This is a genomic window from Shewanella sp. KCT, from assembly GCF_007636505.1.
Taxonomy (GTDB): Bacteria; Pseudomonadota; Gammaproteobacteria; order Enterobacterales; family Shewanellaceae; genus Shewanella; species Shewanella halotolerans.
Window position 1 is genome coordinate 57,473 of the sequence record NZ_LVDJ01000005.1, and the last position, 57,671, is coordinate 115,143.

General features: G+C 55.4%; 43 protein-coding genes (2 of these 43 running past the window's edge). 27 read left to right on the forward strand and 16 right to left on the reverse strand.

Annotated elements, in window-relative coordinates; translation table 11 throughout:
- The 7 genes from AYI87_RS08860 to AYI87_RS08895 all read left to right on the forward strand — a co-directional run.
- Positions 1-1,323, forward strand: the 3' portion of a protein-coding gene (locus AYI87_RS08860; RefSeq protein WP_144201335.1) for an ATP-binding cassette domain-containing protein. It extends 54 nt beyond the left edge of the window; the window shows 1,323 of its 1,377 coding nt (coding positions 55-1,377); its start codon lies off the left edge, out of view; the stop codon is at positions 1,321-1,323.
- A gap of 7 nt (positions 1,324-1,330) precedes the next feature.
- Positions 1,331-1,984, forward strand: a complete 654-nt coding sequence (locus AYI87_RS08865; RefSeq protein WP_144201754.1) for an energy-coupling factor transporter transmembrane component T — start codon at positions 1,331-1,333, stop codon at positions 1,982-1,984.
- 14 nt (positions 1,985-1,998) lie between these two features.
- Positions 1,999-2,538 (forward strand): core component of ECF transporter, encoded by a 540-nt coding sequence (locus tag AYI87_RS08870; RefSeq protein ID WP_144201337.1) that lies wholly within the window; start codon positions 1,999-2,001, stop codon positions 2,536-2,538.
- Between the two features lie 20 nt (positions 2,539-2,558).
- Positions 2,559-3,296, forward strand: a complete 738-nt coding sequence (locus AYI87_RS08875; RefSeq protein ID WP_144201756.1) for a DNA-binding protein — start codon at positions 2,559-2,561, stop codon at positions 3,294-3,296.
- Positions 3,297-3,328: 32 nt separating this feature from the next.
- Positions 3,329-3,535: a hypothetical protein gene (locus tag AYI87_RS08880; protein WP_144201339.1), complete on the forward strand. Its 207-nt coding sequence runs from the start codon at positions 3,329-3,331 to the stop codon at positions 3,533-3,535.
- 239 nt (positions 3,536-3,774) lie between these two features.
- The gene (locus tag AYI87_RS08885) at positions 3,775-4,947 is read left to right on the forward strand and encodes an HD-GYP domain-containing protein (protein WP_144201341.1); all 1,173 of its coding nucleotides are present in this window, start codon (positions 3,775-3,777) and stop codon (positions 4,945-4,947) included.
- A 469-nt stretch (positions 4,948-5,416) separates the two neighbouring features.
- Positions 5,417-5,608 carry a hypothetical protein gene (locus AYI87_RS08895; RefSeq protein ID WP_144201343.1) on the forward strand — a complete coding sequence of 64 codons (192 nt, stop codon included), beginning with the start codon at positions 5,417-5,419 and terminating at the stop codon, positions 5,606-5,608.
- On the opposite strand, the gene AYI87_RS08900 is transcribed toward AYI87_RS08895, so the two are convergent.
- The 5 genes from AYI87_RS08900 to rimK form a co-directional block, all read right to left on the reverse strand.
- Positions 5,549-6,496, reverse strand: a complete 948-nt coding sequence (locus AYI87_RS08900; RefSeq protein ID WP_409928967.1) for a YeiH family protein — start codon at positions 6,494-6,496, stop codon at positions 5,549-5,551. The genes AYI87_RS08895 and AYI87_RS08900 overlap by 60 nt on opposite strands.
- A gap of 172 nt (positions 6,497-6,668) precedes the next feature.
- The gene (locus AYI87_RS08905) at positions 6,669-8,039 is read right to left on the reverse strand and encodes a magnesium transporter (protein ID WP_144201347.1); all 1,371 of its coding nucleotides are present in this window, start codon (positions 8,037-8,039) and stop codon (positions 6,669-6,671) included.
- Between the two features lie 123 nt (positions 8,040-8,162).
- A complete protein-coding gene (locus AYI87_RS08910; RefSeq protein ID WP_144201349.1) occupies positions 8,163-8,588 on the reverse strand; it encodes an ATP-dependent zinc protease in 426 nt (141 codons plus the stop codon).
- A 30-nt stretch (positions 8,589-8,618) separates the two neighbouring features.
- On the reverse strand, positions 8,619-9,641 hold the full coding sequence (locus AYI87_RS08915; RefSeq protein ID WP_011867459.1) for a succinylglutamate desuccinylase/aspartoacylase family protein: 1,023 nt from the start codon (positions 9,639-9,641) through the stop codon (positions 8,619-8,621).
- Positions 9,642-10,547, reverse strand: a complete 906-nt coding sequence (gene rimK, locus AYI87_RS08920) for a 30S ribosomal protein S6--L-glutamate ligase (RefSeq protein WP_011867458.1) — start codon at positions 10,545-10,547, stop codon at positions 9,642-9,644.
- Between the two features lie 772 nt (positions 10,548-11,319).
- Between rimK and AYI87_RS08925 the strand changes: the two genes are divergently transcribed.
- A complete protein-coding gene (locus AYI87_RS08925; RefSeq protein ID WP_144201351.1) occupies positions 11,320-12,603 on the forward strand; it encodes an AAA family ATPase in 1,284 nt (427 codons plus the stop codon).
- A 175-nt stretch (positions 12,604-12,778) separates the two neighbouring features.
- Here the strand turns inward: AYI87_RS08925 and gorA are convergent, their stop codons facing one another.
- The 3 genes from gorA to AYI87_RS08940 form a co-directional block, all read right to left on the reverse strand.
- On the reverse strand, positions 12,779-14,134 hold the full coding sequence (gorA, locus tag AYI87_RS08930; RefSeq protein ID WP_144201352.1) for a glutathione-disulfide reductase: 1,356 nt from the start codon (positions 14,132-14,134) through the stop codon (positions 12,779-12,781).
- 131 nt (positions 14,135-14,265) lie between these two features.
- Positions 14,266-14,808: a hypothetical protein gene (locus AYI87_RS08935; RefSeq protein WP_144201354.1), complete on the reverse strand. Its 543-nt coding sequence runs from the start codon at positions 14,806-14,808 to the stop codon at positions 14,266-14,268.
- A 160-nt stretch (positions 14,809-14,968) separates the two neighbouring features.
- Positions 14,969-15,745, reverse strand: a complete 777-nt coding sequence (locus tag AYI87_RS08940) for a hypothetical protein (RefSeq protein ID WP_144201356.1) — start codon at positions 15,743-15,745, stop codon at positions 14,969-14,971.
- Positions 15,746-16,071: 326 nt separating this feature from the next.
- Here AYI87_RS08940 and prlC point away from each other — a divergent pair, with 326 nt between their 5' ends.
- Positions 16,072-18,111 carry an oligopeptidase A gene (gene prlC, locus AYI87_RS08945; protein ID WP_144201358.1) on the forward strand — a complete coding sequence of 680 codons (2,040 nt, stop codon included), beginning with the start codon at positions 16,072-16,074 and terminating at the stop codon, positions 18,109-18,111.
- A gap of 85 nt (positions 18,112-18,196) precedes the next feature.
- Here the strand turns inward: prlC and AYI87_RS08950 are convergent, their stop codons facing one another.
- Positions 18,197-18,700 carry a lactoylglutathione lyase family protein gene (locus AYI87_RS08950; protein ID WP_144201360.1) on the reverse strand — a complete coding sequence of 168 codons (504 nt, stop codon included), beginning with the start codon at positions 18,698-18,700 and terminating at the stop codon, positions 18,197-18,199.
- Positions 18,701-18,792: 92 nt separating this feature from the next.
- Between AYI87_RS08950 and AYI87_RS08955 the strand changes: the two genes are divergently transcribed.
- Entirely contained in the window at positions 18,793-19,665 is an 873-nt protein-coding gene (locus tag AYI87_RS08955; protein ID WP_144201362.1) for a LysR family transcriptional regulator, read from the forward strand.
- A gap of 100 nt (positions 19,666-19,765) precedes the next feature.
- On the opposite strand, the gene AYI87_RS08960 is transcribed toward AYI87_RS08955, so the two are convergent.
- Complete coding sequence (locus AYI87_RS08960; protein ID WP_144201364.1) at positions 19,766-21,379, reverse strand: AbgT family transporter; 1,614 nt, start codon at positions 21,377-21,379, stop codon at positions 19,766-19,768.
- An 875-nt stretch (positions 21,380-22,254) separates the two neighbouring features.
- Here AYI87_RS08960 and AYI87_RS08965 point away from each other — a divergent pair.
- From AYI87_RS08965 to AYI87_RS08980, 4 genes are read left to right on the forward strand one after another with little or no spacing between them, the layout of a single operon-like run.
- Positions 22,255-22,824: a LemA family protein gene (locus AYI87_RS08965; RefSeq protein WP_144201366.1), complete on the forward strand. Its 570-nt coding sequence runs from the start codon at positions 22,255-22,257 to the stop codon at positions 22,822-22,824.
- A gap of 16 nt (positions 22,825-22,840) precedes the next feature.
- Positions 22,841-23,851 (forward strand): DUF3137 domain-containing protein, encoded by a 1,011-nt coding sequence (locus AYI87_RS08970; protein WP_144201368.1) that lies wholly within the window; start codon positions 22,841-22,843, stop codon positions 23,849-23,851.
- Positions 23,851-24,582: a lytic transglycosylase domain-containing protein gene (locus AYI87_RS08975; protein WP_144201370.1), complete on the forward strand. Its 732-nt coding sequence runs from the start codon at positions 23,851-23,853 to the stop codon at positions 24,580-24,582. Before AYI87_RS08970 ends, AYI87_RS08975 begins: the two co-directional genes overlap by 1 nt.
- 5 nt (positions 24,583-24,587) lie before the next feature.
- Entirely contained in the window at positions 24,588-24,950 is a 363-nt protein-coding gene (locus AYI87_RS08980; RefSeq protein ID WP_144201372.1) for a DUF4440 domain-containing protein, read from the forward strand.
- 28 nt (positions 24,951-24,978) lie between these two features.
- Here AYI87_RS08980 and AYI87_RS08985 read toward each other — a convergent pair whose 3' ends face one another.
- Positions 24,979-25,827: a 23S rRNA (adenine(2030)-N(6))-methyltransferase RlmJ gene (locus AYI87_RS08985; RefSeq protein ID WP_144201374.1), complete on the reverse strand. Its 849-nt coding sequence runs from the start codon at positions 25,825-25,827 to the stop codon at positions 24,979-24,981.
- Between the two features lie 171 nt (positions 25,828-25,998).
- Between AYI87_RS08985 and AYI87_RS08990 the strand changes: the two genes are divergently transcribed.
- The 9 genes from AYI87_RS08990 (at position 25,999) to AYI87_RS09030 (ending at position 45,891) form a co-directional block, all read left to right on the forward strand.
- Positions 25,999-26,778 (forward strand): class I SAM-dependent methyltransferase, encoded by a 780-nt coding sequence (locus tag AYI87_RS08990; protein ID WP_260865112.1) that lies wholly within the window; start codon positions 25,999-26,001, stop codon positions 26,776-26,778.
- Positions 26,779-27,960: 1,182 nt separating this feature from the next.
- Complete coding sequence (locus AYI87_RS08995; protein ID WP_144201376.1) at positions 27,961-34,314, forward strand: LamG-like jellyroll fold domain-containing protein; 6,354 nt, start codon at positions 27,961-27,963, stop codon at positions 34,312-34,314.
- 19 nt (positions 34,315-34,333) lie between these two features.
- Positions 34,334-35,575 carry a DUF1501 domain-containing protein gene (locus AYI87_RS09000; RefSeq protein ID WP_144201378.1) on the forward strand — a complete coding sequence of 414 codons (1,242 nt, stop codon included), beginning with the start codon at positions 34,334-34,336 and terminating at the stop codon, positions 35,573-35,575.
- A gap of 84 nt (positions 35,576-35,659) precedes the next feature.
- Positions 35,660-41,965 carry a LamG-like jellyroll fold domain-containing protein gene (locus AYI87_RS09005; protein WP_144201380.1) on the forward strand — a complete coding sequence of 2,102 codons (6,306 nt, stop codon included), beginning with the start codon at positions 35,660-35,662 and terminating at the stop codon, positions 41,963-41,965.
- Positions 41,966-41,984: 19 nt separating this feature from the next.
- Entirely contained in the window at positions 41,985-43,229 is a 1,245-nt protein-coding gene (locus tag AYI87_RS09010) for a DUF1501 domain-containing protein (RefSeq protein WP_144201382.1), read from the forward strand.
- A 311-nt stretch (positions 43,230-43,540) separates the two neighbouring features.
- On the forward strand, positions 43,541-44,356 hold the full coding sequence (locus tag AYI87_RS09015) for a substrate-binding periplasmic protein (RefSeq protein ID WP_144201383.1): 816 nt from the start codon (positions 43,541-43,543) through the stop codon (positions 44,354-44,356).
- A 138-nt stretch (positions 44,357-44,494) separates the two neighbouring features.
- Complete coding sequence (locus AYI87_RS09020) at positions 44,495-44,713, forward strand: hypothetical protein (protein WP_144201385.1); 219 nt, start codon at positions 44,495-44,497, stop codon at positions 44,711-44,713.
- Positions 44,714-44,739: 26 nt separating this feature from the next.
- Positions 44,740-45,285, forward strand: coding sequence for a DUF2937 family protein (locus AYI87_RS09025; RefSeq protein ID WP_144201387.1), 546 nt, complete (start codon positions 44,740-44,742; stop codon positions 45,283-45,285).
- Positions 45,286-45,417: 132 nt separating this feature from the next.
- Positions 45,418-45,891, forward strand: coding sequence for a peroxiredoxin (locus AYI87_RS09030; protein WP_144201389.1), 474 nt, complete (start codon positions 45,418-45,420; stop codon positions 45,889-45,891).
- A 113-nt stretch (positions 45,892-46,004) separates the two neighbouring features.
- On the opposite strand, the gene AYI87_RS09035 is transcribed toward AYI87_RS09030, so the two are convergent.
- The 4 genes from AYI87_RS09035 to ompR form a co-directional block, all read right to left on the reverse strand.
- Positions 46,005-46,850 carry a hypothetical protein gene (locus AYI87_RS09035; RefSeq protein WP_144201391.1) on the reverse strand — a complete coding sequence of 282 codons (846 nt, stop codon included), beginning with the start codon at positions 46,848-46,850 and terminating at the stop codon, positions 46,005-46,007.
- Positions 46,851-46,954: 104 nt separating this feature from the next.
- Complete coding sequence (locus AYI87_RS09040; RefSeq protein WP_144201393.1) at positions 46,955-48,913, reverse strand: methyl-accepting chemotaxis protein; 1,959 nt, start codon at positions 48,911-48,913, stop codon at positions 46,955-46,957.
- A 171-nt stretch (positions 48,914-49,084) separates the two neighbouring features.
- Positions 49,085-50,395, reverse strand: a complete 1,311-nt coding sequence (gene envZ / locus AYI87_RS09045) for a two-component system sensor histidine kinase EnvZ (RefSeq protein WP_144201395.1) — start codon at positions 50,393-50,395, stop codon at positions 49,085-49,087.
- Positions 50,396-50,416: 21 nt separating this feature from the next.
- A complete protein-coding gene (ompR, locus tag AYI87_RS09050) occupies positions 50,417-51,142 on the reverse strand; it encodes a two-component system response regulator OmpR (RefSeq protein WP_011867431.1) in 726 nt (241 codons plus the stop codon).
- Positions 51,143-51,548: 406 nt separating this feature from the next.
- On the opposite strand from ompR, the gene greB reads away from it, so the two are divergent.
- From greB to AYI87_RS09065, 3 genes are all read left to right on the forward strand, one after another.
- Positions 51,549-52,031 carry a transcription elongation factor GreB gene (greB, locus tag AYI87_RS09055; RefSeq protein ID WP_144201397.1) on the forward strand — a complete coding sequence of 161 codons (483 nt, stop codon included), beginning with the start codon at positions 51,549-51,551 and terminating at the stop codon, positions 52,029-52,031.
- Between the two features lie 234 nt (positions 52,032-52,265).
- Entirely contained in the window at positions 52,266-54,077 is a 1,812-nt protein-coding gene (locus AYI87_RS09060; RefSeq protein ID WP_144201399.1) for a thiamine pyrophosphate-binding protein, read from the forward strand.
- A 127-nt stretch (positions 54,078-54,204) separates the two neighbouring features.
- Entirely contained in the window at positions 54,205-56,568 is a 2,364-nt protein-coding gene (locus tag AYI87_RS09065; RefSeq protein ID WP_144201401.1) for a Tex family protein, read from the forward strand.
- A gap of 87 nt (positions 56,569-56,655) precedes the next feature.
- Here AYI87_RS09065 and AYI87_RS09070 read toward each other — a convergent pair whose 3' ends face one another.
- Positions 56,656-56,874 (reverse strand): hypothetical protein, encoded by a 219-nt coding sequence (locus tag AYI87_RS09070; protein ID WP_144201403.1) that lies wholly within the window; start codon positions 56,872-56,874, stop codon positions 56,656-56,658.
- A 494-nt stretch (positions 56,875-57,368) separates the two neighbouring features.
- Here AYI87_RS09070 and AYI87_RS09075 point away from each other — a divergent pair, with 494 nt between their 5' ends.
- Positions 57,369-57,671, forward strand: partial view of an LTA synthase family protein gene (locus tag AYI87_RS09075; RefSeq protein WP_144201405.1) — the beginning only. It continues 1,686 nt past the right edge of the window; the window shows 303 of its 1,989 coding nt (coding positions 1-303); its start codon is at positions 57,369-57,371; its stop codon lies beyond the right edge, outside the window.

Below are 57,671 nucleotides of genomic sequence, written 5' to 3' on the forward strand. Positions count from 1 at the left end.
CCGCTGTTTGAGGATCTCAATCTGAACATAGCTGCCGGCGAGTGTCACCTGATCCACGGCTACACCGGCTGTGGTAAGTCGACTCTGCTCAAGCTGCTGCTGGGGATCCTGGAGCGTCCCTGGGAAGGGGAGCGGGAGATCGCCGAGGGGGCAACCCTGGGTGTGGTGATGCAGGATCCCAATGTGCAGCTGTTGCGCCAGACACTGGGGGCCGAGGTGGCCTTCGCCCTGGAAAACTTAGGCGTCGCCAGCAATGAGATGCTGCTGCAGGTGCGCTCTGCTCTGAGACGGGTCGGTCTCTATATCAGCCTGGATACGCCCATCGCCAGCCTCTCGCTGGGACAGCGCTATCGCCTGATGATCGCCGCCCAGCTGGTGCTCGAGCCTGACCTCTTGCTGCTCGATGAGCCCTGGGCACAGCTGGACGATCAGGGTGTGGTTGAGCTGTCGGCCGTGCTCAATCAGCTCAAGCAGCAGGGCGTGGCCCTGTTGATCGTCGAGCATCACAGAGGCGTCTTCAAGGATCTGGTTACTCACAGATGGCTGCTCAGTCAGGGCCAGCTGCAGGCGTTAGCGCCGGCGGAGTGTGAAGCGACTTCGGAGCAGGTAAGTTGGCGCGAGTCGCCCGCCTGGCCGCAGGGCAGCGCCGTCATCGACAGTCATGGCTTTACCTTAGCGTTTCGTGAGCGCCAGAAGCTGTTCGACGCCGACTCCCTGCTGCTCTTTCCCGGTGAGATTGCCGCCCTGGTCGGCGACAACGGCTGTGGCAAGAGCACCCTGCTCAAGAGTCTGGCAGGTATCCAGGCGGATATCGATCCCTTGGGCATCAAGGTGTTTGGCAAGAAACCCAAGTTGGGACGCTTCGGCGCCGACCTGGCCTTGCTGCACCAGCGGCCGAGTCGGCAGCTGTTTGAAAACACCGTGATCGAGGAGATGCAGTTTAGCCTCAAGCGTTTCGGCTTGCCGCTGGAGCGGGCCATCGAACTCCTGGGGAAACTTGGGTTGACTACATTGGCGCGCCACTCACCTCATACGCTCTCCTACGGTCAGCAGCATCTGATCGCCCTGGCGTCGCTCGCCTGTCTCAGGCCCAAGCTACTGCTGCTGGATGATCCCTTCGCGGGGCTGGACGACCATTTCACCGGCAAGATAGTGGCGCTGCTCATCGAGCTGAGCCGTCAGGGCACCGCCCTGGTGATCGCCAGTCACAGGCCGATTGCGGCGCTGCCGGTGGATCGCCTCTGGCGGGTGGCTGATGGTCGCCTCGAGACCCTCTCAGCCTCGCTGGGAACAGCGCAGCAGGCGTATTCACGTGTGGGCTAGACGCGGCGTGCGCGCGCCTGGAGTGCGCCGTGCTAAACGCCACTTCGCGGTCAACGATACCCGCTGGTGCGCGCTCGCCATCCTGCTCGCCCTGGGGCTCTCCAGTTGCGCCTTTCTATTGCCCCTGTCATGGCTGCATTACCTGGGCCTGGCAAACTTGCTGTTACTGGTACAGGGGCGTTACCTGGGCGGTCGGCTCAGGGGACTGCTGGTGATCTTCTTAAGTCAGTTGGCGATCACTAGCCTGCTCTATCTGCTGTTGCACGGAGTCGAGCGCCTGCCCGAGGGGGTTATCGCCGTGTGCCGCATCTTGATGGCCATGATCCCCGGCTGGTGGCTGTCGGTGGCCTGCTCGCCCCAGCGTATCGGCGAGGTGCTCAGTTTCTGTCTGCCCCACAAGTGGGCCTTCGTGCTGGCCGCCTGTTTCGGCATCTTGCCTTACCTGGGGCAGGAGACGCGGGAGATCTATCAGATGCAGGTGATGCGCGGCGCCAACATTCGTCTCAAGTCGTTGTGGCGACCCAAGCATTGGCGTGAGCTGATCTACTGCGTGCTCTATCCGCTGCTGATCCAGCTATTAAAACTATCCAAGCAGATGGCCACAGCGGCCAGGCTGCGCCAGTTTGGTTGTCATCCCAAGCCGACCCACTGGCCCTACTAGTGAGAACCAAGCATATGAACAATAAAGGATTCAACCTAAATGACGCCCTGTTTATCGGCTTCTGTGCCACCCTGCTGGTGGCGCTGAAGGGGATGCTGAGGCTAAAGCTGGGGCTGTCGGGACATTCCATGTTCCTGATGAGCTTCTTCTACCTGATCTGCTACGGCACTGTGGGTAAACGCGGTGCCATCAGCTTGTGTGGCCTACTGGCTGGCATGATGGCCATGACCCTGGGCGTTGGCAAGGGCGGTCCCTTCCTGCTGGTAAAGTTTGGCCTGCCGGCCATCGCCATGGATATCTGCCTGCTACTTCTGCCCAGCCTGCTGGCGCTCAAGTGGCGCTGCATCATATTGGCGCTGGTGGGCACCCTGGCCTGGGCCAGCAAGGGCCCAATCGAGGGGCTGCTGGCGGGGATGAGCACCCAAGTCGTGGCGCTGCAGTTCGGTAAGAGTCTGCTGTTTGGCAGCTTCTTTGCCCTGTTGGCGGCCATGTTGGTGCCGCCCGTACTGGAGCGACTGCGCAGCCACGATCTGATTGATAGAGAGGAGATATAAGCATGGTGAGAGCATCTGGGTTGAGATCTTGGTTGGTGTGCATCGACGATACCGACGATATCGGCACCAAGGGAACCGGGGAGATCGCCGAGGAGATAGCGCATCTGCTGAGCGACAATCACCTGAGTCGCTGCGCCTTCGTGACCAGGCATCAGCTCTATGTGCACCCTGATATTCCCTACACCTCACACAACAGCGCCATGTGTTTTCAGGTGCGCACCGCTAAGTCTCAGAATGAGATATTAGCAATAGCCGTGGCTCATCTGCGTAGCGAGAGCGCGGCGGCGGCCGACCCCGGCATCGCCCTGCTGGATCTGCAGCATTCATGCAATCGTGAGGCGCTCATCGCCTTCGGCGAGCAGGCCAAGGAGGAGGTGAAGACCAAGGCGCAAGCCTACGCCCTGGCCGAGCAGCTTGGCATACATCTGAGCGAACATGGCGGCACTGGGCAGGGGGTCATAGGCGCCCTGGCGGGCCTAGGGCTGAGACTGCAGGGCAACGATGGTCGCATCAAGGGGCAGTTTAACCTTCCCGGCCTAGAGGCGGGCGAGGTGTCACTCTCGGTCGGTGAGGTGATCGAGCTGACCGGGGTCGACCGTGTGCTCAGCGATAGCGGCGAGCAGCTCTGCTTCAAGACGCCCCTCTATCTGTCTGGCAAGGTCAAGGCCGTCTATCGGGATCATCAGGTCTCTCTACTGGTGTATGAGGATCAGGGCCGTTGGCGCAACGCCCTCAAGCAGCAGCTGAAACACTATTAATGGGCCACACCGTTAAGTCGATGAGGAGCAAGATGCAGCAAGCATTTGAACTACGTCAGGGGCATTGGCAACTGACCCTAGCAGGGGAAGACTATGCCGCTTCGCGGCAACTGGCGGCGGGGTGCGACGGCTTCATCGCCGACGATGAAGACGAGCAGGTCGATGATGTCGAGCGCTCCTGCGTCAATTGTGCCCGGCGTCGTTGGTTGATCGGCGCCATCGAATGTACCTTCTTGTAGCAGTATATTAGTCTTTGCTTTACAAAAACTTGTCTCACTTTTAGAGGTTGGCAAAGGGAGAAAAGTCGGCATTGAGCCCGAAACTATCCTCGCCGGCCTCTGGTGATCTCCAGCGCACAGGCATACTATTAACCTTTATATCACAATGTTTTCACTGGCAATCGCACCGAAGCTAAGGGATTTAGACTAGGCTAGAAAGGAGCGGAAGCGAAAACCGGGTGATTTTTTGGGAACGCGGTATGACCGAAAGTGTGAACGAAAAAGCGGATGTCATGAAGGTGCCAGTGCCAAATTTGGCGCTGGGTATGTATGTTGCGGCTATCGATCATCAGGGAAGAGTCAATATCACCAATCCGGGAAAGATTAAAGATCGACAAGCCATAGATAAGCTGGTGCGCAATGGTATCGAGTATGTCTGGGTCGACGTAGAAAGGTCGGCGCCAGAGTGTGGCCTCAGGCCGAAACAAGAGCCTGAGAAGATAATACGCCTGACCCGGGATCAGTCCCAGGAGAAGGCCAAACGCCTGATGAGCGAGGCGAAAGATCTGGTCAAGAAGGTCTTGTCCGAGACCTTCGAGGGCAAGGCGGTCAAGGTAGAGCCCTTCGAGGCACTGGCGGACAAGATGCTCGAATCCGTCATGCTCGATGCCGACGCCTTCAAGTGTATCTCGGCCCTGCGCTCCAAAGATGCCTACCTGCTGGAACACTCCATCAATGTCGCCTTCCTGCTGGTGACCTTTGGTCGCTATCTCAAGCTTAAGCGTAGCGTGCTCAAAGAGTTGGCGGTGGGCGGTATCTTGCACGATATCGGCAAGGTGCGCGTCAATAATCGCATATTGCACAAGCCGGGACGCCTGACGCCTGAAGAGTTTGAGCATATGAAGCTGCATCAGGTTTATGCCAAGGAGATCCTGGCGGAAACCACTGGCCTGTCGCAGATCAGCCGCGACGTCTGCCTGATGCACCACGAGAAGCTCGATGGCAAGGGCTATCCCAATGGTCTGCAAGGGGAGGAGATCTCCCTCCATGGCCGCATGAGCTGTATCGTGGATATCTTCGACGCCCTGACCGCGACTCGCTGCTACAAGGAGGCGATGAGCCCGGCCGCCGCCTTTAAGATTCTCCTCAGCCTGACCCCCTTCCATCTGGATGAGAAGCTGGTGTATGAATTTATTCGCTGTGTCGGCATCTACCCTGTGGGTTCACTGGTGCAACTCTCCGACGGACGGATTGGCATAGTCTGGGAGGCGAAAGACAGAGATGCCCTGCATCCCGTGCTCAAAACTTTCTATTCGGTGAAGCATAAGCATTACACCGAGGTGACCATGGTGGATCTGCTTAAATCGGATCTCTTCATCGAGCGCGGCGTGTCGCCCAGCAGCCTGGATGTGGACCCAACGCCTTTCTACTGATCAGGCATCAAGGTTTCATAGGATTTGCGCGCTGGCTAGCAGAAGTCCCCTGTGCTGCTGTATGGCGCGTCGTGGGCGGTTACACTGGTGCCAATCTCTTACCTAAACTGGCTTAACTCATAGATGAACAGACGAGAATTTATCCTGGCCGGCGGCGCGGTGTTCGCCGCCGGTCTCTCCTCTAAGCTATTTGCCGCGAGTCCGACTTCGAATCAAATACAGACGCATTCCCCGTCGGGTGAGAAAACCCAAGCGAGGCTCAGGCGCGGAAGATAGAGACGCTCACCGAATATCAATGGAACAGCGACGCCGACAAGGATCCCTACGCCGTCATAAGTTAGTCGATTTAGTGCTTAGCCGATTCAGCTATTTGTTAGTAAAAACGGATATTTGCTGAGATTTCGGCGCCAATAAATAATAGCCACTCGATCATTTCGCCAGACCATTTGGTTAAACATAGGAGGCAAAGATGAAGAAGTGGCTAGTGCTTTTATGTTGCGCCTTCCTGTTGGCGTCCTGGCTCACCACAGGGCTAACCCGCTCCCTGGTGGAGCTGGCGGCCTTTGTCACCATGGTAACCCTGGTGTGGCGCTACAGCGTCTCAGCTAAAGTTGACGATGTAGAGCAGAGAACCCGCGCCGATAATCAGCCAGAGCAGTAATCCCAGGGCCATCGGCCGCATTCCCGCCTGGCGCATCTTACCTATGGTGATCCCCGCGCCGATCATAAACAGACACAGCACCAACACCCGCTTCGACAAGGCAAAGATGCCGTCATACAACACCTGCCCCTGGGGCACCAAGTGCGCCAGCAGTATGGCGAGACAGTAGAAGAGGATAAAGAAAGGCACGGCGATCTTGCGTCGATTGCCCCCAAACGCCATGGCACTCACCAGCGCAACCGGCACTATCCACAGCGCCCTGGCCAGCTTGAGTGTGGTGGCGGTGCGCAGCGCCTCGTCGCCATAGGCCGAGGCGGCGCCTACGACCGACGAGGTGTCGTGGATGGCGATGGCGCTCCACACCCCAAAATGATACTGACTCAGCTGCAACAGATGCCCGAGGGCCGGAAACAGAAACAGGGCGATGGAGTTGAGCACGAACACGGTCGCCAACGCTATGGCCGTATCCTGGCTGTCTGCCTTGATGGCCGGGGCCACGGCGGCGATGGCACTGCCGCCACAGATGGCGGTGCCCGAGGCGATCATATGGCTCAGCTTGGCATCGACTCTGAGCAGCCTGCCCAAGGCCGTCCCCAGCAGCAGGGTGAAGACGATAGAGCCTAAGATCAGCCCGATATTTTGGCTGCTAGCGCTGATGGCGGCGTCGAGCTGAATACCGAAGCCGAGACCGATAATGGCGTAGGCCAGCAGCTTCTTGGTCAGGGCGCCGATGTCCAGATTGTGGGGCACCAAACCTAGGCTGGCCAGGGTGAAGCCTATTACCAAAGCGATGGGCGATGAGATCACAGGCGTCAGGCAGAGGGCGCCGGCGACAAAGAAGATCGCCTGAGCGGGGTGAAAGGGCCACTTTTGAAACAATGCTTTCATCGGTTCCATATCTTGTTTAACCAGATGGGCAGGTATTATCCTGCCCACCGTTTTCGAATGCCGGGTGTTTTACCACAGAATCGAGCCTATTAACCTTACCTATGTCAGGTTTCGCCGCGCCGTCTTGTGCTGCGCCACATGCCTCGACTCAAAATCAACGCCAAGTCTAGGGCTAGCTCAGCAGGAGCAGGCTACCCAGGCCGAGGAAGATGAAGAAGCCCACCACGTCTGTGACCGTGGTGAGGATCACCGAGCCCGCCACCGCAGGGTCGATACGCATCTGCTTTAGCACAAAGGGAATAACCGTGCCAGATGAGGCCGCCGCCAGGCTGTTGAAGACGATGGCCACGAAGATGATGCCCCCCAGCGCCAGGGAGGAGAACCACCAACTGACCACCACACCTATGAGGGCGCCCAGTAGCACACCGTTGAAGGCGGCGATCTTCAGCTCCTTGTCCAGCAGCAGGGTGAGGTTGCTGCGCTTCAAGTGGTTCAGGGCAATACCCCGCAGGGCCACCGCCAGTGTCTGACTGCCGGCGATGCCGCCCATGCTGGCGACCACCGGCATCAGTATGGCCAGGGCCACCACCTGTTGCAGGGCGTCGCCAAACAGGCCGATCACCCAGGAGGCGAGAAAGGCCGTCAGCAGGTTGGTGGTCAGCCAGATGGCTCGCATGCGCGCCGCCACGCCAACCGGGGTGAAGAGGTCTTCCTCATCCTGTGGGGTCTCTGATACCAGCACCTCCAGGCTTCGCTCCTTGAGGCGGTGCATCAGGGTCGACAGGGCGATGGCGCCGATGATCTTGCCACCTTTCTCCACCGGCACCCATGCAAAGCCCGCCGCCGGATTAAACTGCTGCGCCGCCTGGGTGATATCCAGCTCGTCGCCTACGGCCTCGAGTTCGGTGAGACACTCAGACAATGGCGTGGCGGGATCCTCGCGATAGAGCTGCTCAAGTGTGCAGCCGCCGTGAAACTGCCCCTCGGCATCGACGCCGTAGACGGCCACATATTCCCGCTGTTTCTGTTTGTTCAGGCGCTCCAGCACCCGGCCGACGGTGGCGGTTGGGCGCGAGCGCAGAATATTGTTGTTGAGGTAACGGCCGACGGCCTCATCCTGGTAGCTCAGCGCCTGCTGCATCTGCTCCGTGGTGAGAGCTTCTTGCTGATCCAGATAGTCTTCGACTATGTCGCCGGGCAAGATCTCGGCGAAGGTGAGGATATCTATCTCAGAGATGCGCCGTGCCAGTCCCTGTAGCTGCTCTGGGCTGAGCAAGTCTAAGACGTGGCGGGCGGTTTCATAGTGCAGCAGGTGCAATATGGGCCAGCCGCGGTCTATGGGGATCTTGCGGCAGATGGGCGAACGATACTGGTCGCTCACCGACTCCAGCAGGTCGGCCAGGTCGGCATCGGAATAGTCGCTGATAAAGCCGAGGGAGGGCAGCTCCTCCGCCTCGGGATGGCTGACAATGTCGATGACGCGGGCGAGTAAATCGTCTCTGGCCGCCTGATCGGTTTGTGCTGTTGGGTCTGGCATTGTCATAGGGGATGTCCTTGGTTGAGCTTGGGGGACAGTGTAAGGGAAAGCCGTTAACTAAACCATTGAAACGCTGACCTTTGGTCGGCAAAGGTGTGGTGAGTGCCTGCGATAACAGGCACTCACTGGCTAACCGTTAATCAGAAAACTCTGGGAGGGGTCCACCAAGACGCGATCGCCCATGGCCTCGCGGCCCAGCAGCATCAGATAGGTCATGTCCTGGCGATTGCTCAGGGTCAGCTCTATGGGCCACTCATGCTCTCCCAGCTTGAGGGTGGTCTCAATCACGCAGCGCTGCTCTACCTCGCCGTTGGAGGACTTGATGCGGCGAGAGTCGCGCACCGGCGCCTTACAGTGGACTATCTGCTCCAGGTCATACACGTCTGGATGCAGATCGAAGGCGACATAGGGGCGCCCGCCCACCTTGATCCGCTTGAGGTTATCCACGTGCAGGGCGGAGGTCTTGGCGCCCGTGTCGATGCGCACCTGCAGATCCTTGATGCCCAGATCCGGCAGATCGCAGGCCTCTAAGTTGCCTATGATGATCTTGTTCATCGCTTGTATCCCTTAATGTCTCGGCCGCCCCTAGATGGTCTGGGTGGTCAGCGGCATTATCTGATCGTTCATTATCTCAATATGTTCCGCCACCTCGTCGGCGGCGCTACCAAAGTAGGCCACATGGAACATGGCGTCTCCCTCCAGCACCAGGGGGATATTCTGTTTGCCTATGACGATACCCGTGCGGTTCGATACCACGCTCTGGATCAGCTCGCCCAGTGGGCTGTTGATCTCCGCCAGTACCTGGCCCTTCTCCACATAGGCGCCCAGCTTGGCAAACTCGCACACAAAGCCACTGGCCGAGGCGCGGGTCCAATCACTGCGGTTAGCGATAAAGGGCTCTATCTTCTTGCGCAGGCGGCGTTTACGGATCAGCCCAAGTGACGATAGCACGTTGAGGATCCCCCGCTCGCCTGTCTGTATCGATAGCTCGTCGAATCTTAGCGCCTGGCCTGCCTCATACAGCAGTACCCGGGTGCCCTTGTTCACCGCGGCTTCCCGCAGCGAGCCGTCGCGCACGTTGGCGTTAAGCAGCACAGGCACGCCGAAGGCCTGGGCCAGGGCGAGGGTCTGCTCGTCATCCAGGTTAGCGCGGATCTGCGGCAGGTTAGATCTGTGGATCGCCCCGGTATGCAGGTCGATACCATAGTCGCAGTGCTGCACTATGCTGTTTAAGAAGGTGTACGCCACCCGTCCGGCTAGCGACCCCTTGGGCGAACCGGGAAAACAGCGGTTAAGGTCGCGCCTGTCGGGCATGTAACGGCTCTGATTCAGCACTCCATAGACATTCACCATGGGCACCAAGATCAAGGTGCCCTTGAGCAGCTTGAGCTTGCTCTGGATCAGCCGGCGGATGATCTCGATACCATTGAGCTCATCGCCATGCACCGCGGCGCTGACAAACACCTTGGGGCCATCTTTCTTGGCCCGGATCACATGCACAGGTATCGACACCTGAGTGTCCGTATACAGGCTGGCCACCGGGAGTTCAAGCTGGTGCTGGGTGCCGGGCTGGATGTCGACACCCGCTATGGTAAGTGCTTCGCTCATTTAGCCTTTTCCGCGCGTTCTGTTGGCGTTGGGTTTCGCCTTCTTCTCAATAAATTCATAGATCAGTCCGGCCACATCCTTACCGGTCGCCTGTTCTATCCCTTCAAGTCCGGGCGAGGAGTTCACCTCCATCACCACTGGGCCGTTGTTCGATTGCAAGATATCCACACCACAGAGATTGAGCCCCATCGCCTTGGCGGCGTTGAGGGCCGTCGCACGCTCATCCTTAGAGAGGCGCACCAGCTGGGCCACACCACCACGGTGCAGGTTAGAGCGAAATTCGCCCTCGGCCGCCTGACGCTTCATGGCCGCCACTACCTTATCACCCACCACGAAGCAGCGGATATCGGCGCCGCCCGCTTCCTTGATGAACTCTTGCACCAAGATGTTGGCCTTGAGACCCATGAAGGCCTCGATCACGCTCTCGGCCGCCTTATTGGTTTCGGCCAAGACCACGCCTATGCCCTGGGTGCCTTCCAGCAGCTTGATCACTAGGGGCGCGCCGCCCACGTTCTTGATCAAATCCTGGATCTTGTCAGGCTTGCTGGCAAATCCGGTACGTGGCAGGCCGATGCCCTTGCGCGACAGCAGCTGCAGGGATCTCAGCTTATCGCGAGAACGGCTGATGGCCACAGACTCGTTGACGCAGAAGGTGCCCATCATCTCAAACTGGCGCACCACGGCCGTACCGTAGAAGGTGATCGACGAGCCGATGCGAGGGATCACAGCATCATACTTAGGCAATACCTTACCCATGTAACGCACGGTCGGATTGCTGCTGGTGATATCCATGTAGCAGTGCAGTGTATCTATGATGTCCACCTCGTGGCCGCGCGCTTCGCCGGCTTCTTTCAGGCGTTGGGTGGAGTATAAGTTTTCGTTGCGAGACAAGATTGCAATACGCATCTCTACTTCCTTAGTGTAAATCTTTAAGTAATTAAAAAATAATGCTTGTAAATTCAAAGTGATTGTTGGCCTCAGTGCGAACAATCGACAGCGACGGCGCTAGGCGTCGCGTGGGGGTGAGGTCACCTAAGCACGGCGCGCGGCCAGCAGAAAACCTCAGTTGGCTTAACTATAGTCATAATTGGCCACCACCGTGGCGCCGCTGACTTTTTTCCTTGGTTTTCATTCGATTGTCTGAGGTTTTCCATCGCCTGTTTAGGGCGCGACCTTATTGATAAACCCCACGGGAGAAAAGCTAATTTTTTTTGTCGTGACCACAAGGGATTTTATTGCTGAACCTAAGGCTTGGCGGGAGTGTTAGCTATGCTGGATTTGACTCACTTTGCAGTGCCGTGCAAGTCACACTTTTGGCTGATGTTCGGAGATTGCTTGCTAGGAGTAGACTAAGGCTGGCGTGAAGGATAAGGTTTATTGATGTGCTCACAACTAGGTTAATTTGATCGTCAGTTTTGCGTATTGTGATGCATATAAGGATTACGCGTTTCCTATTTAATGGGAAGCATTGCAGATCTCGCCATTTCCTTTAAATAAGCGGATCTCGTTTTGGGGTAGCTTATTTTTCCTTGTTATGCAATGCCATTATTGGCATAAATATCAGATACTTAAAAATTTGTTGCGATCTGTATTAGGTGGTAGTGATTTACATTGGCGGCATTCTCGCTAATCAGCGTTATGAGCTCTCACCTACCTCATTCAGGTAAAAGGACTAAACATGCAGACAATTGATGTTTTTGGTGTATCAAATAGCGATATTGCGTCGTACATTACAAGAAGTGATGTCGATGATAGATTTCTTGAAGGGTTAAGCCGCAATAAGCACATTATCGTTTTTGGCGCATCGAAACAGGGCAAGACAGCTCTGACTAATAAGCACCTTAATGAAAGTCAGTTTATTAGAATTAACTGTTCACCAGATACAAAACCTCTAGATATTTATAAATCAATACTTCGCCAGCTTGGCGTAGAATTTGAAGAAGAGAAGGCTACCACTTCAAAAATTGGAGGGGCAGTAAGTGCAGGTTTTAAAGCAAAAGTAAAAATTCCATTTGCTACTGAAGTCGAACTGAATGGAAAAGCCTCAGGAGATGGAAGCAATCAAGAGCAGATTAAGTATAAACCGGTAGAATACAATCTTGCTCTTCCGCAAGACATATCAGAAATACTTAAATCAGTTAACTTTGCGAAGCGAATTATTTTGGAAAATTTCCATTATCTTGACGAAGATTCGCAGAAAGAGATGGCTTTCCACCTGCGTGTTTTCGAAGATTATAATATTCTGTTTATCGTGTTAGGGATTTGGCGAGAAAAAAATAGGCTTGCACAGTTTAATGGTGATCTTCAGGATAGATTAATAGAAGTCCCTGTCGAGCCTTGGAAAAAAGAATACTTTGAAGAGGTTGTAAAAGCAGGTGAGGGACTTCTAGGAGTTTCATTTGCGAATGTTATAAATGACATTATAGATAACTCCTTTGATAGCATTGGCGTATTTCAAGAGCTGTGCAAAGAGTGTTGTATCGCTGCTGGCATAGAAAATAAACAACAGAACGTCAAGCTAATTTCCCCCGCTAATTTAGAAGCTGCAAAAACTAGGAAAGTTGAAGATTATTCTGGGCGCCATATTCGAAGCATTGAAACTTTTGTTGAACAAAAAATAAAAAAATCAGACGAGATTCCTTTATATGTTGCTTATTACTTCATTAAATATCTATTCTCACTGGATGCAGTTGATATTGAAGGTGGCTTAAGGAGGCAAGATATTCATTCTGGTATACAAGCAATTCACCATAGACCGGATGATGTTAGGCCTTCTGATATGAGTTATTTTTTGCACAATATGACCGCAAATCAAATAAAGAAAGATATTATTCCTCCGCTATTTGATTACGATAGAAGTACACGAAAGTTAAAGGTCATCGATTCCACTCTATATTTTTTCCTTAGGAATGTTGATACAGAAGAGTTATTTGAAGAATTTGATATTCCAGAGGGTATATAGCTCATAACAAGGCGCTGCTGTCGGACAAATTTTCCACAGCGCTCCAAATTTGCCGCAGAGCGCGGCGTTAGCCGATATCTCCACAAGATGAGTACCAATTCTCATCGCAGTAGCATTAAAAAGGCCAGACATCTGTCTGGCCTTTTGCTGTTCTCTCAATCAAGCAACAAGCGTATTAACGCATGGTGACGAACTCTTCGGCGCCTGTGGGGTGGATGGCGACCACGGCGTCGAAGTCGGCCTTGGTGGCGCCCATCTTGATGGCGACGCCGAAGCCTTGCAGTATCTCATCCATGCCGTAGCCGATGCCGTGGATGCCCACGACCTTCTCCTCTTTTCCGGCGCAGACTAGCTTCATCTTACAGGCCTGACGGTGGGCGGTGACCGCCGTGTACATTGAGGTGAAGCCCGAGTTATAGACCTTGACGTTCTCCTCTCCATATTGGGCGATCGCCTCGGGTTCGGTGAGGCCCATGGTGCCTATGGCCGGGTGGCTGAATACCACGGTTGGCACCAGGCTGTAATCCATCTTGGCATCTGTCATGCCGTTAAACAGACGCTCAGACAACAGGCGGCCCGCCTTCACGGCAACCGGAGTCAGCTCTATGCCACCTTCGATGATGTCGCCGACGCAGTAGATGCCCTTGGCTGTGGTGTTCTGCTGGGCATCGACTACCACATAACCTTTGTCGTTAAGCTTAACGTCTGTGTTTTCCAGGCCGATCTTGTCGGTGGATGGACGACGGCCGATGGCCCAGATCAGGGTGTCGATCTCATAGCTCTCGCCATTTTCCAGCTTGAGGGTCAGTGAGCCGTCGGCGTTCTTGGTGACAGATTCTGGAATGCTGTGGGTGTGCAGGCTAGGGCCGTCTGTGGCCATAGATTCCATCAGGGCTTCGCTCAGCATAGGGTCGAAGCTGCGCAGCGGTGCGTGCTTACGTACAAACAGGTGAGTCTCGCTGCCCAGGGCATGGAGTACACCCGCCAGCTCGACGGCGATATAGCCTGCGCCGACTACGGCCACACGCTTAGGCTGCTCGTTGAGGGCGAAGAAGCCGTCTGAGTCGATACCATATTCGGCGCCCGGAATGTTGGGAATGGTTGGGGTGCCGCCGGTGGCGATCAGTATATGGTCGGCGCTGTAGTGCTCGCCATTCACCTCTATGGTGTTGTTGTCGACGAAGCGGCCATAGCCACGCACCAGGGTGACCCCGTTGCTGTCCAGGCCTCTGTCGTAGGCGCCGTGGATGCGCTCTATGTAGGCCTCGCGGCTCTCGACCAGCTTGCTCCAATCGAACTTGTTGACCGATACGTCGAAGCCATAGTCTTTGGCGTACAGGTGCATGGCCTCGGCGACTTGGGCGCCATACCACATGACTTTCTTAGGGACGCAGCCGACGTTTACGCAGGTGCCACCCAGTGCCTTGGCTTCGATCAGCAGTACCTTGGCACCGCGCATGGCCGCACGGTTGGCCGAGGCGATGCCGCCGCTGCCGGCGCCTAAACAGATATAGTCAAAATGTTGAGCCATCTTTTTCTCCAAATTCGAAGGATTGCATATGGGGGTCATTGTAGGGGTAAAGCGACAAGCAAACCAGAGGCGTGTGCGCCCTTTAGCAATAGACCCGCGTCAGGGCGTATGACTTTCAAATGAGTTTGCGTTTAGCGTCGATACTGGCACCTATGGTGATCGCTCTGGCTCGGCCCCTCGGCGCCGCATTTCATGCAGACCCATTCGCTATGGCGGGCGCGAAGCTCCTTGTCCTGATAGCCGTAATCCTGTTTCGCTTGCCGCTTGAGACTCTTCTCCAGATGCGACATGCGCTTGTCGAGCCAGCGGCAGCTGGGGTCGTCGGCCACATGCTGGCGACTGGCCAACTGCTGTTTGCGGCTTAGCTGTTTTTGACTTAGTTTCTTAGTGCGTTTCTGTTTGGGCTTTTGGGTGGATTTCTTATCCCGGCGTGACTTGGGCTGCGTCGGGCTGGCGCGATAGTTAAGGGCGCCTGTGGGGTTGTCAGGGATGACGAGTGGATTGCCCTCGCTGTCCAGCGCGCCGTCGGCGGGCAGGGTGATCGTCTCGGAAGCTATCGCCTTAGAGTTTAGCGGCGCGTTTTTATCTTGAGCCTGCGTGGCACAGGTGAATAGCAGCGAGAGCGCGATGGCGCTTAAGGTGAAATAGGTAAGCGTTCGATAGTGGGCAGACATTCCGTGTCCTCCAGGTCAGGGCTAGCACTCCTTGCCAGCCTTAGATAAAGCTAGTTCATGGCGAGCCAGCTTTCAATGAAGGACACAATCTTGGCTGTCGGTTTCAGGTTAGAGTCTTAGCACCTTGAACCTGGAACCTAGAGCACTAAAAGCTAGAGCCCTAGAAGCTGAAGGTGAGGTGCAGACCCGCGTAGGTGTTGTTGAGGCTCCCCTTGGCGTCTGGGTTTTCCTGCTTAATATCTTCCTGGGCCAGGGTGCGGCTCAGGTGGCCCGAGAGTACCAGGCGGTCGGCCAGTTGATATTGGGCCTCGAGACCAAACTGAAAATGGTTAGGGCCGTTGTGCGCTTCGGTCACATATTGGAAGTCGAATGCCTGGGTGACATAGGGCGTCAGTGTGAGTCTGTCTGAGACAGGCCATTCGCTGTGCAGGCTGGCCTCGACAAAGTAACCCGCCGCCTCGGTGGAGTAGGTGTAGCTCAGCGAAGGGGTTAACCAAGCGATGCCCGTGTATTCCAGGGTGGCGAACAGCTCGTTGTCGCCGCAGCGCTCATCGCCGTAGGCCTCGATGCGCTGGTAACCCAGGGCGGCGCTGAAGTTGTCGCCAAACTCGAAGCCATATTCCAGTCCCATGTTCCACTCTATGTAGTATTGGCTATCGCCACGACCGACAGTGGTAAACAGGGTGAGATCGTCTATCTGGACGGCGGTGGTTGCCCAGTAGATACCGCCCTTGTCTAAGTTGTTGCGCCCCTCTGAGATATACTTCGAGTCCCAACCCAGGTCGAGGATGACGTTGGTATCCGGGCCTTCACTGTGGCTGATGATGTTGTTGATATGCGAGTCATCGACAGTGCCGGTTATGGCCTGGTCGGCGGCGTTGGCGGTACCGGCCAGCAGTAGGCCGATAATACAAGAGTGGCTGATCAATCTGTTCATGGGTGTAACACTGAAATAAGTTTGGGATCGGGATGAATAGTAATGGGTTAAATATTAAACATAAATGAGAATTGGTTGCATTTGCGATCCGCTTGGCAATATCTGTGTTGTAAATGTGAAGTAAATATAGCCTTGTTCTAGATCAAGGTTTTTCCTCCAGGCTGCTGCTAGGTCTTACTTCTAGGTCTTCACTGTTAGGTTTATAAACCTAGCTGTTAAATCCTGGGTTTAGCTCTCTTCGGCGGGCTAGTTTGTTAAAGATGCTTGAATAGTCGCGCCGTCGCCCATATGTAACTTCAATACCCTAAGATTGACGAGGACAACAGATGAGTAACCCTTTGCTAAGCGGCAGTGAATTACCGCCATTTTCGCAAATCAAACCCGAGCATATTCAGCCAGCCGTCGAGCAGGGGATTGCTAATTGTCGCCAGAAGATCGATGAGGTGCTCGCCAGTGGCGGTCCCTTCACCTGGGATAACCTGATCGCACCGCTTGAGCAGGTGGATGACGAATTGAGCCAGATCTGGTCGCCCGTGTCACACATGAACTCTGTGCTCAGCACAGATGAGTGGCGCGCTGCCCACGATGCCTGCCTGCCGCTATTGTCGGAATATGGCACCTATGTGGGTCAGCATCAGGGGCTGTATCAGGCCTATAAGGCGCTGAAGGAGTCCGACGAGTTTGCCCAGCTGAGTCAGGCGCAGCAAACCAGCATCACCCACAGCCTGCGTGATTTCGAGTTATCTGGCATCGGATTGAACGATGAAGATAAACAAACTTATGGGAAACTGGTTAAACGTTTATCTGAGTTAACCAGTAGCTTCTCTAATCAGCTGTTGGACGCCACCCAGGCCTGGACCAAGTTGGTGACAGACGAGCAGGAGCTGGCCGGTCTGCCCGAGTCTGCTATTGCCGCAGCCAAGGCGATGGCCGAGGCCAAAGAGCAGCAAGGTTGGTTGTTTACCCTGGACTTCCCCTCTTACCTGCCCGTGATGACCTACAGCGACAACCGTCAGCTGCGAGAGGAGTGCTACCGCGCCTTCGTGACCCGCGCCTCGGATCAGGGTCCTAACGCCGGTGAATTCGACAACGGTCCGCTGATGGATGAGATATTAGATCTGCGTCATCAGCTGGCTAAACTGCTGGGTTTCGATAGTTTCGCCCATAAGTCGCTGGCGACCAAGATGGCCGAGTCGCCTCAGCAGGTGTTGGACTTCCTCAACGAGTTGGCGGCCCGCTCTAAGCAGCAGGGTCAGAACGAGCTGGCCGAGCTGACTGCATTCGCCGAGAAAGAGTTTGGCGTGAGCGAGCTGGCCCCATGGGATCTCACTTATTATGCCGAGAAACTCAAGCATCACAGATACGAGATCTCCCAGGAGCTGCTGCGTCCTTACTTCCCTGAAGATCGTGTGCTATCAGGCCTCTTCTATACCGTGTCGCGCCTGTTCGGCCTGACGATAGAGGAGCAGGAGCATTTCGACAGCTGGCACAAAGATGTGCGTTTCTTCCATATCAAAGATGCTAAGGGCGAGCACAGAGGCAGCTTCTTCCTGGATCTCTATGCTCGCGAGGGCAAGCGTGGTGGCGCCTGGATGGACGATTGCCGCGTGCGTCGTCAAACCGCCCATGGCCTGCAGAAGCCGGTGGCCTACCTCACCTGTAACTTCAACGCCCCGGTCAATGGTAAGCCAGCGCTGTTTACCCACGACGAGGTGACGACCCTGTTCCACGAGTTCGGTCACGGCATACATCATATGCTGACCAAGATAGACGTGGCGGGTGTATCAGGAATCAACGGTGTGCCTTGGGATGCGGTGGAGCTGCCGAGTCAGTTCATGGAGAACTGGTGCTTCGAGGAGGAGGCCCTGGCCGAGATCTCCGGACACTTCGAGACCCATGAGCCGCTGCCTAAGGCCATGCTAGATAAGATGCTGGCGGCGAAGAACTTCCAGTCGGGCATGATGATGTTGCGTCAGCTGGAGTTTTCCCTGTTCGACTTCCGTCTGCACCTGGAATATGACCCGGCAGAGGGTGCCCATATTCAGGCCAAGCTGGATGAGGTGAGAGAGCAGGTTGCCGTGGTGAAGGCCGCCGATTTCAACCGTTTCCAACACAGCTTCGCCCATATCTTTGCCGGTGGTTACGCCGCGGGTTACTACAGCTACAAGTGGGCCGAGGTGTTGTCGGCCGATGCCTTCTCTCGCTTCGAGGAGGAGGGGATCTTCAATGCCGATACCGGCCGCAGCTTCCTGGAAAATATTCTCGAGATGGGCGGCAGCCTGGAGCCGATGGAGCTGTTTAAACGCTTCAGAGGCCGTGAGCCACAGATCGACGCCCTGCTGAGACACTCGGGCATTCAAGGCTAATGCCTTGTTCTAATTAGTCTAAACATACGAGAAAAGGCCAACCCCATGATATGGGTTGGCCTTTTTTATGGGCTAGTGCTTGGTATTAATAAGCGCCCGCACTATAGGTCAGCTCATAGCTGTGGCTGTAGATCTCTAAGATGTTGCCGAAGGGATCTTCCATATAGATCATGCGGTAAGGCTTCTCGCCTGGGTAGTAGTAACGTGGCGCCTGCATGCGCTTCTTACCGCCGGCGGCGACAATCTTCTCCACCAGGCCTTCGAGATCCGGGTCCTGCACGCTGAAGTGGAATACCCCCGTCTTCCAATATTCGAAGTTGTCTTCCGGATTCTGCTGGTTGGCAAACTGGAATAGCTCGACGCCTATCTTGTCGCCGGTAGCCAGGTGGGCGATGCGAAACGAACCCCATCCCGCGCCGAAGACGTCGGTACACATCTCGCCGATGGCGCTGGCATCTTCAACAATTTCTGTGGGTTTCATGATGAGATACCAGCCCAACACCTCAGTGTAGAAGGCGACGGCCGCATCGAGATCCGGCACCGAGATGCCTATGTGTGAGAAGGTTCTTGGGTAAGCTGGGTTGTTCATGCTGTGCTCCTGTTGGTGAGTTGGGCACAGATTACAAAGTGAACTAAATTATGTAAAATTATCAAAATTAATCATTTTGAGTACAAAATGTGATGATGAATCCCATCTGGTTACGCAGCTTCTGCACCCTGGTAGAGCTGGGGCATTTCACCCGCACCGCCGAGCGCCTGTATATGACTCAGTCTGGTGTCAGCCAGCATGTGCGCAAGCTGGAGGAGCAGCTAGATACCCAGCTGCTACTGAGAGAAGGCAAGAAGTTTTCCCTGACCCACGCCGGGCGTCAGCTATATCAGCAGGGGCAGGCGATACTGCAATCCTTGGCTCAGCTTGAGCAGGGGATCAAGCAAGACCCGCCCTTCGCCGGAGAGGTACGCCTGATCTCCCCCGGCAGTGTCGGCCTCAAGCTGTATGGTGAGCTGCTTGAGCTGCAATGCGTCCATCCCGAGTTGTCGCTGGATTATCGTTTCGCCTCCAACGCCGGGGTCGAGCGCGCCATCGCCGCCATGGAGGCGGATATCGGCCTGATGACCCGCCAGCCGGAGCTTTCCGAGGTGCAGGCCGAGGCGATTGCCGAGGAGCCGCTACTCTTAGTCACGCCAGCTAGCCAAACGTCTCTCTCCTGGGAGGCCTTGCTACAGCTGGGCTTTATCGCTCATCCCGATGGCGCCCATCATGCCAAGTTGCTGCTGGGGGCTAACTACCCTGAGTTCGAGCACTGCGATCAGCTGCCTAACCGGGGCTTTTCGAATCAGATAGGCTTGATATTAGAGCCTGTGAGCCGAGGTTTGGGCTTTAGCGTTTTGCCCGCCTATGCGGTGGAGGCCTTTGCCCGCCAGGATAAGGTAACCGCTCATCAGTTGCCAGTGGCCGTCAGCGAGACTATCTATCTTTGCCGTCGACGTCAGGCCGTGCTGCCGAGACGGGTCGATTCGCTCAGCGAGGCCATTAAGGCCTGCCTGGCTTAGCAAGTGAGTAAGGCCTGTTTGGCCTGGAAAGATCTGGCCTAGAAAGATCAGGTTTAGAAAGCGAGCGAGACCGGCGGTTTCACCGGCCTCGCAGTTGGTATTAAGGCGTGTAGTAGGTTGCCGCGCCTGGGCCAACCGGCAGGCCGAGGGCAAACACCCAGATGAAGAAGAAGCAGGTCCAACCGATGAAGAAGACGATAGAGTAAGGCAACATGGTGGCGACTAGGGTGCCTATGCCGAGATGCTTCTTGTATTGGGAGGCCACCGCCAGGATCAGGCCGAAATAGCTCATCATTGGGGTGATCAGGTTGGTGACCGAGTCGCCGATACGATAGGCGGCCTGAATCGTCTCTGGGGCGTAACCCACCAACATCAACATGGGCACGAAGATAGGCGCTGTCACCGCCCACTGGGCGGAGGCGCTGCCCAGCATCAGGTTGATGAAGCCGCACATCATGATAAACAGCAGGAACACCAGCGGGCCCGTGAGGCCGATGGCGTTGAGGGCATCCGCCCCTGCTACCGCCAGTACGGCGCCCAGGTTAGTCCACTTGAAGAAGGCGACAAACTGGGAGGCGAAGAACACCAGCACGATATACATACCCATGGTGCTCATGCTGTGGGACATGGCGTCGATCACGTCTTTATCCCGCTTCATGGTGCCCACTACCTTGCCGTACACCAGGCCAGGAATGGCGAAACAGATGAAGATGAAGGCCACTATCCCCTTGAGGAAGGGCGAACCGGCGACCAGCCCCGTCTCTGGGTGACGCAGCGGCGCGTTTTCCGGCACCACAGAGAGCGCCAATATGCCGCCCAATACTAAGATAGAGAGACCGGCCATCTTCAGGCCCTTGATCTCCAGCGGCGTGACGCCATCCATCTTCTGGTTGTGCAGATCTATGCTGGCCTCGCTGGGATCATATTTACCCAGCTTGGGCTCGACGATCTTCTCCGTGACCAGGGCGCCGAGAATGGTGATGACGAAGGTCGAGGCGAACATGAAGTACCAGTTGACCTCTGGGCCCACTAAATAGTCGGGGTCGATCATCTGCGCCGCCGCTTCGGTGATGCCCGACAGCAGAGGATCCACCGTGCCCAGCAGCAGGTTGGCGCTGTAGCCGCCGGAGACACCGGCGAAGGCCGCCGCCAGACCCGCCAGGGGATGGCGCCCGAGGGAGTGGAAGATCAGCGCCGCCATGGGGATAAGCACCACATAACCCAGCTCGGCGGCGGTGTTGGAGACGATACCGGCGAAGACTATGGTGAGGGTCACCAGACGCTTGGAGGCACCCATCACTAAGGTACGCATCGCCGCCGACAACAGGCCGGAGCGATCGGCGATGCCGACCCCCAAGAGGGCCACCAGTACAGTGCCTAAGGGAGTGAAGCCGGTGAAGTTGGTCACCAGGTTGGAGACTATCATCCTCAGGCCTTCGGCATTCATCAGGCTGACCACGTGGATCAGGCCATCTTCGCCGCGTCCCGCCGCGCCGACCGGACGGGGATCGTTTACCGTCAGTTCGAAATAGCCGGCGATGCCGCTGATCACTATGACGGCGGCGCAAAACAGGGCGAAGAGAGTGATGGGATGGGGCAGGAGATTACCCAGGTGTTCGACCAGGTTGAGAAAGCGGACGAAGACGCCCTTCTTGGTCGTCGATGGTGTCGGGGGCTGACTGGCCACCAGACCATCTTCTTGGTTGGAGCTCATGGTGTTTCCTTCATCTTGGGCATCTGGGTGCCCTTATCATTTTGACCGCCTGTAGGCGGAGTGTTAGCACTTTATGATGAAGGAGTTGCTTTAACTGAAGCTTAATTTGCCATAATTGCCCACCCATAGCGGGTTATGGCGAGTGGTTAATGGAGAGTACTGAAAGTAATAGTGGCGGCTTCGTTCAGGCAAAAAAAAGCCCAGCTTAGTCTAAGCGGGCCAATGAAAGGATGATGATTGAAACCAAAGCCCAACTAGGGAAGATTGGGTTGCCTCTTGGTTGATTAAGATAATAGCTCAGGCTGGCTGTACGAATACTGAACAGGTGACACCTTGAAAGGCCAGTGTAGTGATTGAGTGGATGTCGGTGAAAAAGGGAACAACGGCCCGGGGTGTCCTTTTGCCTGCAAGGCCTGATCTCACTGGTCAAACTCTGCGCAACTAGCAGGCTAGGTTTGAATGCGGGGGCGACAGTGTCTATGAAATACGCAGCAGATCGACCGCTTTTTGCCCTAACGTCTCGCTGATCGCCGATAAAGCCTGTCATTTTGACCCTTGGCTTGGGGGATGATTTTGATGCGGCAATATTGCATCAATCTATATAATATTGTTTTGTATCGCTATTTATCTTTGATTCGCCGCTTGTTGTGCTTTTTAGTGCGCGCCGAGTTAAAAGCGGTGAAGCTAGGTGAAAAGGATGCTTTTAGCGCAAAAATGGCGTGATAAATATCATTTTCGGTGAAAAAAGATGAATATAGCAGCAACGCCTTGCCGAAAATGGCACTGATAAATTGCTGGAAATCATCGCGAAAATCGGTGAAGCTGGTGCGTTAACTAACGAGATATAAGAATAACTATAGGGAAGGAACTCAAAGATGGAAGGTTTGCTGTTAGGCCTTGGCCTAGTCGTTATTATCACCTACCTCTGGTATGTCAGCCTGATCAAGAAGCGTAACGCCGTGCGTGAAGCCTTGTCGGGTATCGATGTGCAGCTGAAGAAGCGCGCTAACCTGGTGCCCAACATCCTCAAGATTGCACAGAAATTTATGGATCACGAGAAGTCGCTGCTGACGGAGATCACCGCGCTGCGTACTCAGGTGACCGCGGGCTATGATCTTAACGATGCCGCCGCCATCAAGGAACATCTGGGCCTAGCCGAGCAGCTCAACAGCAAGATGGGCCAGCTGATGGTCAGCGTCGAAAACTACCCCGAGCTCAAGTCTGACAAGACTATGGTGCAGGCGATGGCGACCTATAGCGAGGTCGAAGAGCATATCTCGGCGGCCAGACGTTTCTACAACGCTGCCGTGTCTGAACTCAATACCGCGGTGGAGATCTTCCCCGGCTCAATTATCGCCTCTATGGCCAAGGTCAAGGTGATGCCTTTCTATGAGGCCGATGAAGCGTCTAAGGCGCCGATCGACGCATCCGATTACCTGAAGTAAGCCGGGTTCAGATGCCATGAACCCCATCAGCTTCATCCTCGGGGCGCCGATTAAGGCCCAGCGTGAGCCGCAACGCCTGCGGGCGGACCCCGAGGAGTTGGTACAATTTAAGGCTTATTATGAAGAACATATCGAGCCGCTTACCCGTAAATTTGAAAACCACAGGGTTGCCAGCCTCAAGGCGCTGCGCGGGCGTATCTATACCAGCTTAGGGATCCTCCTGGGTCTGGCGCTGCTGATCTTTATCTTTAGTATGTCCGGTTACCTGGATATCCCCTGGGTCTTCTTCATCGTGCTGTGCCTTCCCTTTGGCTGGTGGAGCTACCGTCCGCTCAAGCGTTACAAGCGAGATGTGAAGCAGGAGGTATTTCCCAAGATCTTCCGTTATTTCGGCCCTGACTTTATCTTCAGCACCAGCCATAACATGAGCCTGACTCAGCTTAAGCGTTCTAAGCTGTTGCCCCACTACGACAACGCCTCATTCGATGACTATGTGCAGGGCACCCATAAGGGGGTGGAGATTGCCATCAACGAGCTGTGTCTGACCAAGCAGGTCAAACGCGAGAAGAGCACGGAGACAGAAACCGTCTTTCGTGGCGTCATGGTGCAGCTCAGCAGCCACAAGAGGTTTAAGGGCCATACCGTAGTGGTGAAGAACCGCGGCGGCCTGGTGAATTTCCTCTCCAGCAGCTTTAAGAGCCTGAGCCGGGTCAAGCTGGAAGACCCCAGATTCGAGAAGCAGTTCGATGTCTTCTCCAGCGATCAGATCGAGGCGCGCTACCTGCTGACCCTAGGTTTCATGGAGCGTCTGCAGTCACTGGCCAACCTGTTTTCCGGCAAGATCCAGTGTGCCTTCTACGAAGACAAGCTGTTGATCATGTTGCAGAGCGGCGACAATCGTTTCGAGCTGGGCTCTATCTTCAACGGCGCGACCTTCGAGTACGAATTTAGCCAAATTAACCGAGAGATGAAGCAGCTTTTTGCTATGATTGAAGTACTTAAACTCGATCAGAACATTGGATTCTAATGCCTAGCCGTGCTTGTCTTGCGCCTCATTTTGTTCAAAAGCTGCTGTGCCTCTGGTTCGGCCTGGCGCTGTGTCTGCCATTAGGTGCCACCGAGCAGGCACAGAAGCCGCGCTACAAGGCGAGCTATTCTAAGCATGGCATCTTAAGCAACGGCGATGCCCCGCGCCTGGATGAGACCGATGACAGCAAGATCAAGGTTTATCAATATACCCAGGCCAACGGCGTGGTGGCCTTTGCCGACCATGCTCCGGGCGACAGCGAGTTCAGGGTTTTGTTATACGAGTGCTACGCCTGCAAACCCGACTCAGCTCTCGACTGGCAGAAGATGCCGCTGTTTAGCGCCGAATATGATGAGTTGATCTCACGGGCGGCCAAGACCCATGGGCTGGACCCTGCGCTTATCCGCGCCGTGATCCACGCCGAATCCGCCTTCAACGTATTTGCCCTGTCGCGCAGTGGTGCAATGGGCTTGATGCAGCTGATGCCGGGTACTGCCAAGGCGATGGGGGTGAAGAATCCCTACCGGCCCGAGCAAAATATCGACGGCGGCGCCCGCTATCTGGCCAAGATGCTGGCAAGGTTCGACGGCAATATCGATCTGGCCTGCGCCGCCTATAACGCCGGCCCTACCACAGTGACTCAGTACAAGGGGATCCCGCCCTATCCGGAGACCCAGGCCTATGTGAAACGGGTCAAGATACTGCTGAAACGCTATCAGAAGCTGGGGTAGATGAGATGCGCCAGACCATTATCGAACTGGAACTCGCGCTGCTTAGCCCAGAGGTGCGCTGCGATGCCAATGTGCTCGACGAGCTGATCCATGCCGATTTCTTGGAGGTGGGCGCTACTGGGATGAGTTTTGGTAAGCCAGAGGTGCTGGCGCGTCTGCCCAAGGAGAAGCCACCGGCGTTTAAGATAAGTGATATGCAGTATCGCTTGTTGAGTGAGGACTTAGCTCAGCTCAACTATCGCGCCTGTTTTAAGCCGGTGAACGAGGTGGATAAGCGCTATTCGCTGCGCACCTCGCTGTGGAAATGCGATGGGGGGCGTTGGCAGATGATCTACCATCAGGGCACGCCCTGCGCGCCCTTCTTCTAAGCACTAAAAGTATTCGTTGTTGAGGGCGTTATTCGCCCACTTCCCAGGTGACTTGCACATGGCCGCCGCCCTGATTGAGCAGGGGATCCAGATATGCCAGCGTCGTCTCGGCGATCTCATCCAGCTGCCAGGGGGGATTGATCACCCAGAGGCCCGCCGCCGTCATGCCAAACTCTTCGCTGTCGGGCTTTATCGCCTGCTCTATGCGTAGCTGGCGCTTGATGCCGCTCTGCTTGAGCAGCTCGAACATCGCCTCCGTCTGCTCGCGCTGTACCACGGGATACCAGATCATGAAGACGCCGGTGGCAAACTTCTTATGGGCCTTGATCACCGCCTTGGCGACCTCCTGGTAATCGCTCTTCATCTCATAGCTGGGATCGATGAGGATGACACCGCGACGCTCGAGTGGTGGCACGGCGGCCAACAGCCCCTTGAGGCCATCGCCCTTGATCACCTTGATCACCTTGATCTGCTTGTCGCCGCCCAGCTGCTCCTCAAGTCGCTGATGATCTGTGCCGTGTAGCTCATGCAGCACCATGCGATCGTTATCTCTCAGGTTCATGTCGACAAAGGCCGGCGAGCCAGGGTAGAGCTCTAGCTCATCTGAGCCATTGAAGTGTTTGATATCACTTACGTATTGGCTAAGCGCCTCGGGCAGGTCCTGCTTGTCCCACAGCTTGGCGACGCCCTCTAGATACTCGCCCGTCTTCTGGGCAAACTCATCGGATAGTGCATAGCCGCCGGCGCCGGCATGGGTGTCGATATATACCAAGGGCTTGTTCTTCTTATGCATCAATTTCAAGGTTTGCAACAAGATGCTGTGCTTGAGCACGTCGGCATAGTTTCCGGCGTGGTAGCCGTGGCGGTAACTTAACATGAATATTCCAGATGATGAGGGCGCTAGCCTGATAGGGCGATTATAGGGGGGATGCCAGCCCAGGTACAGCGCCTGAGCCTAGGTCGATAATTAGGCCGATAACAATGCCATATTCAGCGCGGCGCAGTTTTGGCATAATGGCGGCGTGATTTCATAATTGACCGAGCCAAAGTGACAGCATCATCGACCCAGCCCGCCTCTGTGGGGATCTTTTTTAATCGCCAATATCCGACCCTGGAAGCCGTGTGTGACCGTTGGGGGTTGGTGTTCGACGCAAACGCCCTGTTTGAGTTGGTGTTCGAAGATAACTGCCTGGTGCTGAATAAGCGTGACGAGCCCAAGCTTAAGGGGATATTTGTCGATTTCGTCTCTGGTGCCGTGGCCCATAGACGTAAGTTTGGCGGTGGCCGGGGTCAGGCGATCGCCAAGGCCGTCGGCCTTAAGCAGGGGGTGACCCCGACTGTCGTCGATGGTACCGCAGGTCTTGGGCGAGACGCCTTCGTGCTTGCCAGCCTGGGTTGCACTGTCACCATGGTGGAGCGTAATCCCGTGGTTGCCGCCCTGTTGGAAGACGGCCTGCGCCGCGCCTATGATGATGCCGATATCGGCCCCTGGATGCAGGAACGCATGCGCCTGGTGCATGGCTCCAGCCTGACGACGCTGGCCGAGCTGGGTGAGCAGGTGGATGTGGTCTATCTGGATCCTATGTATCCCCACAGGGAGAAGTCGGCCCTGGTGAAGAAGGAGATGCGGGTATTCCAATCGCTGGTGGGCGCCGATCTCGATGCAGACGGCCTGCTGGCCCCCGCCATGGCGCTGGCCAGTAAACGGGTAGTGGTCAAACGCCCCGACTACGCCGACGACCTCGACGGCGTCAAACCCAGCACCCGCATCGAAACCAAGAAGAACCGCTTCGATGTCTACGTTAAGGCCGCGATGAAGAGCGAGTAGGGTAAATGCAAGCCTATTGAATGGGGAAGGAGTTTACAAATTAGAGCATTTATCATACTCAGTGAAGTGCTTAACTTATCAAATAAGCCCGTTAAGTACGGGCCTATTTTTGCGATTAAAGGTCATATTCAGACCTGATAACATCAAACAGGATATACAGGAAGATCGATAATAACTCTCACCATTTTTTAGTGATCCCGCGACCTCCTTCATAGCTTTGACTGTACGTTGCACGCACATTCTCCCTTGTTTGAGTCACTGTTCTTTTCTCATCTTCTTGCATTACCAGGAAAACCTGGTAGCCCTTCTTCAGCCAAAGTGCCTATCGATGACGTTATGTGTTTTTGTGATTTTTATAGCAGATCAACAGGGTAGTCAGGGGCAAGATAATTTGGCAGCAGGCCTTCATCTACAGAATCATAAATACTTTACTCGGCACTGCCGAATGTCTGCTTGGTGATATGGCAGTTCTGGATAGTAGCCTTATTCGTGAGAACTGATGTGGATATTAGGCGTAAGGCAATAAGTTCGAATAGACCTGCATTCATAATTTAAATTCCTTTTACATCGAATCTTCAGCCTAAAGGAAATCATAAAAAATTTTCAATCCCACCTGTGACAATCCGTAACCAAGATCTCTCATTAAGGCAGTCTCTTGACTCATTCACCGGATGACAGTGTTACAAAATCAATTTGTGTATGAGGTAAGTCGCAACAATGAACAGAGGTTCAAGGCGAAAAAAAGTGTAATCACCCGTAAACATTTTCCCTTGAGATAATTTTGCTGACAAATGGTTATAACAATATAGCGTTTTGCTATATGCATGATTTTGTAGTTTTTTTCACTGCGCCAAAAGACTGACTCTTACCTAGGTGTCTCGCAAAATACTGATTTTAATTGATAATCAATTATTCTGAGTGTTCGCGTGCTGCTCAGTAAATACCTGTAAAAAATATATGGGTATAGCGTGATCCAGATCACAAAAAGTAAGAGTGGGGGCTATTAATTAACCAGGGATGATTCGTATAGTGTCACCCGTCCAGTTAACAAAAAATAAACTCTAAGGCAACGTTTTTGTTACGAATTGTCACAAATTTCTGGGCTTGGCAGGATGTGAAAGAAGGTCGCAACTGTTGTATCTCATCCATGCCAGATAAAACTAAAAATATAAGGAGCAATAAATGAAAAAGCTCTGCATCCCTTTGATAGCAACTTTATCTACCTCAGCCTTCGGCGATATCAATGAAGATTTAGTCAGTTGGCATAAGTTTGAACAAGTCTCGGGTGTTTCTCTATCTAATGAAATTTCAGGCGGCATGCCGCTGGACATTCAGGGAAACTATCAGTTGGTTCCTGGACCTAAAGGCAATGCGATCCGCATTGGAGGTCAGGGTAATGAACTTAAGGGGCTAATGAATGGCTGGCAGCCCAGCGAATATACTGTCAGCTTCTGGAGTCGGTTGGCGTTTCCTAACGGGGACAAAAGTTTTAGCCACCTAGGAGCTGGCTCGGATCGCTTCGGTTTTAACATTAAGCGTAGCGGCGAAATTAATAGTTTCGTGAATTATTATAATCCTTTGATTTTAAGTTCCTCGCAGCAACTTCAGCCCTTGCAGGAGTGGAATCATTGGACTGTTAGCTATGATGGTCAGCAGCTAACACTATTTCAAAATGGCAAACAGATTGCTAACCAACTGAGCACCGAAGAAGTTAAACCCTTTTGGGAGTTTAAAGTCGCTTTTGGTAGCGAGTTAGCCAATGCTGCTGATGTCGATGCTAGCATTGACGAATTGCGAATTTATAGCCGAGCTCTAACCGGGCTAGATGTTTGGCAACTGTATGATTCACCTGAGGCTGAATACATTGGCGGGGTCACCCTCACACTGCCCCCTAGTCCTGCAGTGGCGGTGAATGACGCCGAGATCACGGGTTCCTTGTATCATTTTGCTTCAGGTAGCCACATCCCCTTCTCCGGCGGTTGGGGCGAATCCTTGACGCTGGATAATCTGCCCAATGGTAAGTACCAGTTGACGCTCGACACGATCGCGGGATATGTGCCTCGGTTGCTGCCCAAGGTAATTGAGATCAGCGACGCCAATCCCAGCGTGCAGCAAGCTGTACTCTACCGGGATCCTATCGAGGTCAATGAGTTGTCCCCGCTACCCGGGGTGCAGGTGGAGCTGTTCTCCCAGGGGCTGTTCCAGCCAAGGCAGATGGCCATGGGCAATCAGGTGCTTTATGTGGGCTCCAGTGCCATACCTGTGGATAATGAGGGCGCAGCCGGGCTGATCTACGCCATGGCAATCGACCCGCAAACCGGTAAGCCGGGCGAGCCTTACGTGGTGGCCAGCGGGTTGGAAGAGCCCCATGGTGTGGCCTACCGCGACGGTAACCTTTATTTCTCCACGGTCGGTGGCCTGTACAGGATCAGCGATATCGACAGCCGCTACCGTACCCTGCCGACACCGGAAAAAATCTACACCTTCCCGGCGGACGAAGGTACGGTATTGACCGGCAGTTTCCGCTACTGGCACCAGAAACACCCGCTGAAGTTCAACCCCTACGACCCCAACGACAAGGGGCTGTACCTCGCCATAGGTCGGCCCTGCAATGTGTGCGTGATGGAAGACAGGCGCTATGGCACCATTTTGCGGCTGGACCTGGACACACTGCAGACAACCTTGGTGGCCGAAGGGATCCGCAACAGTGTCAGCTTCGACTGGCACCCGGTGACTAAGGAGATCTGGTTCTCCGATAACAATCGCCAGGGCTTCGATAACCCGGACGAGATTAACCGTGTCACCAGTTGGGGGCAGCACTTCGGCGCGCCCTACGTGTTTGGCAAAGACATTATCGGCATTACCCAGGACGAGTACGACGGCATAACAAGCGCCGCCGTGCCGGCCGGCGGCGTGCTGACCGATATCGCCCCGGCGGATATCAGCATTGCCAATTACCGTGCCCCTGCCTTCGAGGTGGAAACCAACAGTGCCCCCCTTGGAGTCATGTTCTGGGATAGCTACCCCGCGGCCGCCAATCAGCGGCATCTGCTGTTTGCCACCCACGGCAACGGCCAGAAGGCGGTGCGCCCTGCGTTGGAGTTGCGGATGCTGACAGTCAACGACAACGGCAGCGTGGCTTTCGAACAACCCTTGGTGAACGGCTGGATGCAGGACATAGACACCGCATCCTACGCTTGCCTGACCTCGGCCTGTATTGGTCGCCCGGTGGAGATGCTTGAGCTGACGGATGGCTCCTTCTTGCTCAGTGATGACAAGGCCGGGGTGATCTACCGGGTGTCCTACCAGACACCGGCGCTCAACAGCAGCCTCACCATTCAGGTACCGGTCAAACCCGATGTCGCTATCGAGGATGAGTTACTTGCCGGTCGGTTGATCGATGCCCAGGGTAACGAGCGGCGATTCTACGTCAACTGGCAGGAGAGCGAGTTCCGATTCGCCGGTCTGCCGGAAGGTGACTACACGGTGGTGATGAACTCCCTGCCGGGCTGGCAGCCGGATCAGAGCAGCTACAGTCTCAACATCAGTGCCAGTAACCTCAATCCTGTGCTCAACTGGCAATTTCAGCCGGAAGTGCTCAATGGCACCCTGTCGGTCAGTCTGCCCGCCAAGCCCGCGGGCTATACCGGCACCGAACTGCCTCAGGTGACCGTCACCGGCGCCCAGGCCCAAACCCTGGCGCTGAATTGGGGCGAAACCCGTCAGCTGGAGCTGTCTTTCGGTCGATATCAACTGGCATTCAGTTATCTGTGGGGAGGATTGCCATCACCTACAACCCAAGTGATCGATCTTAGCGAAAGTCGCCCACAAATCCAGGTGAACCTCGATTACCTGATCACCGCCGACGCAGGAAAGCGCATAGCCGAGCAGCAATGCAGCGCCTGCCATGGTACGGGGGCCCAGGGGCTGGTCACCGAATCCATTGCGTCCAACTGGATTGCCCTGGGCTTCGATCAGCTGATCACCAAGATTGATGGTATGCCGCTGCACTGTGACAGCAACTGTGCCGAGCAGGCAGGCCGTTACCTGTGGGAAACTCAGTGGGCCCAATTTGGCGCCCCAAGCTTGCCGCCACCGGCCCATGAGGTACAGGGCACGGCACCCGAGGCGCAAATCGACAGTGCTCAGGTGCAGCAAGGGGGCATCAGCCTGAGCTGGTCATACGCCAATGAAACCGGGGTGCCCGGTGCCGTCAGTGGCCAGAGCCTGGAATACCGCTATCTGCAACCCACGCCCAGCGCCTGGCAATCCGCCGTGGTTTCCGGGCTGAGCACCCAACTGCAACCTGGTTTCGGCGGTGACATAGAGCTGCGCCTTGTGACTATGGATGCCCAGGGTAGCACTAGCTACTCTGCGCCGGTGCAGGTAAATCTGAGCGGCTTGGCAATGTGGAAGCTGAGCACAGATGGACTCTATATTCACTGGAATTTTGATCAGCTGTCTACCAATCAGGCCGTCGATGTTTCGGGTAACGGTTTGCCTCTGAGTATCGAGTCTGCCAGGTACGTCGAAGATGCGGCGGCCGGGTACGCGCTCAAGCCCTTCATGAAGGATTACTCGGCGCAGCTGGATCTGAGTGTCGAGCAGCAGGTGGATTTGTCACAAACCGACATTACCCTGTCATTCTGGCTACAGATGAAGGATGAACAGGACTCCTGGGGGCGCAATCAGCTGTTTTATGCCGGTGATAACTTTGCCCAGGATGCATTGTTCTTCGGTACCGGCGGCAGCTACAACTTCTTCATCAAGACCCAGCAGAGCGGCTACAACACCTGGACCTCGCCAGCCAATGTGATAGTGCCGGGTCGCTGGCAAATGTACACCTATGTGCGCAAACAAAACGGCGACGTTACCGTGTATGTCAACGGGCAACAAGTGGCGCAAACCCAGCATCTGGCGCCGGGCAATCCGCTGCGGCGGATAGTGTTGGATGAGTTTTACGACACCGCCCTGGATGAGTTCCGACTCTATAAGCGCAGTCTCTCTGCCGACGAGGTGCGCACTCTATACCTCAACCCCACCGCCGGTACCAAGAGTGCTGCCGGGGGCGCGATAGACACAGGCAACATGAGCGGTGACCAGTTGTGGCAGCAGTTCAACTGCGCAGCCTGTCACGGCGTCGATGGTCTGGGGGCCACTCCCATTCTGGAGTCTCTGTACCGGGACGACATCATAGATCTCATCCGCGACACCATGCCCTATGGTAATCCCGGAGGATGTGATCAGGCCTGCGCCGAGAACCTTTATGCCTGGATGTACGATGAGTTCATCACCCATGGCAGCAATCCGCCCGCCATGCCACCCGCCATCGACAGTGGTCTCAATGCCAGTATCGACGACACTCAGGCCGCTTGGCTGCTGTACAAGGCGACGCTGAACCTGGGAGCCAGGCTGCCGAGCGCCGAGGAACAACAACGCCTGGCCGACGAGGGGACTGCGGTGCTGCCACAGTTGCTCGATGGGTTGCTGGAAGAAAACGGTTTTGCCGAGCGCATCGGCGAAATCTACCATGATGTGCTGCACACTAAAGGCGACATGGCATCGCTGGGCTCCGTTAACGCCTTCGCCAGTAACCTGGGAGGCGATGTTAATTGGTTCTATAAGGTGACGGCCGATACCCATATGCAGGGACAACTGTGGCTGAGGACCACCAACGCCCATAACGCCGAAAGTACCGAACTGGTGAAATACCTGGTGCGTAACCATAGACCCTTCTCGGAGATACTCACCGCCGATTACACCATGGTGAACTATTACAATGCCCGCTCCTATGGCATTGAAGGCCAGTTTAATTTCCGCCAGCAGGATGAGCCTGAATATGAGGAGTTTCCCTGGGATGAGACCGACTTCCAGCCGGTGAAATTGGGTATCGCCCATGCCGGGGTGATGACTAATCCTGTGTTTATGCGCCGCTATCCGACCACCCCAACCAACAGAAACCGGCACCGTGCCTACAGCTTCTACAAGAAGTTTTTGGCCACCGACATTCTGGAGATTGGTGGTGAGCGGCCAAAGGCCGAGGATCTGGTCGGTGAAGGCTTGCCAACCCTGACCAACCCTGTCTGTACCGGCTGTCACCAGGTGATGGATCCCGTGGCGTCTTCATTCCAGCATTGGGCTGGCAGTGAATATGTCTGGACCATGCCCACAATCCCTTGGGACAACAAGTACTGGCCACAGAACGAGATCCTTGCTCCCGGCTTTAACGGCAAGCTGTCACCTAGTTATTTCGACCCCGATGTCAGCCCGCTGCAATGGTTGATGGGGGAGGCGATACAGGATTCGCGTTTCGCCCTGTCGGTGGTACGTACCTTGTTTGAGCCCGTGACCGGATATCCGCTGCTGGCCAAACCGTTGGAGACGGACAGTGACACCAGCAAGTCCCGCTATGCGGCCCAGCAGCAGGACATCAACAGCCTGGCCACCGGGTTCAGTGAGGGCAACTTTGACCTTCGCGCCCTGGTGAAAGATCTGTTGCTCAGTGACTACGCACTGCGTGATAACGCCTTTGGCGGCAGTCGTCTGTTGCTGACGCCTGAGCAACTGGCGCGCAAGGTCACCGCGGTATTCGGACAGGATTGGGAGGAAGGCGTGTACTTCGACTGGCTCGAGGAGCAGGGCACCCAATTGATGTACGGCGGTATAGATCATCTCAGCGTACTGGACCGACAGCGGGTGCTCTCCGGCACAGCTGCCACTGTGCAGAGCTGGCTTGCTAATGATTTTGCCTGTCAGATAGTGCCGCAGCAATTGGCGCAAACGGCAGATCAACGTTTGATCGCCATGGGATTGGACCCAGAAGGTGTGGGGATCCGCATTGCGCCGAGTGAGTTTGTGTTTAGTGATGGGCAGCTGGAAGTGAATGCCTACCAGTCCGTGGGCTACGGTGATGACTACGTCTACCAGTTCGCCTGGGGCGACGACAAGGAAATCAGCGCGACCCTGAATGTGGACCAAGCCGGGCTATACCAGTTGGTGCTGCCCTATGCCAATGGCAGAGATGCACCGGTGCAGTTCCAGCTGTACGTGGACGGTCAGTTGTGGACCGACAATCTCAGCCTTGGCTACACCAAAGGCTGGTCGCGCTGGACCCATGAGGTAACCAATGCGATTGCCCTGAGCGCCGGTAGCCATGAAATCCGCCTGAAGGCCCTGGGATTCAGCTACGTCAAGATAGACGGGCTTTTCTTCCGGGATGTCGACCGCACCGAGGCGGCAGTTCGCAGCAACCTGCAGCAGCTGATGTACCGCATGTACGGTGAGGTGCTGGCCAGTGACTCACCCCAGGTGACCCGGGCATGGCAACTGTATCAGCAGCTGCTGACCACGGGGCGCAATGCGGTGCGCAGTGACGAGGCCAGTGTTCAATTGGACGGTGCCTGCCAGGTACAGACTCATCGTCAGGCAGGGGTGAGTTATCCCTATGAAGACAACAGCGATCCCCACTTCTATGTGCGGGCATGGATGGCGACTTTGACCTTCATGCTTAAAGACTATCGCTTCTTCTATCAATAATGGCTGCGGAGATTTAACGATGAACAGAAGAGAATTTATAACCGGTTTCGCAGCCCTGGGTGGCCTCCTGGCACTCGGTCGGCTGAACCTGGCCAATGCCGCCAGTGCGGGCGAGCAGTTTTGGGTATTTGTCAGTGCCAATGGTGGTTGGGACACCACGGCGGTGTGCGATCCCAAGGGGAATATTCCCTACAGCAGTAGCTTGGGTCCCATCAACCCCTTTGGCATGGCGGATATTCGCCAGGCGGGAAACCTGCGCTTTGCGCCGCTGCTGGACAGCAATTATGGTGGCACAGATCAGATGGAGACTTTTTTCAACAGCCAGTACGAGCATCTGCAGGTGTTTAATGGTTTGGATTATCAGACCAACAGCCATCAGGTGGGAATACGGGCCTCTCTCAGCGGTCATCAGTCGCCCCTGTATCCGGTGACGGCGGCGGTCATTGCCTCGCTCAACCAGTCCCAGTATTTGATGCCTTTTTACCTGGGATCTGGCTATGGCAATACGGCTAATTTGGTGAATGCGTCACGCCTGGACGATCTGCGCCGGGTGGAGGATTTCACCAATCCGGAGCGGTATTTGACCCCTTCGGTCATGGACCTGGTGAATGATGAACATCAGGCGGCCATGGCGGCGTTGAGTAATGGCGCCAACGAGGCCGAGCAATTGATCCAGACGCAGTTCAGTACCGCCCATGCCAATGGGCCGGATCTGAAACGTTTGCTGGATAAACTGCCTGCAAGCCCCGCCAGTGGTGATAAGTTGAAAGCCGAAATTACCGCGGCGGCCTTTGCCGCGGGGTTGTCCAACACGGCCGCGTTGTCCATTGGCATCTTCGACACCCACAGTAACCACAACAGTCGCCATACCCCGGAACTGATGAACTACTTCGAGGTGGTCAATCACCTGATCGCCCAGCTGGAGCAGCAGGGTATTGCCGACCGGACCACCTTGGTGCTGACATCGGACTTTGGCCGTACACCCTACTACAACAGTGATCAGGGCAAAGATCACTGGAACGTGGGTTCCACTATGGTTTGGAGCCGTCAGTGGCAGGGAAACCGGGTTATAGGTGCGACCGACGGCCAGCTTAAGGCGTTGGCGGTGGATCCCGATACGCTGGCATTGTCGCCTGGCGGCGTGGTGCTGAGTCCGGGTCATATTCATGCGGCTATCCGGCAACGCATGGGTATTTCCTCGAGCAGCCATATCAACTTCCAATATCCCCTGGGGGTGGATTTGTTGCAGCTGTTCACCTGAGTATGTCTCTCGATAGCGGGCTAATTATTTAGCCCGCTTGGGGAGTCACTATATAAAAACTATAACAATATCTTGGAGCTAGCTATGAAAAAGCTACTGCCCCTGGCCGCGCTTTTGCCTTTCGCCGCCTATGGGGATATTTCATCGGGCATCATCACCTGGCACAAATTTGAGCAGGTGGAAGGAACATCATTTTCAGGGGAGTTGGTTAACGACGAGCCCGCGACGGTGACGGGAAACTTTCAAGTCGTCAGCGGCGTGGATGGGAATGCCGTGCAACTGCAGGGAGCCGGCGATACTCTGGAGCGTAAAATTGCCGGCGGTAAAGACTTTCCGCAATTTACCGCCAGTTTCTGGATGAAACAGGTCTACGAGAACGGCCTCACCAACTACACCACCATAGGCAGCGCCTGGAATCGATTTCAATTCATTGTCAGTGGTGACAATGTTAAGGTGGTCATTGCCAGTAATGTGGTGATCGATCTGACACCTGAGCAGCTGCTGCAACCTGTGGACCAATGGAATTTGTGGACCACGAGTTTCGACGGCTCTACCCTGACCCTGTATCAAAACGGGGTACAGATTGCCCGGCAAACCGGGGTGACCCCCTACAGCGATCCCTGGTGGAACATCAAGGCTCAATTCGGCAAGAACCTGACCGACGGATCCTTGGTGAAAGGGAGTCTGGACGAGCTGCGTCTGTACGATCGGGCGCTGACGCCGCTGGAAAGCTGGCAGTTGTTCGATTCGCCGGCGCAGGATTACCCTGGCCAAATTACAGTTGAATTGCCGCCCAGCCCGGCCGCCGCGGTGGACAACATCCCGGTGACGGGGTCGCTGTTTCATTTCGCCTCCCAGGTCCGCATTCCCTTCTCGGGCAGTTGGGGTGAGTCGCTCATGCTGGACAATCTGCCCGACGGCAAGTACCAGCTGACCCTGGATACCGTCGCCGGCTATGTGCCGCGCATGTTGCCCAAGGTGCTTGAACTCAGTGCCGCCACGCCCAGCGTCGTGCAGGGGGTGCTCTATCGCGATCCCATTGCCGTGGAGCAGCTGTCACCGCTGCCGGGCGTGGAGGTGGAGCTATACTCCCAAGGGCTGTTCCAGCCCCGGCAGATGGTAATGGGCAACAATGTGCTCTATGTGGGCTCCAGTGCCATCCCGTTGGACAGCGAAGGTCTGTCGGGACTCATTTACGCTATCCCACTGGATCCCCAAACCGGTGCGCCTGGTGAGGCCTATGTGGTCGCCAGCGGCCTGGAAGAGCCCCATGGTGTCGCCTACCGAGACGGTGACCTCTACTTCTCCACCGTCGGGGCCCTGTACAAGATCAGCGACATCGACAGCAACTATCGTAAGCTGGCCACACCGGAGAAAATCTACACCTATCCGGCGGACGAAGGCACAGTGCTCGGCGGCAGTTTCCGCTACTGGCACCAGAAGCACCCGCTGCGCTTTAACCCTTATGATGTCAACGATAAAGCTTTGTACACCGCCGTCGGGCGCCCCTGTAACGTCTGTGTGATGGAAGACCAACGTTACGGCACTATATTGCGCCTGGATCTTGAGACCCTGCAGACCACCACTGTGGCCGAAGGGATCCGCAACAGCGTAGGCTTCGACTGGCATCCTGTGACAGGGGAAATCTGGTTCTCCGACAATAATCGCCAGGGGTTCGACAACCCCGATGAAATTAACCGGGTGACCAGTTGGGGCCAACATTTCGGTGCCCCTTATGTGTTCGGTAAAGACATCATAGGTATCACCGAGGGTGAGTATAACGGCACCGAAGAGGCCGCCGTGCCTGCCGGCGGTGTGCTCAGTGATATTGCCCCGGCCGACATCAATGTCGCCAATTACCGCGCGCCGGCCTTTGAACTTGAGCCTTTCAGCGCGCCATTGGGAGTGATGTTCTGGGACGGCTATCCGGCCGCCGAGGGACAGCAGCAACTGCTGTTTGCCACCCATGCCACGGGTCTCAAGCGTCTGCGTCCTGGGCTGGAACTGCGGATGCTGACGCTTGATAACAGTGGCGCCGTGGTCTCCGAGCAGCCGCTGGTGCACGGCTGGATGCAGAACATCGACGAGGTGCAGTCCTATGCCTGCCTCACCGACGCCTGTATTGGCCGTCCGGTGGAAATGCTCAGGCTGGCCGATGGCTCCTTCCTGCTCAGTGACGACAAGGCCGGGGTGATCTACCGGGTGTCCTACCAGACACCGGCCAGTAACAGCACCCTGACCATCAATGTTCCTGCCAAGCCGGATGCGTCGCTGACCGACGAGCTGCTGGCCGGGCGTCTGATTGATGCCAATGGGGTCGAGCGGCGCTTCTATATCAATTGGAATGAGAGCCAGTTCCAATTCGCAGGTCTGCCGGATGGCGAATACACAGTGGTGATGAACTCGCTGCCCGGTTGGCAGCCGGATCAGAGCAGTTACAGTCTCAGTATCAGCGCCGCGAACCCCAATCCGGTGCTTAACTGGCAATATCAGCCGGAGGTATTGAGTGGTGCCCTGATGATCAAGCTGCCCGCCAAACCCGCCGGTTATAGCGGCAGCGAGTTGCCACGGGTGACCGTGATAGGGGCCGAAACCCAGACCCTGGAACTTGCCTGGGGTGAGGCAAGCCAGTTGGCGCTCTCCTACGGTCAGTATCAGCTGGAGTTCAGTTACCTGTGGGGCGGTCTGCCTTCACCTGCCACCCAGGTGGTTAACATTAGCGAAGCGGCGCCGCAAATTGTGGTCGACCTCGACTACCTGATCACCGCCGATTTGGGTAAACGCATCGCCGATGGCCAGTGCAGTGCCTGTCACGGTAGTCAGGCGGCGGGTTTGGTGACGCAGGAGATAGCCAACAGATGGATTGGTTCAGGCTTCGACGCCTTAGTGGCTAAAATCGATGGTATGCCACTGCACTGTGACAGCAACTGCGCGGAACAAGTGGGGCGCTATCTATGGTCGGAGAGGTGGGCGCAGTTTGGCTCTCCAGAATTGCCAGCCCCCAGGCAACCCAACACTCAAGGCGGTGCCGATCAAGCTCAAATCAGTAGTACCCAGGTCAGCGGACAGTTTGTCAATCTGGAGTGGGCGTTTGAGGGCGGCTCGACGATTCCCGGTTCGGTAAAGCGGCAGTTTATTGAATTCCGTTATTTGCAGCCGATGATGAGCGAATGGCAGGCTACGGCTGATCTGGTCACGACCAGTGCCAGTGTCAAAATGCAATATGGTGGCGATATCGAATTGCGGGTAGTGACCCTGGATAGCGAGGGAAGTACCACCTACTCGGACTCGACTAAAGTGCATTTGGCCGATCTTGGCTGGTGGAAAATGTCTTCCCAAGATCTCTACATTCATTGGACCTTCGATGAGTTGACCCCCGGTCGTGCTATCGATCAGGCCGGCAATGGGTTAGACCTGCGGTTGAGTGATACAGCTTATGTTGACGGGGGAGTTGCTGGATACGCATTGCAACCTAATGGTAATAGTGCCGCCGAGTTGTTACTCGATGCGACGCAAGCCATAGATATGGCTAAGACGGATTTCACTATTAACTTCTGGCTGAAGACGGTGCAAGCAAGTGATCTGGATGGTCGCTATAAGTTGTTCCCTTACGCCAGCGGCGATTTCTACATTAAGAGTCAGGGGGAGTTTAATCTTCAGTTTGCCACCGGTAATAACAGCAGCAATAAGATCAATACAGCGGCTAATTCGCTGCCAGCCAATCGCTGGGTGATGGCGACCTACACCCGAGATGTCAGTGGGAATGCAGCCGTCTACCTCGACGGAGAGCTACATCAACAGGCACAACACGGGGCTTCTGCGCCAATTGATCGTTTCCTGTTGGCTAAGTTTGATGGTGGTTTGCTCGATGAAGTGCGCATATATAAGCGCGTGCTCAGTGCTGATGAGGTCATGACCTTATATCGTAATCCTACCGCCGGTGCGGTGGCCGATAGCGGCACCGAGATTGACGCTGGCAACATGAGTGGCGAGGAGCTCTGGTCAACCTTCAAGTGTGCCACATGTCATGGTGCAGACGGTCTGGGCAGTACGCCTATCCTCGAGTCTCTGTATCGTGCCGATATCATAGATCTCATTCGCGAAACCATGCCCTATGGTAACCCTGGGAGCTGTGATCAGGCCTGCGCCGAGAAACTGTATGACTGGATGTATCAGGAGTTAATCGTCAATGGCGCCAATCCTCCTTCGTCACCTGCGAGTATTAGCCTCTTGGATGCGACGATCAGCGATGACTATGCCCCCGAGTTGTTGCATAAGGCTGCTCTCAATCTGGCCTCGCGACTGCCGACTCCACAGGAGCGTCAGCAATTGCAAGCAGAGGGGGCCGGGGTCTTACCTGAGTTGCTTGGGCAAATGTTGGAAGAGCCGGCCTTTGCCGAGCGCATGACAGAGATATATCACGACATATTGCACACCAAAGTGTTAACTGGTGTACTCAATGGAACCAATAAGTTCTCAGAAATTGTCGGGGGTACTTCTAACTGGTTCAAGATTGATTATGTCGCCGGTAGCGATGAGAGTAATCATGCCTGGACAGAGAGTGTCGCCGCGCATCGTCGTGAGACGACCGAATTGGTGCGCTATCTGGTAGCCAACAATCGTCCATTCTCTGAACTGCTTACGGCCGATTATACTATGGTTAACTACTTCAATGCCCGCAGTTACGGGGTGGCGAGTCAGTTGAACTTCCGTCAGTTAGCAGAACCGGAAGTGGCTGAGTTTCCTTGGGACCCTGAGGACTATCAACCAGTGAAGTTGCCGATTCCCCAGGCGGGGGTCATGACTAATCCTGTGTATATGTCGATCTTCCCTACTACACCGACAAACCTCAACCGTCACAGATCTTACAAGTTTTATAAGAACTTTTTAGATACCGACATATTGGCCATGGCTGGCGAACGTCCCTCGGCGGATGATCTGTCGGGTGATGAGCCTACCCTGACCAATCCGGCCTGTACTGGTTGTCACTTGGTGATGGATCCCGTTGCATCTAGCTTCCAGCACTGGAATAAGAACTACTACGATGTAGAGTATAAGTGGCCTAACAACAAGATACTCGCAGCCGGCTTTAACGGCGAGGTGGCACCTCTGTCGGGAGTCGACCCCTTGCAGTGGTTGGCGCAGCAGGCCGTGCAAGACTCACGTTTTGCCCGTTCTGTGGTGAAAACCTTGTTTGAGCCGATCACAGGTTTCCCCCTGTTGGAACAGCCCTTGACGACGGCTAGTGATAACGATAAGTCTCGTTATGCCTCACAGCAGCAGGATATCAATACTCTGGCCAGTCGTTTCCGCGCGACTAACTATCAGGTGAAACCTCTGGTGAAAGATCTGTTACTCAGTGGTTATGCCAAGCGAGATAACGCATTGGGAGGCACTAAGCATCTGTTGAGTCCAGAGGCATTGGATCGCAAGATCCGCGCACTGTTTGGGCGTGAGTGGGATAGCGGCCAAACCGATTGGTTGGACGATATCGCAATTCGTTTGATGTACGGCGGTATAGATCATACCAGTGTTATGACGCGCAATCCTGTGTTGTCCGGCACAGGCGCCGCTGTACAGTCCTGGATGGCGGTGGATTTGGCGTGTGAGGTGACGCCGCGTCAATGGTCACGTGCCAATGATGACCGCCTTATCGCCATGGGGCTTGAGCCTGAGGGTGTCGGGGTGAGGGTAACCCCCCAAGAGTTTGTCTTTACTAATGGCGCACTCAAACTGGATGCCAATGCAACCAAGACCTATGGCGGCGATTATGTATTCGACTTTGCCGCAGAGGATGATCAAGAGTTCACGGCTCCCCTGATTATTACTCAGGCGGGTAATTATGAATTGGTGTTACCCGCTGCCAATGCAAGGGTGAACCCTGTGTACTTCCAGTTAGAGATTGATGACCTATTGGTGGCCGACGATATTGAACTCTTGCCCACCGGCAGCTGGTCAACCTGGCGCCTGGCACAAAGCAGTAGCTTCTATCTCAGCCCAGGAAGTTATCAATTGCGTTTCAAGGGGAAAGGCTTCAGCGATGCCACCATCGACAGCCTGTTCCTGCGGAATATCGACCAAACCGAGAGCGTTATGCGCAATGCGCTGCGAGAGATGTTCTATGCCTTCTACGGTGAGTTGTTGGCAGTGGATGATGAGCAGATCACCAGGGCGATGAACTTCTACCAAAGGGTATTGCAACGGGGTGAACAGGGCATCATAGGCGAAGGTTTCGGCCGAGCCGTAGATTCTGCCTGTAATCCAGCGAATCTGGCTATCTCTGGTGTTGAATATCCGCACCTAACTAAGAATGACCATTTCTTCTACATTCGCGCCTGGCAGGCGACAGTTAGTTACCTGCTGAAAGATATACGTTTCTTCTATCACTAAGGGTTGCGAGGAGATAAAAATGAACAGAAGAGAATTTATAAAAGGCCTGGCAGCACTGACTTCTATGGCGGCTTGCAGTCGCTTCGCCCTGGCCAACACCGGCAACGCCAACGGTCAGTTTTGGGTGTTTGTGAGTGCCGACGGCGGCTGGGATACCACCTCTGTGTGTGATCCTAAGGGTAATGTCGAGTACAGCAGTTCAAAGGGAGTGATCAATAATTACAACACCTCGGCGATCCGTCAGGTGGGAAATTTTCAGATTGCCCCTATGCTGAATTCAAGTTACAGCGGACCAGATCATCTGGGTAATTTCTTTAACGCTCAGTATCAAAATTTGCGGGTATTCAACGGTGTCGATTGTGGTACCAATAGTCATACCGCCGGTATGTATGCCTTTGCCACCGGCCATCAGTCTCCGGCCTACCCGACAACGCCGGCCTTGATTGCCTCCCTCAATCAGTCCCAGTACCTGATGCCTTATTATCTGGGATCGGGTTATGGTAAGACGGCTGGCATAGTGCAGGCGGCACGCCTCAATGACTTGAGTCGGGTAAGTAGCATGGCCGATACCGATAGATACCTGCCTCAGGATATTCTGGAGATGGTGAATAGTGAGCAGCAGGCGGCATTGAGCGACTATAGCAATTCGGCGCTCAACGATGCCGAGCTGGTGGCATTGTCTCAGTTTGGCAATGCTCATACTCACGGGGGAGATCTCTCCCGTTTGCTCAACTCTATGCCGGCTAACCCCTCCAGCGGTCAGTTGTTGCGGGCAGAGATCGCGGCTGCCGCCTTTGCTGCCGGTCTGTCGACCACTGCATCTATCGGCCTGGGGGCTTTCGATACCCATAGCAACAATGACGAGGGACAAGGTAAGGAGATCCCGGCCTACTTCGAGTTGATCAATCATCTCATTGCACAACTGCAATACCAAGGGATTGCCGATCGCACCACCATAGTGATGGGATCCGATTTTGGTCGTACCCCATACTACAATGGCGATCAGGGCAAAGATCATTGGAGCATAGGTAGCATGATGGTGTGGGATAAGCAGATGACAGGCAATCTGTTGGTGGGAGCCACAGATAGTCAGCTCAGAGCGCAAGCCGTGGATCCAAACTCTTTGGCACTGTCACAAGACGGGATAATACTTAGTCCTGGTCATTTGCATGCGGCAATTCGAGCCAAGATGGGGATAGGTCAGGCTAGCGAGTTAAGCTTTAAGTTCCCATTAGGCGTGGAGACGCTGGGGCTACTCGACTAACTTGTTTGCCCATTAAAAAAGCAGGCGGCCTGGGTCGCCTGCTTTTTTATACCTGTCAAAGACCTTACTTGGGCTTGAACTAAGAGTCTCTGTGGGCCTTCATCAGTTTTCTGGTGAGGCTGAATTGGGGAACCTTCTGCTTCTGGCTGTCATTCGATGACTTATGGTTGCAAAGGTATTTCCAGGGAGTCGTTTGTAGCACTTTTTCTGTGACATCTTAGTCATGCTATGAATTTGGCGAGGTGACGTCCAATGCGTTGGATCTAATTACTCGCCTATACTCTAAAGGAATATTTTGTAATGGGCTCTTTATGAACTCGAAACTCTTTCTATTGTTTCTGCTGCTTGCCTGCCAGATCTGCGCCGCGTCTCAAACTGAATTGGGGCGTAAAAAGGTTAACATCTGCATCGATGAGACTGAGTATCCGCCCCTTAACTATTTCATTCGCCTTGATGGTCGTAAAACCAGTGTAAATGCAGGTTTCGATATCGAACTGCTACGCCTTGTGCTGTCCACACAAGATTGGCGCGTTAATCTGGTGGCGGCGCCTTGGCCTCGCTGTTTGCTGGAGGTGGAGCAGGGACGACTCGATGCTGCCATGGCTTCATCGGCCAACGATGAGCGCAGGGCAACTTTTCTGTTGTCTCGGCCCTATTTCTATCTGAGTCCGTCAGTGGCCTTCCTCCCTGAGCGCTTTCCCCAACTAAAGCATGAGGGGCTCCCTCAACGACTGGATTCATTAGGGCGGGTCTGCGGCATTAGAGGTTTTAACTACGCTTACTATGAGCAACCGGCCGATCTCGGCATCCATCGTAGCAACGAGATATTGCAATTTAGCGACCTACTGCTCAAGCGCCGCTGTGAATTCTTCCTGATCAATCGGGAAGTTTACAGTGCCATCTTACGACTGGAGGGGCAGGAGAGCCTGGCGGATAGGCTGGCTATCTTGCCTATGGCGGGGGGCATTAAGGTACCTTTCTACATGCTGGTGTCCCGTCGTAGCCCCCATGCTCAGGCGCTGCTGAGCGAGTTCAATCGCGGCGTCGATAACCTGGAGCAGAGCGGCGCCCTGGCCAGACTCTGGACGCGTTTCACCGCGGGGCAAGGTGGGAAGACTAATCCTTAGTTACCTTTCATCTCCACATGCTTGTGTGCCATTGCCAATCTGATGATTTGCGTGTGAATGACCTTTAATGAGGCGGCTATTGTGATGCCCGGCGGCGAGTGTTAGCTTGCTTATTTAGTGGTGTCTTGGGAGTGAGCGATGATCAGGGTGAATGTGTTCGGCAGGTCCATGTCGGTGCGGCGTGTGGGTGAGGAGTGGCAGCTGTTTAATGAGTCGCAAACCGGGATGCGTAGCCGCGTCTATGAGGTGGTGATCCCGCCCGAGCTTGCTGAAGATCAGCTGCTAAGTTATCTGGATGATATCTATCACGAGCAGGCCAGCGCCCAGCACCCTGAGGTCAGGTTAGAGAGCAGATAACGAGTTTCGCCGGAGGGCCAGAAAAGATGATTAGACGTTTAATGGATTACCTCAGGCTTTTGTTGTTTGTCTGCGGCGTGCTGCTCGGAGTGCAGGTGCCAGCCTTTGTGGATCAGTATGGCAAGGCGCTTGCGGCTCATACCCAGGAGGCCAAACAGAGTCTGGCCGAGTTTCAGCGCGATGCCGACCGTTTCTTCGGCGGCGATATCGACAAGCTGATCGCCCACTACAAGCAGAATCCCGATGCCGTGTTCAATGCCGGTGGCGAGAGTATAGAGGCGCTGTATCAGAGGTATCAGTTGCTGTCTGCGGCGCTGACTGAGTTCAATCAATCTGGCTACGGCGGATTCGACAGGCTTGTGCTGGCGCCCCTGCCTGAGATCCGAGACCAGGTGTGGCAGCATTTCAGCCACAGCATACTGCTGGATAGCCGCGCTATCGCCTTCGGTCTGGTGTTCGGCCTGCTGTTTGCCATGTTTTGCGAGTTGACGCTACACGGCTGCGGCCATTGTTGCCGCGGCGTCTATCGTCGCCTCAAGTCTAAAGCTGAGCCACAGCCAGAAGGCAGGTAAGAGAAACCCTAACATTCGTCTGTGTTTGTCTCGCCCAATAACGGCTATGCTTCAGGTATCTGCTTAGGTTTGCGATTGGATAAGGCTCAAATTGGGCCGCCTAAGTTTTCTGTTAACCATAAGGATTTTTCCATGATAGCCCAAGGACAAACATTACCCGCCGCCACCTTAGGTCAGCTCACCGAGAACGGCATGGTCAACCATGATGTGAACGAACTGTTTGCCAACAAGAAGGTGGTGCTGTTTGCCGTACCCGGCGCCTTTACTCCAACCTGCTCAGAGGCGCATCTGCCCGGCTATGTGGTGCTGGCGGATCAGTTTAAGGCCAAAGGGGTCGATATGATTGCCTGTGTATCGGTTAACGATGCCTTCGTGATGAAGGCCTGGGGCGAGGCGCAAAATGCCAGCGAGTTGATGATGTTGGCCGATGGCGATGCCAGCTTTACCAAGGCCTTGGGGCTGGAGATGGACACCGCCGGCTTTGGCGGCATTCGCTCTCAGCGTTACGCCATGGTGATCGACAACGGCGTGGTGACTCTGCTGAATGTCGAGGCGCCCAAGAGCTTCGAGGTCAGTAAGGCAGAGGTGGTACTGGCAGCGTTATAAGTCGCTGTAAATAAAGAGGGAGCCTTTGGCTCCCTTTTTTGTGGCTAGATGTTAAAAGGCACTAAAACAGCTTTTTAAAGCAAGGCTCAAAAACAAAGCTTTAAAACAGGGCCTTAGAAGTAGTGCACATATTCCACGGCGACACGATAGAGGGTGTCTTCGAAGCCCAGTAGATCCACCTCGTAGTCGCGGTTGATATATTGAGTGGTGAAGTGCAGTAGGTTGTTCTGATTGGCCAGCGGCATGATCACCTCCAGGGTGAGTCTGTCCATGGTGTAGAACTTGTCGGCGTCATAGCCCCATTGGCCGTCGAAGCGGCTCCACTTGGCGCCGAGCTGCACCCCCGTGTGGGCGAAGGTGTATTTGTTGCTCCACTCGAAGAAATAACCAAAACCGGCGCGGTTGAGCTCCTCTTCGGTGCGGCCCATCTCCTCACGCGGCCAGTCATCATCCTTCTCTTCTTCGCTGTACCCCAGGCCGAGCGTCAGGCCGAGATCATAGTGGTTGACGTCGCTGAAGCGGCGGTTGAGTGACAGCCCGGCTACCGCCAGCTGTTCGAATTCTTCTAGCTGCTGGCTGTTGTAGTGGCCTTCGTAGCGACCATGGAAACTCAGCAGGTAGTCTTGCTGTTCGCCGAAGCGGGCGAAGGGACGCTGATAGTTGAAGCGCAGATCCATGGAGTTACGGAATCTGTCTTCATCGTATTTTTCCGAGTCGCGCTCGTAGTAGTAGGTTCCACGCACCCGGAAGTAGTTGTTATCCAGCTGGTAGACATTGTCGTAACGCAGGTCGTCCCAGATAAACGATAAGCCGCCACCACGAGACATGGAGCTGAACTCGGAATCTGGGTAGGACTCCAGGCCAGCAATGAGTGACATGGCGAAGGGGGAGTTGTCTGAGTCTGCTAGGGCAGGAAAGCTGAGTAGGCCGGCTAGGCCGAGTGCGAGCGTGGTCTTCATGAGGCGCCTCTGTGGTTCATCATCCGTTATGGTGCGGCGCACATTAGCATAAAATGGCTAGTTTTTCTGCTGGCCAGATTCCAGTTTGCTCCCGAGTCTCTATGTTAGGCGGCGTTATCCAGAGATTGTCCGTCGATACCCAGGCTGGCCTCGATGTCGGCGACCCCTTGAGCCACTTCATCGGCGATCACCTCGCTCTGACTGGCGGCGGCCATGGCGTGCTGTTTCAGCGACTCCATCGCCTGTGACAGGCTGTCCAGGTGGCTAGCCTGATCGACGCTGAAGCGGCTGCCCTGCTTGGCGGTCTCTGTCATCTCCTGCGACTGTTGCTGCACCGTCTGGGTCACCTGCCAGAGATTCTGCGCCCCCTGGGCCTGCTTCTGACTGGTGCTTGCTATCCCCTCTACGCTCAGGGTCAGTTGCTGGTTGGCCTCGGTGAGCTGACTCAATATGGTCACCACCTGCTGCAAGGATTCCTGGGTACGCTGAGACAGGTTACGCACCTCGTCGGCGACCACGGCGAAGCCGCGTCCCTGCTCGCCGGCGCGGGCAGCCTCGATGGCGGCGTTGAGGGCTAGCAGGTTGGTCTGCTCGGCGATGTTGCCAATCACGTCCAGTATGGTGGAGACGTCGTTGACCGAGGTGGTCAGGCTGCCTAAAGAGAGGTGACAGTGGCTCACCGCCTGCTGGGTCTCGTCGGCGGCGCTCATGAAGGCCTGCACCTCTTCCTGACTGGCAAGCATCTGGCTGTGGGTCTGCTGGGCATGCTGCTCGACCTGGCTGGAGAGTTCGCTCACCTCTCGGGCGATGGCGCGTACCTGCTCGGTCTGATTCTGCGCCGTGTCGACTATGCCGAGTGTCTTCTCTGTGCCCTGGGTCAGCTCGGTAATACGGTGTACCAGCTGTGACAGCGAGGTGGAGATCTGGCCTATCTTGACGCGTTGGGCGGCATCTTCCGCCTCGAAGCGGTCCAGTAGCTGATTGAAGTGACCGGCGATCTGGCCGGTTTCACAGCGACGCTCTATGGTCAGGCGCTCGCGGTTGTTGGACTCGCTCAGGCGCATGAAGGCCTGATTCAGGTGTCTGAGGGGCTTGACTACCCGGCGTTGCTGCAACAAGAGGTAGACCAGGGCAAATACTGCCAGCACAGAGACCACGCCGTAGAGCAGGGTCTGTAGCTGTTGCTTGAGGTGCAGGTTTTGCGCCTGCTGCGCCTGGCCGAGCTGGAGCAGCTCGTCTTCGATGCGGACGATGGCGGCCATCATGGCTTCCTGGGCGGCCTGGTTGGCGGTCAGCATCTGGTGGGTGTTGCTCACCTCTTTGCCATAGCGCTGGCTGAGGGAGAGCAGCTCACTGTAATAGCTCTCGCCTATCTCTACTTGTTCCGGCTCGTCGTCGCCCAAGGCAAACTCGTCGGCCTCCTGGGCCTCATATAGGCCGAGGAGCGGCAGCTTGGCCAGTTGGTCGTGCCAGTCGGTCAGGGCTTGGATCTGAGTCGCCAGCAGGGACTTGAGGCGCTGATCTTTGCCAATCAGATAGTCCTGGGTTAACTGTGACAGCTGATACACCAGAGGTGGCAGACTCTGAGTCAGCTGCAGGTATTGTTTGGCGAGTCTTGGGTTTTCCGCCAGACCCTTGTCGGCATACTCGGCCAGGTGCTGGTTGTAGGAGATCATCTCGCTCTCGGCGTGGGCCAACAGCTGACGGGGATTGCCGGCGAGCTTACCTGCGGCGCGGTATTGGCTGTCCAAGTCTTTGATAAAAGCCGAGATAGACCCCTGTAGCCGGTCGGCTTCCTCGTGAGAGAGTTGGTTCAGGCTGGCGGCTATGGTCTGAAGCTGTTGCTTGGCGCTGCTCAGCTGCTGGCTATTACCCGTGCTAAGGTAGCTCTCCAGCTGGCGGCGAACCTCGACCAGAAACTGCTGCTGCAGATCGGCCAGCATCTGATTCTTCTGTTCTATCTGGGCACGTTCCTGATTGCTCCATACGACGACACCAGCCAAGAGTGCGGCCAGCAGTAACAGGGTGGCAGAGGCCCAGAGGGAGAGAGTGGAAATTTTCATGATCGCGCGCCAGTGACAATTTGCGCCAGAATATGACGTAATTGTTGCAAATTGATGACATTGGCACTTAGGTATGGTGCATAGGTATGGGGTATGGCACTTAAGTATGACGTCTGAGTATGAGAAGAGGGTGAGCTATTACTAGGGTTTAGGGGAGGGGCCGAGAGGCAACTATTCCAAAGGCAGCCATACCTGGGCATGCAGGCCGCCTTCGGGGCGATTGGTGAGTACTACCTGGCCCTGATGACGGTCGACTATCCGCTTGATGATTGCCAATCCCAGGCCTGAGCCGACGCTGCCGCGGGCGCTATCGCCCTGGGTGAAGGGCTGGAACAGCTTGTGGATCTGGTCGCTTGGGATGCCTGGGCCGTTGTCTTCCACGCCGAAGCCGACCCGGCGACCGTCGAAATTGGAACTCAATCTCACCCAGCCGTTGCCGTAGCGGAAGGCGTTCTCTACCAGGTTACTGATGATGCGTTTGACCGCCACCGCCTGCATAGGAATTTCGGGGCACTCGTTTAGCGCTAGCACTATCTCGCCGTCGCGGTTGGTCTCGGCCTGGGCGATATCCTGCAGCAGATCGTTTATCTGCACCAGTTCGCGATTGGCCTCCTGATCCTGACGTATATAGGCGATAAACTGGTTGATGATGGCGTCCATATCCTCGATGTCATGCACTATGCCCTCTTTGAGGTACTCATCTTCCTCCACCATCATCTCGGAGGCGAGACGGATGCGAGTCAGCGGCGTGCGCAGATCGTGGGAGATCCCCGCCATCAACAAAGCCCTGTCCTGCTCCAGCTGCTGCATGCTGCGGGACATCTGGTTGAAGGCGTTGGTTACCTCTATGATCTCTGTGGAGCCGCTCGGAGGCAGGGGCGCGGGATAATCGCCGCGGGAGACGGAAATCGCCGCCTTCTGCAGACGCTTGAGCGGCTTGTTCTGCTTACGGGCAAACCACCAACCGCCGGCGACACTCAGGGCACCGATCACCATGAGATAGAGCGTCAGGGGCGAGAGGCCAAATTCGTTGAAGCCGGTCAGAGGTACCTTGATCCATACCGATGGTGCCTGTGGCGGGCGGATCCAGATCTCGAACTCCTTGCCCTGGGCGATGCGCACCTCGGCCTTGCCGCCCAGATGCTCTGACATCTGCGCCGATAGCAGGCTGTAGTAGGCGGCGCGATCGACCCCGGCCTCGCGGGCATCCTTAAGGTTGTAGATTTCCATGCTGTCGTCGCGCACCTTGGCGTTGAGGGCATCGACCATGGAGAGGTGTTCGCGGCCGACATCTACGCCGTCGACGAACAGCAGGTTTACCTGGCGGGCGATCAGCTGGTTGATCTGCTGGTAGGTGGGCTGAATAAAGTAGACAGCCACCGAGAGATAGGAGACCAGCTGATTGACCAGCAGCAGCGAGCCTATCAGCAGTACTGTCTGACTGAAGGCGCTGCGGGGAAGAAAGCGTTTAAACCAGCTCATTATTGGGGACGATGGCCGGGGCTAACGCCGCGCGGCACCGTCGGGCACAAACACATAGCCCAGGCCCCAAACGGTCTGGATATATCTTGGGTTGGCGGCATCTTTCTCGATCAGGCGACGCAGGCGCGATACCTGCACGTCGATAGAGCGCTCAAGCGCCGAATAGTCGCGGCCGCGGGCCAGGTTCATCAACTTGTCCCGTGACAGTGGTTCTCTGGGATGACTCACCAGCACCTTGAGCACGGCAAATTCGCCGCTGGTGAGGGAGATCGCCTCTTCGCCGTGGTACATCTCGCGGGTGGCCAGGTTAAGGGTAAATTCACCGAAGGTGATCTCCTCTTCCTGTTGTGTCGGCGCACCAGGGACCTCGGGGGCCTGACGGCGCATGACCGCCTTGATGCGAGCAAGGAGTTCTCTGGGGTTGAAAGGCTTGGGCAGGTAATCGTCGGCGCCCAGCTCCAGGCCTATGATGCGGTCCACCTCGTCACCCTTGGCGGTCAGCATCACGATGGGAATTGTATTGCCATTTTGGCGCAGGCGACGGCAGATAGAGAGGCCATCCTCGCCCGGCAACATAAGATCCAGCACTAGCAGGTGGAAGTTTTCCCGCTCCAGCAGCCTGTCCATCTGCTCGGCATTGGCGGCGCTCCTGACCTGGTAACCCTGTTCCATCAGGTAACGCTCCAGCAGGGCTCTTAGGCGCATATCATCGTCGACAACGAGAATTTTAGAGGTTTCTTGTCCCATGCTCTCTATCCCTTATTTCAGTGCGATCGGCTCGAGGTTTACCGCTCAACTGGCTGAATTTCAATATTAATCTTATGTGCCTGCTTAATATAGCCGCTTTGCTATTTAAAAGCCTAGCGAGATTTCATTCAGAGTTGCGGTGATTTTCCACAGTGCTAGAAATAAAGCTGCTGTAACATACTGATACTAATAGAAATTATATGCCTTTGCACTGTTCGCCGGGAAATTGTAACCAAATTGAAACCGCCGGGCGACGGGTGGTTAGGAGATGGCTTGGCTTATCGCCTCGCCAAGGTCGTGCCACTGGGCTATTGTTTTTCTGCGGCTGCGCTGGTTATTATCAGCCGAAAATCATTCGATGTGCGGGCGGTTGCCTGGCATCTTATTGAGGTGTGACGAGAGAAAGATGAAAGCCATGTTGATCACCCGCGAAGGGTGGCAAGCGCTCGACAGAGAGCTTAAGTATTTATGGAAAGAGTACCGCCCCGAGATCACCAAGAAGGTGCAGGAGGCGGCGGCCCAGGGCGACCGTAGCGAAAACGCCGACTACACCTATAACAAGCGTTTACTGCGTCAAATCGATAGCCGGGTACGCTATCTGGTGAAGCGAGTGGAAGATTTGCAGATCGTCGACTACTCGCCCCAGCAGGAGGGCAAGGTGTTCTTCGGCGCCTGGGTGGAGCTGGAGGACGAGGCGGGCAAGGTAGTGCGCTATCGTATCGTCGGCAAGGATGAGCTGGATACCAAGCTCGGTTATATCACCATAGACTCGCCCATGGCGAGGGCGCTGATCGGCAAGCAGGTGGACGATGAAGTGGTGGTCAACACCCCTGCCGGTAAGAAGGAGTGGTACGTCAACAAGATCCAATATAAGGCGTTCGAGGACTAAACCTGCCTTCGCGATTTCAGCCCGGGTGTAAGCCTGGGCTAACGCCTCCAGCCTCAGTTAATTCGCTGATAAACAAATCAATATCTGCCTAATATGAGCCCTGTAACGATATCTTGTCACTGTGTTTTGTCATTGGCATAGCACTGCGCGCTAAGCCTTGATGATCTCGATCAAGGCACAGATGCACCGCAGCCCCTAGGCTACAGACATTTTTGGACAACCCGAGAGTCTAACGTGTCTGTATCGATCGAATCTAACTTTGGCGCCGACTACGCCGCCCATCTGCCGCTGCTTGGCGATAGCATTGCCGAGCTGCTGGCCTTCTTCGGTGTGAAACGTGTCTATGGTGTCGGCGGCGACTTCGTCGCTAACCTGATCAACACCCTGGATAAACGAGTGGCGGTATTGCCCTCGAGCAACGAGATGCACGCAGGTTTCAGCGCCTGCGCCCAGGCCGAGCTGAACCCTCTCGGGGTCTGCATGACCACTTATACTGTCGGTAGCCTGCCCTGCACCTCGGCCGCGGCCCTGGCGCGCACCGAAGGCCTGCCCGTGGTGTTTATCTCGGGCGCGCCTGGCGAGGCGGAGATTAACAGTCAGGCGCTGCATCACAGCGTACATCCCCACACGGCCTGGCATACGGATCTCGATGCGGCGCTCAACGCCTTCAAGGCGCTGGGCGTGCGCGCCGAGCGTCTACAGGGCCAGCGTCACAGCGGTCAGCCTAACGTGGCGGCGGAGCAGTTTCTACAGCTGCTCACCTATGCCTATGTGAATCGTCAGCCCGTGTATATCGAGGTACCGAGAGATCTTATCTATCAGCCCACCCAGGCGCTGAGTCTGCCGACTTGCCCGAGTGAGTTAAGGCCCCAGGCGCTTAACCTGAGCGGCGCTGAGCTGATCGCCAGTCAGATCCGCACCCAGCTGCAGCGCGCCAAGGCGCCGTTAGTATTCCTCGGCGAGAAGCTCAGGCTCAATGCGCCACTGCTGGCGAAGATTTTAAGTTACTGCGAGCACAACAAGCTGCCCTATGCCACTACCTGGTTTGGTAAGGGGATGCTGGATGAATCGCGGCCACTCTGCCTGGGCAGCTACAACGGTGTGTTCAGCCGCTTGCCACATCAGGAGTATATCGAGTCTACGGCCGACTATGTGCTTGAGCTGGGCACGGCGATTTTCCCTTCAGACACCAACAATGCCTTTAGCAGCCAGACCCATGCCATCGACAATCATGGCAACAAGACCATGCTTAAGGGCACGGCCCAGTGGGAGGCGGATATCACCGCCGTGATGGAGCTGCTGAGCGAGCAGCCTATTATTAAAGCGGCGCCCGTGAATCTGAGCCTTGATGTCGAATCTAACTCGGCATCTGAGCCTGCCGGAACCAGCGATGCTGAGCTGGGTTATCACCATCTGGCGGCCTGCATCAACGCGGCGCAGCGGGCTAGCGAGCGCCCCTTCATCTTCGTGCCCGAGGTGGGTAATTCACTGTTTGCCAGCTTCGAGCTGACAACCCTTGGTAGCGATATCGGTCGCAGTTATCTGGCCAACCCTTGGTATGCGGCCATGGGCACCAGCCTGCCTTATGCCAGGGCCGTGGTAGATCAGCTTGCCGAGCAGGGCAGCGCCCAGCCCGTGGTGGTGATCACCGGTGACGGCGGCTTCAACTTCCAGGCGAATGAGCTGATCAACCTGCAGAAGCAGGGGGCCAACCTGGTTATCGTTTACATGCGCAACAACATCTTCCATCTGGGTAAGGCCGGCGATGCGCCCATCTATGCCTGTAACCATGAGGGATTCGATCCTAAGTTGTTGATTCAGGCCTATGGTGGCAGAGGACATCTGTGCCGGTACGATGGCGAGTTTGTCGATACCCTGTGTGGCTGTATCGCCAGCGGTGGCCTGCATCTTATTGAGGTACCGGCGCCTATCGAGGAGTCATTCCAGAGCGATACCACCCAGAAGCTCAACTGTTACATCGGCTATCGTAACGGTCAGCCTGAGGCAACGCGCCGCTGGCAGGAGCTATGCGAAAAACGCGGCTAAACTGAGAGACGTGTCGCCTAATTTACCCTGCTTTATCTAGGGTTGCGACAGATAGGGCGTACAACTTGCCCCTGGGCTGTGTTATCTTTGGCGGCACTTAACTCTCTATTTGGGCACGACGTAATCTATGCAAAATATTGCACAAATCATCGCTCAGGAACTTAATGTTCGTGAGCAGCAAGTGACGGCAACTATCACTCTATTGGATGACGGCGCGACGGTTCCCTTCGTGGCGCGTTATCGTAAAGAGGTCACAGGTGGTTTAGACGATACCCAACTGCGCACCCTGTATAGTCGTCTGGGCTATCTGCGCGAACTCAACGATCGCCGTCAGGTGATCCTCTCCAGCATTCAGGCCCAGGGTAAGCTGACCGCCGAGCTGCAGGCCGCCATAGATCAGGCCGACAGCAAGACGCGCCTGGAAGATCTCTATCTGCCTTATAAGCCTAAGCGTCGTACCAAGGGGCAGATCGCCATCGAGGCCGGTATCGAGCCCTTAGTGGATCGTTTGCTGAGTGATCGTCAGGCAGATATCGAGGCCCTGGCGAGCGAGTACCTCAATGCCGAGGCGGGGTTCGATGAGGTGAAGGCGGTGCTCGATGGTGCCCGTTTCATCCTGATGGAACGTTTCGCCGAAGACGCCGAACTGCTGCAGAAGGTGCGCCAACACCTGACCCAGAGCGCCGTGCTCGAGAGCCGTGTGGTGAAGGGCAAGGAGAAAGAGGGCGCCAAGTTCAGAGACTATTTCGAGCACAGCGAGAAGCTGATGAATGTGCCTTCTCATCGTGCCCTGGCCATGTTGCGTGGTCGCAACGAGGGCGTACTGAGCCTGAGCATGAATGCCGACCCAGACAGCGAGGCCAAGTCTGGCAGCTATTGCGAGGTGATTATCGCCGATCACTTCGGTCTTAAGCTGAGCGACTCGCCGGTGGATCAGTGGCTCAAGCTGGTGGTGACCTCTACCTGGCGCATCAAGATCGCGCTGCAGATGGAGACTGAGTTTATCGCCAAGCTGCGAGAGCGCGCCGAGACAGAGGCGATCAATGTATTTGCCCGAAATCTTGGCGATCTCCTGATGGCGGCGCCTGCCGGTGCCAAGGCCACGCTGGGCCTGGACCCAGGGCTGAGAACCGGCGTTAAGGTGGCCATAGTCAACAACACGGGCAAGCTGATGGCCCACACCACCATCTTCCCCCATGCACCGCAAAACCAGTGGGACAAATCGATCCGTACCCTGGCGAATTTAGTGAAGATGCATAAGGTGGAACTGATCGCCATAGGCAATGGCACCGCCTCACGTGAGACAGACAAGCTGGCGGGCGAGCTGATTGCCGAGTTGAAGAGCGAGCTGCCGTCACTCACCAAGATCATGGTGAGCGAGGCGGGCGCCTCTGTCTACTCCGCCTCTGAGCTGGCGGCGGAGGAGTTCCCCGAGCTGGACGTGTCGATTCGCGGCGCCGTCTCTATCGCACGTCGCCTGCAGGATCCCTTGGCCGAGCTGGTGAAGATAGAGCCTAAGTCTATCGGCGTGGGTCAGTATCAGCATGACGTGAGCCAGAGTCAGCTGTCACAATCCCTTGAGGCTGTAGTGGAAGACTGTGTAAACGGCGTGGGTGTGGATCTCAACATGGCCTCTATGCCGCTGCTGACTCAGGTGGCTGGCCTGAACAAGACGCTGGCGCGCAATATCGTCGAGTACCGCGACCAAAATGGTCAGTTTACCTCGCGTAAACAGCTGCTTAAGGTGCCACGTCTCGGCCCCAAGGCGTTCGAGCAGGCCGCCGGTTTCCTGCGTATTCGTGAGGGCGACAACCCGCTGGATGCCAGCGCCGTGCACCCCGAGACCTATGCTCTGGTCGAGCGAATCGCGACGGCGCAGCAGCAGGCGGTGGATGCCCTGATTGGCAACACAGATCTGCTCAAGCAGATCGATGCTAAGGAGTTTGTGACCGAGGAGTTTGGTCTGCCGACCATAGAAGATATTCTCAGCGAGCTGGATAAGCCGGGTCGTGACCCCCGCGGCGAGTTCAAGACCGCCGTGTTTAAGGAAGGGGTCGAGGAGATCAAAGATCTTAAGGTGGAGATGATCTTAGAGGGGGTGGTGACCAATGTGACCAACTTCGGTGCCTTCGTCGATATCGGCGTGCATCAGGATGGTCTGGTGCATATCTCGTCGCTAACCGACAAGTTTGTCAGCGATCCTCACACTGTGGTGAAGGCAGGCGATGTGGTTAAGGTCAAGGTGATGGAGGTCGACGCCGAGCGTAAGCGTATCAGCCTGACCATGCGTCTGGACGAGAAGTCGGGCGAGAAGCAAATGTCTTACCAAGGCGGCAAGGGCCAGGCGAAAGCGGGCCAAGGCAAGGGACATCAAGGTAAAGGTCCACAGGGCAAGAACCAGGCTAAGGGTCAGTATAAGCAGCCTAAGGCGCCGGCCAACGCGGCCATGGGTAATGCCTTTGCCGATGCCTTCGCCAAACTGAAGAAGTAGTCTCGCTTTACCGTTTTTAAAGGCCGCATTTGCGGCCTTTTTTATGCGTGGCTTACGTATGGAGCCGATTGGTCGCTAGCACTGCAGCTAGAGCAGGAGTTCGGCAGAGAGTATCTTGAGCCGCCTGACGCCATTTTGTTTACCCCTGGCGATCACTTTCTGCTTGGCGAGCGTTAGGCCGCGGGCATTGACTATCACGCTGGCGCTGAGGGTGTTATCTAGGTGTGTCTTGTTCGCCTTGGGGCTGGGACGGCCGCTCAGCGGTGTGGGTGATTCGAAGCTATAGCAAATGAGGTAGTCAGCCATGGGGCGCCTCTGGCGTGGATCTCTGATATGAATGCATGTGTAACCGTATGAGTTGTCGTGTTTAAGCTGTTAGAAAATAACCAGTTGTTATTTGTATGTATTTACGAGGCCCTAAGGCTTGCTGGCTGACGCTGTTCTCGGCAGGTGGCCATGTGGGACTCAATTGCGAGCCCTGGGCGTATCGTCTTTATGTGACGCAGAGCCGAGAACTTTCTATTATCTGATTGTTTTCAATGATTTTGTTGACTTGCCTGGCGCTATCCTACTCAGGGAGAGGGGAGATCGAAAGATAGTTACTATTCGATCTTTTAATAGATTACAGGGGGCACTTGGCGGGTATAAAGCGTGGGAATCCACTATTTAGCTGATAATTCACGTCTTATTTAACCTGTTACACTTTTCGAACTTTTTACTGACTTTTATGTCAAAATGGCACATTGCCGAGCGAATACGCTCGTATCCATTTAGCGATAGTGATTTTGATTGAGGAAACCATGACGACGTCCCACAAGAAACATGGGCCAATGCGGGCCATTGTCTACTTTGGCCTGATAGCCCTTGCCATCACGACACTGAGCCGTATCGGCTTGGGCATCTGGCAGGCCGATAGGGTCGCCGCCGTGGATGGCTGGCCACACCTGCTGCTTCAGGGACTGAGGGTCGACTTCGCCACTCTGTGTTGGTTATGGGGCATCGCCGCCCTAGGCACCACCATCTTTGGTGGCGACCATATAGTCGGCCGTGGCTGGAAGTCGGTACTGAGAGTCTGGCTGACCCTAGGCCTCTGGTTGATGATC

Excerpts from the sequence above, each read along its gene's own strand:
- AYI87_RS08870 (WP_144201337.1), top strand. The coding sequence starts at position 1,999 with ATGAACAATAAAGGATTCAACCTAAATGACGCCCTGTTTATCGGCTTC.
- AYI87_RS08880 (WP_144201339.1), top strand. The coding sequence starts at position 3,329 with ATGCAGCAAGCATTTGAACTACGTCAGGGGCATTGGCAACTGACCCTA.
- AYI87_RS08885 (WP_144201341.1), top strand. The coding sequence starts at position 3,775 with ATGACCGAAAGTGTGAACGAAAAAGCGGATGTCATGAAGGTGCCAGTG.
- AYI87_RS08895 (WP_144201343.1), top strand. The coding sequence starts at position 5,417 with ATGAAGAAGTGGCTAGTGCTTTTATGTTGCGCCTTCCTGTTGGCGTCC.
- AYI87_RS08900 (WP_409928967.1), bottom strand. The coding sequence starts at position 6,496 with ATGAAAGCATTGTTTCAAAAGTGGCCCTTTCACCCCGCTCAGGCGATC.
- AYI87_RS08905 (WP_144201347.1), bottom strand. The coding sequence starts at position 8,039 with ATGACAATGCCAGACCCAACAGCACAAACCGATCAGGCGGCCAGAGAC.
- AYI87_RS08910 (WP_144201349.1), bottom strand. The coding sequence starts at position 8,588 with ATGAACAAGATCATCATAGGCAACTTAGAGGCCTGCGATCTGCCGGAT.
- AYI87_RS08915 (WP_011867459.1), bottom strand. The coding sequence starts at position 9,641 with ATGAGCGAAGCACTTACCATAGCGGGTGTCGACATCCAGCCCGGCACC.
- rimK (WP_011867458.1), bottom strand. The coding sequence starts at position 10,547 with ATGCGTATTGCAATCTTGTCTCGCAACGAAAACTTATACTCCACCCAA.
- AYI87_RS08925 (WP_144201351.1), top strand. The coding sequence starts at position 11,320 with ATGCAGACAATTGATGTTTTTGGTGTATCAAATAGCGATATTGCGTCG.
- gorA (WP_144201352.1), bottom strand. The coding sequence starts at position 14,134 with ATGGCTCAACATTTTGACTATATCTGTTTAGGCGCCGGCAGCGGCGGC.
- AYI87_RS08935 (WP_144201354.1), bottom strand. The coding sequence starts at position 14,808 with ATGTCTGCCCACTATCGAACGCTTACCTATTTCACCTTAAGCGCCATC.
- AYI87_RS08940 (WP_144201356.1), bottom strand. The coding sequence starts at position 15,745 with ATGAACAGATTGATCAGCCACTCTTGTATTATCGGCCTACTGCTGGCC.
- prlC (WP_144201358.1), top strand. The coding sequence starts at position 16,072 with ATGAGTAACCCTTTGCTAAGCGGCAGTGAATTACCGCCATTTTCGCAA.
- AYI87_RS08950 (WP_144201360.1), bottom strand. The coding sequence starts at position 18,700 with ATGAACAACCCAGCTTACCCAAGAACCTTCTCACACATAGGCATCTCG.
- AYI87_RS08955 (WP_144201362.1), top strand. The coding sequence starts at position 18,793 with ATGATGAATCCCATCTGGTTACGCAGCTTCTGCACCCTGGTAGAGCTG.
- AYI87_RS08960 (WP_144201364.1), bottom strand. The coding sequence starts at position 21,379 with ATGAGCTCCAACCAAGAAGATGGTCTGGTGGCCAGTCAGCCCCCGACA.
- AYI87_RS08965 (WP_144201366.1), top strand. The coding sequence starts at position 22,255 with ATGGAAGGTTTGCTGTTAGGCCTTGGCCTAGTCGTTATTATCACCTAC.
- AYI87_RS08970 (WP_144201368.1), top strand. The coding sequence starts at position 22,841 with ATGAACCCCATCAGCTTCATCCTCGGGGCGCCGATTAAGGCCCAGCGT.
- AYI87_RS08975 (WP_144201370.1), top strand. The coding sequence starts at position 23,851 with ATGCCTAGCCGTGCTTGTCTTGCGCCTCATTTTGTTCAAAAGCTGCTG.
- AYI87_RS08980 (WP_144201372.1), top strand. The coding sequence starts at position 24,588 with ATGCGCCAGACCATTATCGAACTGGAACTCGCGCTGCTTAGCCCAGAG.
- AYI87_RS08985 (WP_144201374.1), bottom strand. The coding sequence starts at position 25,827 with ATGTTAAGTTACCGCCACGGCTACCACGCCGGAAACTATGCCGACGTG.
- AYI87_RS08995 (WP_144201376.1), top strand. The coding sequence starts at position 27,961 with ATGAAAAAGCTCTGCATCCCTTTGATAGCAACTTTATCTACCTCAGCC.
- AYI87_RS09000 (WP_144201378.1), top strand. The coding sequence starts at position 34,334 with ATGAACAGAAGAGAATTTATAACCGGTTTCGCAGCCCTGGGTGGCCTC.
- AYI87_RS09005 (WP_144201380.1), top strand. The coding sequence starts at position 35,660 with ATGAAAAAGCTACTGCCCCTGGCCGCGCTTTTGCCTTTCGCCGCCTAT.
- AYI87_RS09010 (WP_144201382.1), top strand. The coding sequence starts at position 41,985 with ATGAACAGAAGAGAATTTATAAAAGGCCTGGCAGCACTGACTTCTATG.
- AYI87_RS09015 (WP_144201383.1), top strand. The coding sequence starts at position 43,541 with ATGAACTCGAAACTCTTTCTATTGTTTCTGCTGCTTGCCTGCCAGATC.
- AYI87_RS09020 (WP_144201385.1), top strand. The coding sequence starts at position 44,495 with ATGATCAGGGTGAATGTGTTCGGCAGGTCCATGTCGGTGCGGCGTGTG.
- AYI87_RS09025 (WP_144201387.1), top strand. The coding sequence starts at position 44,740 with ATGATTAGACGTTTAATGGATTACCTCAGGCTTTTGTTGTTTGTCTGC.
- AYI87_RS09030 (WP_144201389.1), top strand. The coding sequence starts at position 45,418 with ATGATAGCCCAAGGACAAACATTACCCGCCGCCACCTTAGGTCAGCTC.
- AYI87_RS09035 (WP_144201391.1), bottom strand. The coding sequence starts at position 46,850 with ATGAAGACCACGCTCGCACTCGGCCTAGCCGGCCTACTCAGCTTTCCT.
- AYI87_RS09040 (WP_144201393.1), bottom strand. The coding sequence starts at position 48,913 with ATGAAAATTTCCACTCTCTCCCTCTGGGCCTCTGCCACCCTGTTACTG.
- envZ (WP_144201395.1), bottom strand. The coding sequence starts at position 50,395 with ATGAGCTGGTTTAAACGCTTTCTTCCCCGCAGCGCCTTCAGTCAGACA.
- ompR (WP_011867431.1), bottom strand. The coding sequence starts at position 51,142 with ATGGGACAAGAAACCTCTAAAATTCTCGTTGTCGACGATGATATGCGC.
- greB (WP_144201397.1), top strand. The coding sequence starts at position 51,549 with ATGAAAGCCATGTTGATCACCCGCGAAGGGTGGCAAGCGCTCGACAGA.
- AYI87_RS09065 (WP_144201401.1), top strand. The coding sequence starts at position 54,205 with ATGCAAAATATTGCACAAATCATCGCTCAGGAACTTAATGTTCGTGAG.
- AYI87_RS09070 (WP_144201403.1), bottom strand. The coding sequence starts at position 56,874 with ATGGCTGACTACCTCATTTGCTATAGCTTCGAATCACCCACACCGCTG.